Annotated in this window: 47 protein-coding genes and 1 pseudogene (1 of these 48 cut by a window edge); 20 read left to right on the top strand and 28 right to left on the bottom strand. The window is 72.9% G+C overall.

The features are described 5' to 3' along the window. From ACMA1D_RS04830 to ACMA1D_RS04820, 3 genes are all read left to right on the top strand, one after another. A protein-coding gene (locus tag ACMA1D_RS04830; RefSeq protein ID WP_414722597.1) for a TetR/AcrR family transcriptional regulator crosses the window boundary here: on the top strand, window positions 1–137 show its 3' end. It extends 532 nt beyond the left edge of the window; the window shows 137 of its 669 coding nt (coding positions 533–669); its start codon lies off the left edge, out of view; it ends in the stop codon at window positions 135–137. Between the two features lie 421 nt (window positions 138–558). Continuing rightward, window positions 559–1,041: a GNAT family N-acetyltransferase gene (locus ACMA1D_RS04825; protein WP_414722596.1), complete on the top strand. Its 483-nt coding sequence runs from the start codon at window positions 559–561 to the stop codon at window positions 1,039–1,041. 382 nt (window positions 1,042–1,423) lie between these two features. Then, window positions 1,424–2,893, top strand: a complete 1,470-nt coding sequence (locus ACMA1D_RS04820; protein ID WP_414722660.1) for a sensor histidine kinase — start codon at window positions 1,424–1,426, stop codon at window positions 2,891–2,893. A gap of 879 nt (window positions 2,894–3,772) precedes the next feature. On the opposite strand, the gene ACMA1D_RS04815 is transcribed toward ACMA1D_RS04820, so the two are convergent. Together ACMA1D_RS04815 and ACMA1D_RS04810 are read right to left on the bottom strand one after the other, a co-directional pair. Next, complete coding sequence (locus ACMA1D_RS04815; protein ID WP_003953983.1) at window positions 3,773–4,030, bottom strand: WhiB family transcriptional regulator; 258 nt, start codon at window positions 4,028–4,030, stop codon at window positions 3,773–3,775. A gap of 317 nt (window positions 4,031–4,347) precedes the next feature. Then, window positions 4,348–5,316, bottom strand: coding sequence for a diacylglycerol/lipid kinase family protein (locus ACMA1D_RS04810; RefSeq protein ID WP_414722595.1), 969 nt, complete (start codon window positions 5,314–5,316; stop codon window positions 4,348–4,350). Window positions 5,317–5,428: 112 nt separating this feature from the next. Here ACMA1D_RS04810 and ACMA1D_RS04805 point away from each other — a divergent pair, with 112 nt between their 5' ends. Then, a complete protein-coding gene (locus ACMA1D_RS04805) occupies window positions 5,429–6,127 on the top strand; it encodes a hypothetical protein (protein ID WP_414722594.1) in 699 nt (232 codons plus the stop codon). A 469-nt stretch (window positions 6,128–6,596) separates the two neighbouring features. On the opposite strand, the gene ACMA1D_RS04800 is transcribed toward ACMA1D_RS04805, so the two are convergent. From ACMA1D_RS04800 to ACMA1D_RS04785, 4 genes are all read right to left on the bottom strand, one after another. Beyond that, window positions 6,597–7,502: an RNA polymerase sigma factor SigF gene (locus ACMA1D_RS04800; RefSeq protein WP_414722593.1), complete on the bottom strand. Its 906-nt coding sequence runs from the start codon at window positions 7,500–7,502 to the stop codon at window positions 6,597–6,599. 16 nt (window positions 7,503–7,518) lie between these two features. Then, window positions 7,519–7,932 (bottom strand): anti-sigma regulatory factor, encoded by a 414-nt coding sequence (locus ACMA1D_RS04795; protein WP_349997307.1) that lies wholly within the window; start codon window positions 7,930–7,932, stop codon window positions 7,519–7,521. A gap of 314 nt (window positions 7,933–8,246) precedes the next feature. Then, the gene (locus ACMA1D_RS04790; RefSeq protein WP_414722592.1) at window positions 8,247–8,798 is read right to left on the bottom strand and encodes an N-acetyltransferase family protein; all 552 of its coding nucleotides are present in this window, start codon (window positions 8,796–8,798) and stop codon (window positions 8,247–8,249) included. 162 nt (window positions 8,799–8,960) lie between these two features. Then, window positions 8,961–9,221 (bottom strand): UBP-type zinc finger domain-containing protein, encoded by a 261-nt coding sequence (locus ACMA1D_RS04785; protein WP_414722591.1) that lies wholly within the window; start codon window positions 9,219–9,221, stop codon window positions 8,961–8,963. A gap of 111 nt (window positions 9,222–9,332) precedes the next feature. Here ACMA1D_RS04785 and ACMA1D_RS04780 point away from each other — a divergent pair, with 111 nt between their 5' ends. Next, complete coding sequence (locus ACMA1D_RS04780) at window positions 9,333–10,931, top strand: Na+/H+ antiporter (protein WP_414722590.1); 1,599 nt, start codon at window positions 9,333–9,335, stop codon at window positions 10,929–10,931. 28 nt (window positions 10,932–10,959) lie between these two features. Here the strand turns inward: ACMA1D_RS04780 and ACMA1D_RS04775 are convergent, their stop codons facing one another. Then, complete coding sequence (locus tag ACMA1D_RS04775; protein WP_414722659.1) at window positions 10,960–11,880, bottom strand: 1-aminocyclopropane-1-carboxylate deaminase/D-cysteine desulfhydrase; 921 nt, start codon at window positions 11,878–11,880, stop codon at window positions 10,960–10,962. Window positions 11,881–12,136: 256 nt separating this feature from the next. Beyond that, window positions 12,137–12,727 carry an N-acetylmuramoyl-L-alanine amidase gene (locus ACMA1D_RS04770; protein ID WP_414722589.1) on the bottom strand — a complete coding sequence of 197 codons (591 nt, stop codon included), beginning with the start codon at window positions 12,725–12,727 and terminating at the stop codon, window positions 12,137–12,139. A gap of 379 nt (window positions 12,728–13,106) precedes the next feature. Here ACMA1D_RS04770 and ACMA1D_RS04765 point away from each other — a divergent pair, with 379 nt between their 5' ends. Continuing rightward, window positions 13,107–14,018 carry a glutaminase gene (locus tag ACMA1D_RS04765; RefSeq protein WP_349995555.1) on the top strand — a complete coding sequence of 304 codons (912 nt, stop codon included), beginning with the start codon at window positions 13,107–13,109 and terminating at the stop codon, window positions 14,016–14,018. Window positions 14,019–14,174: 156 nt separating this feature from the next. Here the strand turns inward: ACMA1D_RS04765 and ACMA1D_RS04760 are convergent, their stop codons facing one another. The 3 genes from ACMA1D_RS04760 to ACMA1D_RS04750 form a co-directional block, all read right to left on the bottom strand. Further along, window positions 14,175–15,113, bottom strand: coding sequence for a beta-ketoacyl-ACP synthase III (locus ACMA1D_RS04760; RefSeq protein ID WP_414722588.1), 939 nt, complete (start codon window positions 15,111–15,113; stop codon window positions 14,175–14,177). 345 nt (window positions 15,114–15,458) lie between these two features. Beyond that, window positions 15,459–15,728: a hypothetical protein gene (locus ACMA1D_RS04755; RefSeq protein WP_414722587.1), complete on the bottom strand. Its 270-nt coding sequence runs from the start codon at window positions 15,726–15,728 to the stop codon at window positions 15,459–15,461. Between the two features lie 334 nt (window positions 15,729–16,062). Further along, on the bottom strand, window positions 16,063–17,241 hold the full coding sequence (locus tag ACMA1D_RS04750; RefSeq protein WP_414722586.1) for a magnesium and cobalt transport protein CorA: 1,179 nt from the start codon (window positions 17,239–17,241) through the stop codon (window positions 16,063–16,065). A 538-nt stretch (window positions 17,242–17,779) separates the two neighbouring features. Here ACMA1D_RS04750 and ACMA1D_RS04745 point away from each other — a divergent pair. Then, window positions 17,780–18,148 carry a hypothetical protein gene (locus ACMA1D_RS04745; RefSeq protein ID WP_414722585.1) on the top strand — a complete coding sequence of 123 codons (369 nt, stop codon included), beginning with the start codon at window positions 17,780–17,782 and terminating at the stop codon, window positions 18,146–18,148. 469 nt (window positions 18,149–18,617) lie between these two features. Here the strand turns inward: ACMA1D_RS04745 and sodN are convergent, their stop codons facing one another. Further along, the gene (gene sodN / locus ACMA1D_RS04740; protein ID WP_414722584.1) at window positions 18,618–19,013 is read right to left on the bottom strand and encodes a superoxide dismutase, Ni; all 396 of its coding nucleotides are present in this window, start codon (window positions 19,011–19,013) and stop codon (window positions 18,618–18,620) included. Between the two features lie 143 nt (window positions 19,014–19,156). On the opposite strand from sodN, the gene sodX reads away from it, so the two are divergent. After that, on the top strand, window positions 19,157–19,666 hold the full coding sequence (sodX, locus tag ACMA1D_RS04735) for a nickel-type superoxide dismutase maturation protease (RefSeq protein WP_414722583.1): 510 nt from the start codon (window positions 19,157–19,159) through the stop codon (window positions 19,664–19,666). Window positions 19,667–19,710: 44 nt separating this feature from the next. Here sodX and ACMA1D_RS04730 read toward each other — a convergent pair. After that, window positions 19,711–20,199 (bottom strand): annotated as a pseudogene (locus ACMA1D_RS04730) (CGNR zinc finger domain-containing protein); the annotation flags it as partial. 98 nt (window positions 20,200–20,297) lie between these two features. Here ACMA1D_RS04730 and ACMA1D_RS04725 point away from each other — a divergent pair. Next, on the top strand, window positions 20,298–21,083 hold the full coding sequence (locus ACMA1D_RS04725) for a class I SAM-dependent methyltransferase (protein ID WP_414722582.1): 786 nt from the start codon (window positions 20,298–20,300) through the stop codon (window positions 21,081–21,083). A 229-nt stretch (window positions 21,084–21,312) separates the two neighbouring features. Here the strand turns inward: ACMA1D_RS04725 and ACMA1D_RS04720 are convergent, their stop codons facing one another. The 3 genes from ACMA1D_RS04720 to ACMA1D_RS04710 are packed head-to-tail and all read right to left on the bottom strand — an operon-like array spanning window position 21,313 to window position 24,015. Continuing rightward, entirely contained in the window at window positions 21,313–22,065 is a 753-nt protein-coding gene (locus ACMA1D_RS04720) for an amino acid ABC transporter ATP-binding protein (protein WP_349992929.1), read from the bottom strand. 5 nt (window positions 22,066–22,070) lie between these two features. Beyond that, window positions 22,071–23,018, bottom strand: coding sequence for an amino acid ABC transporter permease (locus ACMA1D_RS04715; RefSeq protein ID WP_414722581.1), 948 nt, complete (start codon window positions 23,016–23,018; stop codon window positions 22,071–22,073). A 40-nt stretch (window positions 23,019–23,058) separates the two neighbouring features. After that, the gene (locus tag ACMA1D_RS04710; RefSeq protein ID WP_414722580.1) at window positions 23,059–24,015 is read right to left on the bottom strand and encodes an ABC transporter substrate-binding protein; all 957 of its coding nucleotides are present in this window, start codon (window positions 24,013–24,015) and stop codon (window positions 23,059–23,061) included. A 528-nt stretch (window positions 24,016–24,543) separates the two neighbouring features. On the opposite strand from ACMA1D_RS04710, the gene ACMA1D_RS04705 reads away from it, so the two are divergent. Next, a complete protein-coding gene (locus ACMA1D_RS04705; RefSeq protein WP_414722658.1) occupies window positions 24,544–25,752 on the top strand; it encodes an NAD(P)-dependent malic enzyme in 1,209 nt (402 codons plus the stop codon). Between the two features lie 228 nt (window positions 25,753–25,980). Further along, window positions 25,981–26,943 carry a zinc-binding dehydrogenase gene (locus ACMA1D_RS04700; protein ID WP_414722579.1) on the top strand — a complete coding sequence of 321 codons (963 nt, stop codon included), beginning with the start codon at window positions 25,981–25,983 and terminating at the stop codon, window positions 26,941–26,943. Window positions 26,944–27,268: 325 nt separating this feature from the next. Here ACMA1D_RS04700 and ACMA1D_RS04695 read toward each other — a convergent pair whose 3' ends face one another. Continuing rightward, window positions 27,269–28,420, bottom strand: coding sequence for a hypothetical protein (locus ACMA1D_RS04695; protein ID WP_414722578.1), 1,152 nt, complete (start codon window positions 28,418–28,420; stop codon window positions 27,269–27,271). Between the two features lie 490 nt (window positions 28,421–28,910). After that, complete coding sequence (locus ACMA1D_RS04690) at window positions 28,911–29,609, bottom strand: CGNR zinc finger domain-containing protein (RefSeq protein WP_414722577.1); 699 nt, start codon at window positions 29,607–29,609, stop codon at window positions 28,911–28,913. Window positions 29,610–29,973: 364 nt separating this feature from the next. On the opposite strand from ACMA1D_RS04690, the gene ACMA1D_RS04685 reads away from it, so the two are divergent. Both ACMA1D_RS04685 and ACMA1D_RS04680 read left to right on the top strand, forming a co-directional pair. Continuing rightward, window positions 29,974–31,299, top strand: a complete 1,326-nt coding sequence (locus tag ACMA1D_RS04685) for an MFS transporter (RefSeq protein ID WP_414722657.1) — start codon at window positions 29,974–29,976, stop codon at window positions 31,297–31,299. A gap of 475 nt (window positions 31,300–31,774) precedes the next feature. Further along, window positions 31,775–32,278, top strand: a complete 504-nt coding sequence (locus ACMA1D_RS04680; RefSeq protein WP_414722576.1) for a hypothetical protein — start codon at window positions 31,775–31,777, stop codon at window positions 32,276–32,278. A gap of 48 nt (window positions 32,279–32,326) precedes the next feature. On the opposite strand, the gene ACMA1D_RS04675 is transcribed toward ACMA1D_RS04680, so the two are convergent. From ACMA1D_RS04675 to ACMA1D_RS04665, 3 genes are all read right to left on the bottom strand, one after another. Further along, window positions 32,327–33,058, bottom strand: a complete 732-nt coding sequence (locus ACMA1D_RS04675) for an antibiotic biosynthesis monooxygenase (RefSeq protein ID WP_414722575.1) — start codon at window positions 33,056–33,058, stop codon at window positions 32,327–32,329. A 245-nt stretch (window positions 33,059–33,303) separates the two neighbouring features. Further along, on the bottom strand, window positions 33,304–34,713 hold the full coding sequence (locus ACMA1D_RS04670) for a helix-turn-helix transcriptional regulator (RefSeq protein ID WP_414722574.1): 1,410 nt from the start codon (window positions 34,711–34,713) through the stop codon (window positions 33,304–33,306). Next, window positions 34,713–35,735, bottom strand: a complete 1,023-nt coding sequence (locus ACMA1D_RS04665) for a DUF4097 family beta strand repeat-containing protein (protein ID WP_414722573.1) — start codon at window positions 35,733–35,735, stop codon at window positions 34,713–34,715. Before ACMA1D_RS04665 ends, ACMA1D_RS04670 begins: the two co-directional genes overlap by 1 nt. A gap of 928 nt (window positions 35,736–36,663) precedes the next feature. On the opposite strand from ACMA1D_RS04665, the gene ACMA1D_RS04660 reads away from it, so the two are divergent. The 3 genes from ACMA1D_RS04660 to ACMA1D_RS04650 all read left to right on the top strand — a co-directional run bounded on the left by ACMA1D_RS04660 (window position 36,664) and on the right by ACMA1D_RS04650 (window position 41,756). Further along, complete coding sequence (locus tag ACMA1D_RS04660; protein WP_414722572.1) at window positions 36,664–40,017, top strand: non-ribosomal peptide synthetase; 3,354 nt, start codon at window positions 36,664–36,666, stop codon at window positions 40,015–40,017. Between the two features lie 282 nt (window positions 40,018–40,299). Then, a complete protein-coding gene (locus ACMA1D_RS04655) occupies window positions 40,300–41,235 on the top strand; it encodes an NAD-dependent epimerase/dehydratase family protein (protein WP_414722571.1) in 936 nt (311 codons plus the stop codon). A 122-nt stretch (window positions 41,236–41,357) separates the two neighbouring features. Beyond that, on the top strand, window positions 41,358–41,756 hold the full coding sequence (locus ACMA1D_RS04650; RefSeq protein WP_414722570.1) for a nuclear transport factor 2 family protein: 399 nt from the start codon (window positions 41,358–41,360) through the stop codon (window positions 41,754–41,756). A 56-nt stretch (window positions 41,757–41,812) separates the two neighbouring features. On the opposite strand, the gene ACMA1D_RS04645 is transcribed toward ACMA1D_RS04650, so the two are convergent. Then, entirely contained in the window at window positions 41,813–42,433 is a 621-nt protein-coding gene (locus ACMA1D_RS04645) for a malonic semialdehyde reductase (protein WP_414722569.1), read from the bottom strand. A 476-nt stretch (window positions 42,434–42,909) separates the two neighbouring features. On the opposite strand from ACMA1D_RS04645, the gene ACMA1D_RS04640 reads away from it, so the two are divergent. Then, window positions 42,910–44,160, top strand: a complete 1,251-nt coding sequence (locus ACMA1D_RS04640) for a hypothetical protein (RefSeq protein ID WP_414722568.1) — start codon at window positions 42,910–42,912, stop codon at window positions 44,158–44,160. A 227-nt stretch (window positions 44,161–44,387) separates the two neighbouring features. Here ACMA1D_RS04640 and ACMA1D_RS04635 read toward each other — a convergent pair whose 3' ends face one another. The 4 genes from ACMA1D_RS04635 to ACMA1D_RS04620 form a co-directional block, all read right to left on the bottom strand. Then, window positions 44,388–45,362, bottom strand: a complete 975-nt coding sequence (locus tag ACMA1D_RS04635) for a serine hydrolase (protein WP_414722567.1) — start codon at window positions 45,360–45,362, stop codon at window positions 44,388–44,390. Window positions 45,363–45,763: 401 nt separating this feature from the next. Continuing rightward, complete coding sequence (locus ACMA1D_RS04630; protein ID WP_349997870.1) at window positions 45,764–45,946, bottom strand: DUF6104 family protein; 183 nt, start codon at window positions 45,944–45,946, stop codon at window positions 45,764–45,766. 446 nt (window positions 45,947–46,392) lie between these two features. Beyond that, window positions 46,393–46,782 (bottom strand): nuclear transport factor 2 family protein, encoded by a 390-nt coding sequence (locus tag ACMA1D_RS04625; RefSeq protein ID WP_414722566.1) that lies wholly within the window; start codon window positions 46,780–46,782, stop codon window positions 46,393–46,395. A 112-nt stretch (window positions 46,783–46,894) separates the two neighbouring features. Beyond that, window positions 46,895–48,163, bottom strand: a complete 1,269-nt coding sequence (locus tag ACMA1D_RS04620) for an MFS transporter (protein WP_414722565.1) — start codon at window positions 48,161–48,163, stop codon at window positions 46,895–46,897. Window positions 48,164–48,263: 100 nt separating this feature from the next. On the opposite strand from ACMA1D_RS04620, the gene ACMA1D_RS04615 reads away from it, so the two are divergent. The 3 genes from ACMA1D_RS04615 to ACMA1D_RS04605 all read left to right on the top strand — a co-directional run bounded on the left by ACMA1D_RS04615 (window position 48,264) and on the right by ACMA1D_RS04605 (window position 50,466). Then, window positions 48,264–48,836 (top strand): TetR family transcriptional regulator, encoded by a 573-nt coding sequence (locus tag ACMA1D_RS04615; RefSeq protein ID WP_414722564.1) that lies wholly within the window; start codon window positions 48,264–48,266, stop codon window positions 48,834–48,836. 167 nt (window positions 48,837–49,003) lie between these two features. Further along, complete coding sequence (locus ACMA1D_RS04610) at window positions 49,004–49,555, top strand: isochorismatase family protein (RefSeq protein ID WP_414722563.1); 552 nt, start codon at window positions 49,004–49,006, stop codon at window positions 49,553–49,555. After that, entirely contained in the window at window positions 49,552–50,466 is a 915-nt protein-coding gene (locus tag ACMA1D_RS04605; protein WP_414722562.1) for a GlxA family transcriptional regulator, read from the top strand. The genes ACMA1D_RS04610 and ACMA1D_RS04605 overlap by 4 nt, the downstream gene beginning before the upstream one ends. Before the next feature lie 358 nt (window positions 50,467–50,824). On the opposite strand, the gene ACMA1D_RS04600 is transcribed toward ACMA1D_RS04605, so the two are convergent. Together ACMA1D_RS04600 and ACMA1D_RS04595 are read right to left on the bottom strand one after the other, a co-directional pair. Beyond that, a complete protein-coding gene (locus ACMA1D_RS04600) occupies window positions 50,825–54,667 on the bottom strand; it encodes a multifunctional oxoglutarate decarboxylase/oxoglutarate dehydrogenase thiamine pyrophosphate-binding subunit/dihydrolipoyllysine-residue succinyltransferase subunit (RefSeq protein WP_414722561.1) in 3,843 nt (1,280 codons plus the stop codon). Window positions 54,668–54,906: 239 nt separating this feature from the next. Next, on the bottom strand, window positions 54,907–56,301 hold the full coding sequence (locus ACMA1D_RS04595; protein WP_414722560.1) for a sensor histidine kinase: 1,395 nt from the start codon (window positions 56,299–56,301) through the stop codon (window positions 54,907–54,909). Between the last annotated feature and the right edge of the window lie 432 nt (window positions 56,302–56,733).

Here is a 56,733-nt window from a genome sequence, read left to right as displayed (position 1 = left end):
TGCACGGCATGGCCCAGCAGGCCAGGGACGGTGCCGACCAGGAGACCCTGGAGACCGTGGCGCGTACGGCGATGCTGGCCTGGCCGCAGCAGAATGACGGCGCGGCGCCCGAGCAGGGGCGGATACGGGCCGATTGACGCGCGGCACCCGTCGCGTGGAGCGGGCGAGCTGCCGCTCCGAACCGGCCCCGACGCACCTCGCCCAACCATGCCCGCCGCGCGGCCCCAGCCGTGCCCCGCCCCGCGGCGTCGAAGCGTGCTGCCCGTACTAAGCCCCGAAAACCGACACCCCACCCGCCACCCCGAACGGTCACGCTGGGGGACGGGAAAGGGGCCCAGCCGAGGTGAGTCGACATGCGGCAGGGGATGGTCTTGGAGGCAGCAACCGGACCGAAAAGGTCTACGCCTGCGGGGAGGGCCCAGTAATCTGACGTGCATGGAATGCTTCGCCGCCTGGCGTATCCGCCGCTGAGGTCTCGCTCGCCTCTTTCTTCTCCGTGAGCGAGACCGTCGATGCCTGTTTCTCCGGTTGTCGACTCCTCAGAGAGAGACGCATTTCATGATCATTCGCAGCTTCGAGCCGCGTGACCTTCCTCGGCTGATCGAGCTCACCATCGAGACCTTCGGGCCCTTCTACGAGGACTCCTTCCGGCCCCTGGTCGGCGAAACCGTCTTCACCCGGCAGCACGGCCAGTGGCGCGAGGACTACCGCACCCTTCTCGCCACACTTCATGCTCCGGAGCACCACAAGTACGTCGCGGTCGCGGACCTCGACGGAGAGACCGTCGGTTACGTGGGCTGTGAGGTCGATCCCGCCCGCGAGCACGGGACCATCAGCATCCTCGCCGTCGATGCACACCGCCGGCGCGACCACCTAGCCACCGAGCTGTGCGAGCACGCCTTCAGCCACATGCGGGCCCACGGAGCCGTGTACGCCGAGATCGGAACCGGCGGCGACGAGTTCCATGCCCCGGCCCGAGCGCTGTACGAAAGCCTCGGGTGCACCAAGCTGCCCCTGGCCGTCTACTACCGCGAGCTGTAGGCCGGCACCCAGCCGAGGCGCCGGCCGTGCCGCAACAGTGTCCACGGCCGGCGCCTCAAGGGGGCGGGATGGAGGACGGTACGGGGCCCGAGAGCCGCATCGTGCCTGGTGAGAGGGGTGGGAAGACACCCGCGGGCCGCGGCGCCAGGGCGGGACCCTCAACCCGCCCGGCACCGCAGCCCGGAGTTGCATCGGCCGGTTCGGCCGACCTGAGGCTCCAGCGCGGTCAGGGCAGAGAGCGCCGCGAACCTCGGTCCACTCTCCTGTGCGGGGAGAGTGGAGGTCGTTGTAGAACCATTGTGGACTAGACCATTCATCGCTGTCTACGGCTCGGCGCGGACTGGCTGGGGAGGGCCCCAGGTAGGCTCGCGACGTGCCCTCCATGAACGATCTCGTACGCCAGCACACCGCTCTGGACGCTTCCGACCTTGAGTGGCTCCACCTGCTGGTTTCCGAGTGGCAGTTGCTCTCCGACCTGTCCTTCGCCGACCTGGTGCTGTGGGTTCCGACGCTGGACGGGACGCGCTACGTGTCGGTGGCGCAGATGCGACCCAACACCGGCCCCACCTCGTACCAGGACGACATGGTGGGACATCTCGTCCCCCGGGGCCGCCGCCCGATGCTGGACGCGGCGCTCGACGAGGGGCGGATCGTCCGCGAGGGGGACCCGGAGTGGCGCGAGGAGGTGCCGGTCCGGGTGGAGTCGATCCCGGTCCGCCGCGACGGCCGGGTGCTCGGTGTCATCGCGCGCAACACCAACCTGCTCACCGTGCGCACCCCGAGCCGGCTGGAGCTCACCTACCTCCAGAGCGCGTCCGACCTGGCGCAGATGATCGCCGCCGGGGCCTTCCCGTTCCCCGGCCAGCAGGTCGACATGGATGCGTCACCGCGCGCGGGCGACGGCCTGATCAGGCTCGATGCGGAGGGCGTCGTGCAGTACGCGAGCCCCAACGCGCTCTCCGCCTACCACCGGCTGGGCCTCGCGGCCGACCTCGTCGGTCACCACCTGGGACGTACCACCGCCGAACTCGCCCCGGCCCGCGGCCCGGTGGACGAGGCGCTGGTCAAGCTCGCCAGCGGGTGGGCGCCGCGGGAGTTCGAGGTGGAGGGAGACGAGGGGGTGATCCAGCTCCGGGCCATCCCGCTCAAGCCGAAGGGCACCCACATCGGCTCCCTCGTCCTGCTGCGCGACGTCACCGAACTGCGGCGCAGGGAGCGGGAGCTGATCACCAAGGACGCGACCATCCGCGAGATCCACCACCGGGTGAAGAACAACCTCCAGACCGTCGCCGCGCTGCTGCGCCTCCAGGCCCGCCGGATGGACTCCGAACAGGGCCGCGAGGCGCTCAACGAGGCGGTCCGCCGGGTCGGGTCGATCGCCATCGTCCACGAGACGCTGTCCCAGAACCTGGACGAGCGCGTGGAGTTCGACGAGATCGCCGATCGCGTGCTCGCGATGGTGGCCGAGATCGCGCCGGGTACGGTGGCGGGTCGGCGCACCGGCCGGTTCGGCATCCTCGACGCCGAGGTGGCCACGCCGCTGTCCATGGTGCTCACCGAGGTGTTGCAGAACGCGCTGGAGCACGGCTTCGGCCCGGGGGAGCAAGGCACCGTGGAGGTCAGCGCGGTGCGCGGCGGCACCAGGCTGGACGGCCGCCTGCTGGTCACGGTGCAGGACGACGGACGCGGACTGCCCGCCGACTTCGACCCGCACACGGCGGGAAACCTGGGCCTCCAGATCGTCCGCACCCTGGTGGAGGGGGAGTTGGGCGGCACGTTCACCATGCTCCCCGCGCCCGCCGGCGGCACCCGGGTCGTACTCGACCTACCGGTACGCGCCGAAAAGGGCTGACGGCGCGGGATTTCCCCGATCGGCCGGCCCGGCGTTCGGCGCCGCCCGAGAACCGACCCGGGCCGGCGAGAGGCGGCTCGGGTGCGCCGATAGCTGCTCGCTTGTTGCGTACGGGCCCTTTCGCCTTCGGGTCGCTTCGACTTCGAGCCGCTGCCCCATCGATCTGCTTCGCCGTCGATCTGCTTCGCCATTGGTGGGACGGAGTGGCGTGCGCAGCAGTGATGCGGCATTTCCCGTGTTCAGAAGGCGATTGCACGGATCGCTGCGGTCAACGGTGTTTACCGGTGTTTCGACCATCTCCCTGGTGAGAGGCGTGCGCAGTGCCGTACCCGCACCGGGAATTGACGACGCATCAGTCATCGTCGCCCATTCGTTATGCGCGACGCCCCCGATGGCGGGCCCAACAACCGGACGGGGAAGGGGAAATGCCCCGCGGCTGATCACTTCGCGGCGGCGCGCGGCCGGATCGATATCTGACCGTTGCCTTCTCGGATCACTCGATCGGGGGACGCGGGGCGAGCTCTTCGTACGCCACGACGTCGCGGCCGTGGGCCGGAGAGGCCGTCGGACCCGTACCGAGGGGCCCGTTCGCCGCCCCGACGGGCGGCGCTCCCGGCCCGCCCGTGCACCGTCCGCAAGGTCGCCGGGCGTGCTCGCAGGGTGCCCTGCGAGGGGTCGGTCTCCGCGTACGGGCCGGTGCGGTGCGCGCTGCCGTGCGGGCACAGCACTGAGCCCCGGACCCATCTGGTCCGGGGCTCAAAGCTCACGTTGCTGTGGGGGCACCGCCCTTGGCACCTCCCGGCCGTGTGGCCGGGGGCGGAGCCTGGCAGAGCATCGGGGGTACTGCGCGCTGCGGCTCGGGGGCCGAGGGGCTGCTGGTCAGGCGCTGGCGTTGCGCGCCCGGTTGCGAGCGGCGCGGCGCTTCATTGCGCGGCGCTCGTCCTCGCTGAGGCCACCCCAGACGCCGGAGTCCTGGCCGGACTCAAGCGCCCACTGCAGGCACTGCTCCATGACGGGGCAGCGGCGGCAGACGGCCTTGGCTTCCTCGATCTGCAGCAGCGCAGGACCGGTGTTGCCGATGGGGAAGAACAGCTCGGGGTCTTCCTCGCGGCAAACGGCGTTGTGACGCCAGTCCATGGCTGCTCCATCTCCTCGTATTGCGGGTTCATTGCTTGTGAATGTGAACGCTTTCACGAATCCCCCCGCAATGGAAGGGCCGCCGCCCAGTTCCCTGGTGCGGACCTAAAGTCATAAGGAGGGGGATTCGGGCTCTCATGGGGGCCCGTGTGCGGCCGTCCCGATCGCCATGAAGAGACTCGCAAACCTCGGCGACGGATACAACCCCTTCCGGAAAGTTTTTTTTGAATCCACGGTGTCGCCTCTGTCACAGCCGTACTTCCACAGGGTGGAGGCCAGGCTAAACGTTCGAGTGGAAGGAGTTTTGCCCCTGCCACTCACACAATCACACGCAGTGCATGGCGTACGCCTGTGAACGTCACGCTCGTACGCAGTCCTAGATGGTCGCCGTCCATCTGAAGCGGGAGCGGAGCCTGCGATTGCAAGGTGAAGTCGGCGAGGTCGTGCAGTGACACGGCGTGCTTGCCGTGGGGGCCGCGTTCGGGCGTCGAGGTCAGCAATTGGGTTGCGTACCGGGTGACCGTCGGCGTCGTCAGCTTGGTGAGGCCGAGCACGTCGAGGCCGGTGTCGAAGGACGCCTGGGGCGACGCGTAGATCGGCCGATTGCCGAAGTAGGTCCACGGCGAGGTATTGCAGACTATGGAAAACGCCAGGTCAGCGATGGGGTCCTGGCCGGGCTGCTCGATGGTGATGGTGCCCTGGCGGCGGCGCGGCTCGCCGAGGAACTGGCGGAGTGCCTGCCGTACGTACAACGCGTGTGTCGAGCGCTTGCCGCGCTCCCGCTGTTGCTCGACCCGGCCGATGACGCCGGCGTCGAAACCGAACCCCGCGCAGAAGGTGAACCAGCGGGCCGGCACCGACTCGTCGGCGGAGCCCGGCGTGCCGGCGGCCAGGCCGAGGCCCACCGTGCGCTCGCTGCCCTCGCGCAGCGCTGCCAGCAGGGCGCCGGTCGCCTCGACGACGTCGTTCGGCAGACCGAGCGCCCGGGCGAAGACGTTGGTGGAGCCGCCCGGCACCACCGCGAGGCGCGGCAGCTCGCTCGGCGCGGGGCCCTCGTGGAGCAACCCGTTGACCACCTCGTTGACGGTGCCGTCGCCGCCGAGGGCGACCACGACGTCGTACGTGCCGCTCTCGGCCGCCCGGCGGGCCAGGTCGCGGGCGTGCCCCCGGTACTCCGTGCCGGCGACCTCCAGCTTGAGGTCGCTGGCCAGTGCATGGATCAGCACATCACGGGTGCGGGCACTGGTGGTGGTTGCTGCCGGGTTGACCACGAGAAGCGCGCGCATGCGAAGCAGACTACCTACCTGCTGGTAGAGCTCCCACCCCGGTGGGTGTGCCCGGGGCCGGTGCGCTGCCGGGCCCCGTGGGTGTCGGGGGCGACGCACTACCCTTGCCCGGGTGAGCAGCAAGCAGAACCGTGGCCCCGCGCAGCGCCGCAAGAACGGCCCGGCGGCGGCCAAGAAGACCCAGTCGGGCAAGGCGGTCGACGCCGAGCGGAGTGCGTCGGGGGCGGCCGGTGCGGACGGGCCCGGCGCCGTCGCAGGGCCAGGTCCGGCCAGGTCCGGCCGGCGCTCCGGGGCGGGCGGAACGGCTGGAACCGGCGCAACCCCCGCCGGGTCCGCTGCGTCCGCGGAGGCGTCGGCCGCCTCGGCGTCGGGTTCCGGGGCGGCTTCTGCCCCGGCTTCCGCTGCGGCGGCGCCGTCCGGGCCCCGTCCCGCCAGGCTGACCGGCGCCGCGGTCATCGCCGCCGGCGAGGGTGTGCTGCTCGCCGCGTACGGGGTGTACCTGATGGTGATGGGGTTGGCCGGCAACCCGGACAGCCCGAAGCAGGCGGAGATCCTCGCGGTCGTGTTCTTCGCGCTGGCCGTGCTGCCGCTGACGGCCGCGCGCGGGCTGTGGCTGCGCCGCCGCTGGAGCCGCGGGCCGGCCATGATCACGCAGATCATGGCGCTGCCGGTGGCCTGGACCCTGCTCAACTCGGGGAACGCACTGATCGCCGGCGGCGTCGTCGTCGGCCTCGCCGCCATCACCGCCCTCGCCCTGCTCGTCAACCCCACGGCGACCGAGGCCCTGGGCATCGGCCCGCGCGACGCCTAGCAACCCGCGAGCAACCCGCGAGCGCGCACCCTCAGCGCCGCGGTGGGACGCCGACCAACCCTGCGCCCACCGCGGCGCTGAGTCGTTTCCCGGCTGTGGCTGTGGCTGTGGCTGTGGCTGTGGCTGTGGCTGTGGCTGTGGCTGTGGGGCGTGGGTTGGCTGTGTGGTCGCTGGTGGGGTGTGGGCCCGGGGCGCTGGCTTTGGCGTACGAGCTCGGGCGCCGGGGCTGCGTACGGCCGGCTGGTGGGCGTTGAGGGTGGCGTACGGGGTAGCCGGTGCGCGGGAACGCGGCGCGCGGGGCGGCGGTGGGGGAGGGGCGCCCGGCAGCGAGGCCCGGGGCTGGGCGCGCGGGCGCAAGGACCGGAAGCGGCGCGCGGCGGCGGTGCGGTGTGGAAGCGGGGCGGCTGCGGGGTGGCACGTTGGGCTCCGGCGCGGCTGCGGGGCAGGGCGCCGGAGCCCGGGGCACGGCTCACTCCTCGACGAGCAACTTCTCCCGGAGCTGGGCGAGGGTGCGGGCGAGGAGTCGGGAGACGTGCATCTGGGAGATGCCGACCTCCTGGGCGATCTGCGACTGGGTCATGTTGCCGAAGAACCTCAGCAGCAGGATCTTCTTCTCGCGCGGTGGCAGGTCCTCAAGCAGGGGCTTGAGGGATTCGCGGTACTCGACGCCCTCCAGCGCCTCGTCCTCGGCGCCGAGGGTGTCCGCGACCGCGGGGGACTCGTCGTCGGTGTCGGGCACGTCGAGCGAGAGGGTGCTGTACGCGTTGGCGGACTCCAGCCCCTCCAGGACCTCTTCTTCGGAGATCCCGAGGTGCTCGGCCAGCTCGTGCACCGTGGGCGCCCGGCCGTGCCGCTGGGAGAGCTCGGCCGTCGCCGTGGTCAGCGCCAGTCGCAGCTCCTGGAGCCGGCGCGGCACCCGCACCGCCCAGCCCTTGTCCCGGAAGTGCCGCTTGATCTCGCCGACGACGGTCGGCGTCGCGTACGTGGAGAACTCCACCCCGCGGTCGGGGTCGAAGCGGTCGACCGACTTGATCAGCCCGATCGTGGCGACCTGGGTGAGGTCGTCGAGCGGTTCGCCGCGGTTGCGGAAGCGTCGCGCGAGGTGCTCGACCAGCGGGAGGTGCATCCGCACGAGGTTGTTGCGCAGTTCGGCACGCTCGGCGGAGCCGTCGGGGAGCTGGCGCAGCTCTATGAACATCGCACGTGCGCCGCTTCGGTCCTGTGGATCGTGGGTCCGCTGCTCGTGCTGGTGCTGATCCATGTGGTCCGCCCGCTCTGATCCGTCGCCGGTCGGCTCCGGGTCCGCGGGGTGCGGCCGGTCCGGCTGCTGCGGGACGGCCGGGGCACGCACCCCCCGCGATGATGCAGTACTCACGGAGCCCCCCTTTCCGTTACGGCTGGCCGGGCCCGGCGCCGCGCTTCTTGTGCAGGCTGATGCTGACCGTCCGGTCGTCGCCGACCGTCGAGTCGACCTCGCCTGCAAGCGCCGAGAGCACCGTCCAGGCGAAGGTGTCGCGCTCGGGAGCGCGGCCGTCGGTGGTGGGCGCCGACACCGTCACCCCGAGCGCGTCTCCGACCAGGCGGAAGACGCAACTGAGGACGCTGCCGGGGACCGCTTGTTGCAGGAGGATCGCGCACGCCTCGTCCACGGCGATGCGTAGGTCCTCGATTTCGTCGAGGGTGAAGTCCAAACGGGCTGCTAGGCCGGCTGTGGCCGTACGCAGCACCGACAGGTAGGCACCCGCAGCGGGCAACCGGACTTCCACGAAGTCCTGGGTCCCGGGCTCGCCTGCGATCTGGGACACCCTCACCTCCAAGGTGACACAAGCTGGTTGAGCTGATACGAGTGCCGGCCGTCTGCCCTATGGTGGGAGGCGGACGAAGTGGCGCGGCACATGGTTCGCCTGCGACGCTATCGCGATCTGTGGCCTCGTGTCGCCCGGACGGAGCATGGCTCGCCCAGGGTGAGTACGAGGCCGGAAGTGCGCGGCTGTCACTCATGGTAAGCATATGAGTACGCACAGTGGCTAGGGGTTTGCGGCCCCCAATCGAAAGAGATGGCGTTCCGTCGTTCGGCCCGCCTTCTTCCGATGCGCTTACCTGATGCTGTTTTCCCAGGTCAGCCGGCGGTTGTGGAAGATCGGCCGGCGGCGTGCGGGGCGACTGCGGAAGCCGCGAGTTGGTGCAGTGGGGCGCCGGAGAGCCGGCGCACGGTCCATTCGTCCATCGCCACGGCGCCCAGCGACTCGTAGAAGGCGATCGACGGGGCGTTCCAGTCGAGGACCGTCCATTCGAACCGTTCGTACCCGCGCTCCACGCAGATCCGGGCCAGCTCGGCCAGCAGCGCCTTGCCGTGGCCGCCGCCACGCGCGGCCGGGCGCACGTACAGGTCCTCCAGGTAGACGCCGTGGGTGCCGGTCCAGGTGGAGAAGTTGCGGAACCACAGGGCGAACCCGACGGGCTCGAAGCCGGAGGGGTCCGGGTCGCTCGCCGTGGGCCGGCGCGGCTGCTCGGCTATCAGGCCGAAGACCGCCGGGTGCTCGCCGAAGAGCGCCTCGTGCAACTGCTTCTCGGTGGCCTTGGCGGACTCCGGCTCGCGCTCGTACTCCGCGAGTTCGCGGATCATGGCGAGTACCACCGGGACGTCGGCGGGTGTTGCTGGTCGGATCATGCGGCCAAAGGTAACCGGAGCGACCGACAGCCGGGCCGTCGGGCCAGGTCGTGCGGTGGGGCGGGCGGTGCGCGGGAGTGGCGGGGCGTGCGTGGCCCGCAGTGCGCGGGGTGGCCGTCCAGGAACCCACCGCACGGCCCGGTCCCGGGGCGCGGTCCGGTCTCAGAGCACCGTCTGGTCGACGAAGCACCAGCGCCAGTCCTCGCCCGGTTCGAAGGAGCGCATCACCGGGTGGCCGCTCTCCGCGAAGTGCGCGGAGGCGTGCTGGAGCGGGGAGGAGTCGCAGCAGCCCACGTGGCCGCAGGTCAGGCAGAGGCGCAGGTGGACCGGGTGGGTGCCGGCCTCGACGCACTCCAGACAGGTCTCACTCAGGGCGGCGGGCGCAGGGCGGGGCAGCTCGGCGTTGTGCGGGCATTCACTCATGATGGCCAGATTAGGTTGGTTTGCCCTGTCGCGAGCGGGTGACGGGGCAGCGGCGCGGGCTGGGGCGCGTACGGGGCGTACGGGCCGGGACGATGCGATGGGCGTGGGCCGATGGACGTCATTCCGCTGCTGATGTTGGTCGCGGGCAGCGCGGCGATCGCGGGCGCGGCCCGCCGTACTCCGATCTCGGGGCCGTTGCTGCTGGTCGCGGCCGGGCTGGTGGCCTCGTACCTGCCGGGCGTGCCCGATTACGTGCTGAACCCGCACGTCGTGCTGCCGCTGTTGCTGCCGCCGCTGCTGCACACCGCGGCGCTGGACAGTTCCTACCTCGACCTGCGGGCGAACGCGCGGTCGGTGGCGCTGCTCTCGGTTGGGTACGTGCTGTTCGCGACCGTTGCCGTCGGCTGGATCGCCTACCTGGTGGTGCCCGGCCTGTCGCTGACCTCGGCGCTGGTGCTCGGGGCCGTCATCGCGCCGCCGGACGCGGTGGCCGCGACCGCCATCGCGCGCAAGGCGGGGCTGCCGTCCCGCATCACCACGATCCTCCAGGGCGAGTCGTTGGTGAACGACGCCACCGCCATCACCGCGTACAAGGTGGCCCTGGCCGCGGCCGTCGGCGCGGGCGCCACCTGGGGGTCGGGGGTGCGGGAGTTCCTGGTGGCCGCGGTGGGCGGGGTCGGGATCGGGGTGCTCCTGATGGTGCCGCTGCACTGGCTGCGCACCCGGCTGCGGGAGCCCCTGTTGCAGAACACGCTGTCGCTGCTCATCCCGTTCGTCGCGTACGCGGTGGCCGAACAGGTCGAGGCGTCGGGGGTGCTGGCCGTGGTGGTGGTCGCGCTGCACCTCGGGCACCACCTGTGGCAGGTGGACTTCGCCACCCGGCTCCAGGAACACGCGGTGTGGGCGATGGTCTCCTTCGTCCTGGAGTCGGCCGTCTTCGCGCTGATCGGGCTGCAACTCCCGGTCGTGGTGCGCGACCTTTCGGGGTACGGGGTCGGCGAGGTGGCCTGGTACGCCACGGCGGTGTTCCTGGCGGTGGTCGTGGTGCGGTACGTGTGGGTGTTTCCGGCCACTTTTCTGCCGCGGCTGCTCTCGGCGCGGATCAGGGCGCGCGAGCCCGACGTGGACTGGACCGCGCCGACCATCGTGGGCTGGGCGGGGATGCGCGGCGTCGTGTCGCTGGCCATCGCGTTCTCCATCCCCACCGCGGCGCACGGCGGCGACCACTTCGCCGACCGCGACCTGGTGCTGCTGCTGACCTTCTCGACGGTGATCGGCACGCTGGTCGTCCAGGGTCTGACGCTGCCGGTGCTGATCCGTGCGCTGCGCCTGCCGGGGCGCGACGTACGGGCCGAGACGCTGGCCGAGGCACAGGCGCAGAGCGAGGCGTCGCAGGCGGCGGACCAGCGGCTGACGGAACTGCTCGCGGACGAGCGGAACGCGCTTCCGCAGCCGCTGGCCGACCGGTTGCGGACGGTCGTGGAGCGGCGGCGGAACGCGGTGTGGGAGCGGCTCGGCACGGTGAGCGAGACGACGGGCGAATCGGCGGACGAGACCTACCGCCGGCTCTCGCGCGAGGTGATCGAGGTCGAGCGGGAGGTGTTCGTACGGCTGCGGGACGAGCGGCGCATCGACGACGAGATGCTACGGACGCTGCTGCGCCGACTGGACCTGGAGGAGGCCGCCGCGTACCGGGAGGGCGAGGGGTAGCGACGGACGCGGCGACGGGCGCCGTGGGTCAGGGGGCGGCGGGGCCGGTGATGACCGCGGTGACCGTACTGCCCGGTGCGAAAGTGCCTTCTTCGGCCAGGGTCGTCAGGCCGTACAGCAGCTTGGCCACGTAGACACGGTCGAGGACGAGCCCGTGGCGGTGCGCGAAGTCGTCGGCGAACGCGGTCAGCTCCGGTGTCGTACGGGCGTAGCCGCCGCAGTGGAAGCGCTCGTTCAGCTCCCAGTCGCCGGTGCGCGCGCCGAACGCCGCGGTCTGGAGCGCGGTCACCTCGGCGGTCAGGAAGCCGCCGCGGAGTACCGGGAATCCGAGGGCGCGGGGCCGTGGCCCGGGGCCGCTGGCGAGCCCGGCGGCGAGGCCGGCCAGCGTGCCGCCGGTGCCGCAGGCGACGCCCACGACCTGCGGCCCGCTGGTGGCGGGGAGGCCGGTGCGCAGTTCCCGGCCGAGTTCCCGGCAGCCGAGCACGGCCAGCCGGTTGCTGCCGCCCTCGGGTATGACGTAGCAGTCGCCGAACCGGGCGCGCAGGGCGTCGAGCAGCGCGGGGTCGGCCTTGCGCCGGTAGTCGGAGCGGCTGACGAAGTGCAGCCGCATGCCGTCGGCCGCGCACCGGGCCAGTACCGGATTGAGGGGCTGACCTGCGAGTTCGTCGCCGCGCACGACGCCGATGGTGGCGAGGCCGAGCAGCCGGCCGGCCGCGGCCGTGGCCCGTAGGTGGTTGGAGTACGCGCCGCCGAAGGTGAGCAGCGGACGCGGGCCCGACTCGGCGGCGGCCCGCAGGTTGAGCTCCAGCTTGCGCCACTTGTTGCCGGGCAGCTCGGGGTGGATCAGGTCGTCCCGCTTGAGCAGCAGGCGTACGTCGCGCCGGGCGAAGCGCTCGTCGTGGAGTTCTTGCAACGGGGACGGCAGGACGGGGCGCAGGGCTGTGTGCAGGGGGGTGTGCGGGGCGGCGTCTGGGGTGGGTAGATCGGCGGGGTGGCCGGGGGCGTTGCTGCTCACCGGGCCATTGTCGTCGGATGGTGTCCGTTGTCGCCTGTTGTTGCTCGTTGCCCGTTGATTCTTGCCCGCTGTCGTCCGCTGTCGTCTGTCGCCCGTTGCCGTTCGCTGGCGTTCGTCGCGGGGAGGGTGGGGCACAGCTCCGCGGGCGTCGGGGCCGGTGGGGGTGGGCGGTGCTGTGCCCGGTGCGCGGCTACTTCAGCCGGTCACGGATGCGCTCCCGGATGCTGTTCATGGTGAAGCCCCTGGGGTCCACCTTGCCCGGCTGCCATTCCAGGTGGCCGATGACGGATCTCTCGGTCCAACCGTGGTGGCGACAGATGGCCGCGGCGGCGCGTTCGATGGCCGCGAGTTGCGCCGCCGGCCAGGGGTCTTCGCCGTCGCCGAGGTTCTCGCACTCGAAGCCGTAGAAGTAGCGGTTGCCGTCGGTGTTGGCCTCGTTGTCGGGTGGCAGGCCCTTCTCGGCGATCACCGCGCGTAGCACGTCGTCGTCGCCGAGTCCGGCGTGGTTGGCGCGGCCGTAGCCGACCAGGTGCACCGTGCCGTCCTTGGTGATCACGCCGTGGCAGAGCGGACCCGGCAGGCTGGAGTGGCCGTCGCGGCACAGTTGCACCGTCTCCTCGGCCCCCGAGGTGACGGTGTGGTGGATCATGACGCCGTGCACCGGCCCCCAGGGCCCCTTGTGGTTGCGGTTGTGGTGTTCCCAGTCGCCGACTTCCTCGACCCGGACGCCCTCGGCGCGCAGTGCCTCGATGAAGTCCCGCGCGGACATGGGTGGGGACATGGCCGCCTCCGTTCCGTGCGTGGCGGTCGCCCGATCTGCGCACCGCCTCCTCTATGACCTGCTTGTACCGGAACGTTCGCTGTTGGACTAGCCGTTCGGCTGACGTGCGAACCGATCCGGCCGCCGTGTAGTGGCCGCGGAGCGCCGTTCGGCGACGTTTGTGCAGCCAGTGGCGGACTCGGCGGATTGGCGGAGTAGGGGGCGTGCGTAAGGGAGGCGTGCGCCGGTGGGTAGGGGGCGTTCCGCAGTGCATGATGGCGCCAACGACCCACGGTGAACTGGGCGGTGCCCCGAACGGCGACCCGAACAGTGAGCCGTGCGGCGTGGCGTACGGACCGCGGCGGTGCCGTGGGCACAGAACGGCAGCACGGGGGAGCACGTGGACTATCAGGGAGTGTTGGACGAGGTGGCCGCGGCGGTGCGGTCGCAGGTCGGCAGCGGCCGGGTGGCACAGTACATCCCGGCCCTGGCCACGATCGACGCCGGGGGCTTCGGCATGGCGGTCGCCGACGTCGACGGCGGGGTCTGTGGCGTGGGGGACTGGCAGGAGCCGTTCTCGGTCCAGTCCATATCCAAGACCTTCAGCCTGGCGCTGGTCCTCGCGCACGGCGGCGAGGCGATCTGGGAGCGGGTCGGCAGGGAGCCTTCCGGCAGCGCCTTCAACTCGCTGGTGCAGCTTGAGTACGAGAACGGCATTCCGCGCAACCCGTTCATCAACGCCGGTGCGCTGGTCGTCACCGACCGGTTGCAGACCCTGACCGGCGACGCGAGCACCGTGCTCCTGGACTTCCTGCGCACCGAGAGCGGCAACCCCGATCTGGCCTTCGACCCGCTGGTGGCGCTGTCCGAAACCGAACACGGCGACCGCAACGCCGCCCTCGCACACTTCATGGCGAGCTACGGCAATCTGGACAATCCCGTGTCGACCGTCCTCCAGCACTACTTCTGGCAGTGCTCGGTCCGGATGAGCTGCCGCGACCTCGCGCTGGCCGGCGGCTTCCTGGCCCGGCACGGGCTGCGCGCCGACGGCACCCGGCTGCTGTCGCGCAGCGCCGCCAAGCAGGTCAACGCCGTCATGCTGACCTGCGGTACGTACGACGCGGCGGGCAACTTCGCCTACCGGGTCGGGCTGCCGGGCAAGAGCGGCGTCGGCGGCGGGATCTTCGCGGTCATCCCAGGGCGGTGCACGCTGTGCGTCTGGAGCCCGGGCCTGGACGCCCGCGGGAACTCGGTGGTGGGCGTCGCCGCGCTCGACCACTTCACCACGCTCACCGGGTGGTCCGTCTTCTGAGGGCGGCGACGGGCCGCCGGGCGGCGGGCGCCGGACCAGCGGCGGGGCGGCGACGAGGGTCAGCGACGGGGGACGCCCCGCCGGCCCGGTGTGGCCCGGGTCGAACACCCCGCCCGCCGCCCGCCCGCGGCCCGGCGCCGGTGGGCGAACCGCAGGTCAGGGCGAGCTGATGACCTGACCCGCGTACGAGAGGTTGCCGCCGAAGCCGAACAGCAGGGTGGGCGTGCCGGGCGGGATCTCGCCGCGCTCCACCAGCTTGGACAGCGCCAGCGGGATGCTCGCCGCCGAGGTGTTGCCGGAGTCGATCACGTCCCGGGCGACGACCGCGTTGACGGCGCCGAGCTTGCGCGCCACCGGCTCGATGATCCGCAGGTTCGCCTGGTGCAGCACCACGGCCCCCAGGTCGGCGGGTTCGATGCCGGCCCGCCGGCAGGTCTCCCTGGCCAGCGGCGGCAACTGGGTGGTCGCCCAGCGGTAGACGGCCTGGCCCTCCTGGGCGAAGCGGGTGGGGCTGCCCTCGATCCGTACGGCCTCGCTCATCTGCGGCATCGAGCCCCACAGGACCGGGCCGATGCCGGGCGTCTCGGAGGCCACCACGACCGCCGCGCCGGCCCCGTCCCCGACCAGTACGCAGGTCGAACGGTCGGTCCAGTCGGCGACCGAGGTGAACGCCTCGGCCCCGATGACCAGCGCCTTGGTCGCCGAACCGGCCCGGAGCGCGTGGTCGGCGGTGGCCAGTGCGTGGGTGAAGCCGGCGCAGACCACGTTGATGTCCATCAGGGCGGGCGAGCCGAGGCCGAGCCGGGCGGCGACCCGGGCGGCGGTGTTCGGGCTGCGGCCCTCGGCGGTGCAGGTGGCCACCAGCACCAGGTCGATGTCGGAGGGCGCGAGGCCGCTCTGGGTCAGGGCCTTGGCCGCCGCGTGCGCCGCCATCTCGTCGACGGTCTCGTCGGCGGCCATGACGTGCCGGGTGCGGATGCCGACGCGGCTGCGAATCCACTCGTCGCTGGTGTCGACCAACGCCGCCAGGTCGTCATTGGTGAGCGCCCTGGAGGGCTGGTAGTGGCCGAGGGCCAGTACGCGCGACCCGGACATGCGACCGTGCCCCTTTCGCTGGAGAGTCCGCTGGTTCCTCAGGTTCTTCCGGTACCGCCGGATTGTCTAGCTTTTCCGGCTCTTCCGGCATCGCTGAGTTTCCTCCGGCTGGCGGCGGAATGCGGGGTACGGGCATGCTGCCGCCCCATTGGTGCGGTGGGTTCCAGTCTGCGGGGCGTACGTCGGCGCAAGGGTGTGTGATCCACCAATCTTCTGCGGCGAGAACTGGAGTCTTCGGCACCCTGGGGCGAGGGCGCGCGCCCCGTGGGCGTGGCGCGCCGTTCGGCCGGACGTCGCACGACCGTCGCCGGGGCGTACGCCGGGCGCGAGCCCGAGACGTCCGGGCTAGGGGGCGCTGTACGGGCGGTCCCGCTCGCCGCCCGGTGTGTCGGAGGTCGCCGCGCGGTGCGGCGTACCGCGCGTGGCCGGCGCCCGGTGCGGCCCCGCCGGGGTGCCTGGCGTCGCGTCGGCGCGCTCGGCGGGCGGTCCGGTACGGGGCGGCTGGGCCGGTGGCGCGGCGCTGGTCGTGACGACGATGGTGCCGAAGAGCCCGGCCACTGCCGCGAGGGTGACCGCGACGGGACCGAGCCGGGCGAGGCGCCGGTATAAGGGCATGGGAGGGTCTCTCGTCTCGCGCGGGATCTCTGGCCCGGCCGGCGACGGTGCCGTGGGGCTGAGGCGCGGAGTCCGGAGCCGGGCCGGCACGGGGCCGTACGGGCGGCGCGGCGCTGCCTCGTACGCATGTTCCCGACCGCGCGTGGACACGCGGCGTCCTCCCCGTGGCCGGTGGTTAACGGTCAAGAGACGGACACCCAGAAAGCCCCCTGGGCGACCACCGGCCGCCCTGGGCGACCACCGGCCACAGAACCGCACGAGCCACAGAACCGCACGAGCCACAGGAACCCGCACGAGCCACAGGAACCCGCGCGAACCGCAGCCGCCTCGTGCCTCAGAGCCAGCCGCTGCGGCGGAAGGCGCGGTGCAGCAGGCCGCAGAGGGTGACGAGGCTGATGAGGAGTGCCGGGTAGCCGTAGGTCCAGCCGAGTTCGGGCATGTGGTCGAAGTTCATGCCGTACAGGCCGCACAGCATGGTGGGCACGGCGATGATGGCGACCCAGGCGCTGATCTTGCGCAGCACCTCGTTCTGCGCGACGGTGAGCTGCGCCAGGCTGGCCTGGAGGATCGAATTGAGCAGCTCGTCGAACGAGCTGACCTGCTCCGACACGCGCGCCAGCCGGTCGGCCACGTGCCGGAAGTACGTTCTGACGTCCGCGTCCACGATCCGCGACGGCTGGTTGGACAGCGCGTGCAGCGGCCGGTCGAGCGGGGCCACGGCGCGCTTGAGCTCCAGGAGTTCGCGCTTGAGCTGGTAGATCCGGCCGGCCTCCTCGGCCTGCCCGGAGCGGCGGGGCGAGCCGCCCGCCGGGTGCTGGGTGAAGACCTCCATTTCGACCGCGTCGATGTCGTCCTGGACCGCGGAGGCGACCGCGAGGTAGTCGTCCACGACGTGGTCGGCGATGGCGTACAGCACGGCGGCCGGCCCGTGGGCCAGCAGTTCGGCCCTGGACTCAAGCTCCTCGCGCACCGGGCCGAGCGAGCCGTGCCCGCCGTGCCGGATGGTGATGACGAAGTCGGGGCCGACGAACGCCATGATCTCGCCGGTCTCCACGATCTCGCTGGTCGCGGTGAGCTGGTCGTGCTCCACGTAGCGCACGGTCTTGAAGACGGCGAACAGCGTGTCCGCCTCGTACCGCTCCACCTTCGGCCGCTGATGGGCCTGGAGCGCGTTGGCCACGGCCAGCGGGTGCAGCCCGAACAACTCGGCGATCTCGGCGAACTCCTCGTCCGCCGGCTCGTGCAGCCCGATCCACACGAAACCGCCGGACCGTCGCGCCCCCCGCCCGCCGGGCGCGCCCTGCACCGGAAGCTTCGGCAGCTTCGGCTGGCCCACGCGGACCTGCCGGATCGCCTCGGCGGCCGGGCAGTCGCCGCGCTGACGCTGTCCGCCCTGGTAGACCACGCAGTTGACCACCGAACTGCCGAGTGGCGAGCGGGCCGGGTGGCTGAGGTCGACGCCGCGCGGGCGGCGGCGCCCGATGCGGACCGCGGTCCGTAGGGTGCGGATCATCGACACGGTGGCTCCTGCGGGGTTGAGGGGGCGCTCAGTATGCCGGCCGAATCCGTACGCGGGGCGTACGGACGGTGCCCGCAGCGGCGGGTCGGCGCTGACGCCGCCGCTGCGTGGAACGGGACGCCGCGGCGTCGGCCGCGGTTGCCCCGCGGCGCGGGTGCGCAGGGGCGACCGGTGGATCGCCGGGCAGGCGCACCGGTGTGCACCGCCCCGGCGCGGGGCCCGTGCGCCGGGGCCGACGGGCCGGCGGTGCCCGGGCCTCGCAGGGGCCGACCGCGGGTCACGCGCGGGTGGCGGTCGGCTGCCTGGCGGGCTTGCCGCGGGATGGCCCCGCGCCGGCCGGCTGGCCGCTGCCCCGGCCCCACCGTGGCCGCCGCCGGCCAGCCGGCCGGGACGAATCGGGCATGGCCCAACAGGCTGCCCTCGCCCCCTTGTCGTAGCGACCGAGCATCGGAAAGATCACCCCGGAGAGCGATGACGCACGCCGGCGTCGTCGACATCGACGCAACGTCGGCTTCCCGGAGAGGGCCCCGCCATGAGCGAGCTATCAGCGGCTGACGGCACCAGCACCGACCTGCCCGCCCCGGAGGTGGACGACGTCGTCGAGGGAGCGCTCGCGGTGGCGGACGCGCCGTACGGGGCGACGGTCCGGGTCGCCCCGTACGCCGGGATGGCCAAGGGCGACGTCATCACCGTCACCTTCGGCACCCTCTACACCGACGTCTCGCCCGTCTCGACCTCCTGGGTGGGGCGCGAGATGGCCTTCGTCATCCCCACCGAGGTGCTGTCCGTCACGGACGTCCCGGTGGTCGTCACCTACGCGGTGGAGCGCAGCGGCGGCGGCTCGGCCACCTCGGAGCCGACCACGATCGCCCTGGTCCGGCAGCGCCGCGAAGCGGAGTAGCCGGACCGCACCGACGCCACCCCAGGACGGCCCGCGCTCGTGGGGCCGTCCCGCGTACGAGGCTGCCGCCGCCGGCGCTCCGGGGGCGCGCGCCGGCGCACTGGGGCGGCCGAGGAGCCGGGGAAGTACCGCACCCGGTCCGCGTGTGTGCCGCGTGGTGCGGCGTGCGGACCGGGTGCGTGGTGCGTGGGCGGCGTACGCCACGGGGTGCGCGGCGTGTGCCGCAGGAGGTCAAAAGAGGCCGAAATGCGGCCGAAAAGCAGCCGGTCCTGAGCTCCACCTTCCGCGAGCGGAGGCCGGGCTGTGTGGTCTGTCGCGCTGCTGCGCCGTGGGGTGAAACACCGCACCCGGTCCGCGTGTGTGCCGCGTGATGCGGCGTGCGGACCGGGTGCGTGATGCGTGGGCGGCGTACGCCACGGGTGTGCGGCGTGCGTCACGGGAAGTCAAAAGAGGCCGAAAAGCGGCCGGCTTAAGCCTTCTTCGTCTCCCAGAAGATCTTGTCGATCTGGGCGATGTAGTCCAGGGCCTTCTGACCCGTGGCCGGGTCGGTGGAGCCCTTGGCCGCGCTCAGGGCCTTCAGCGTGTCGTTGACGAGCTGGTGCAGCTCCGGGTACTTCTCGAAGTGCGGGGGCTTGAAGTAGTCGCTCCACAGCACGGAGATGTGGTGCTTGGCCAGCTCCGCGCGCTGCTCCTTGATGACGGTGGCGCGGGCGCGGAAGTGCGGGTCCTCGTTGGCCTGGTACTTCTCCTGGACTGCCTTGACCGACTCGGCCTCGATGCGGGCCTGGGCCGGGTCGTAGACGCCGCAGGGCAGGTCGCAGTGGGCGCTGACCTTGACCTTTGGGGCGAACAGGCGGGAGAGCATAGAGCTGTCCTTCCTCGTGATCGTCTTCTCAGGTGCGAGATTACTCCGTGCGGGAAGGCTTTTCTCGGGTGGCCCGGGGGGCTTAGGACAAAAGTCCGGTGTCAGCCTGGGACTGATGGAGCAACGGACCAGGAGGTGCCGTGATGCGGGAGCACGTGCAGGAGCGCGATCGCGAACGCGGGCAGGAGGGGGACCGCGAACGCCATGGGCTGCTGCGGATCGGGTTGGCCGAGGTGTACAACCCGTCGATGGTGCCCACGCTGCTGCCCGGTGACCAACTGATCGTGCAGTACGGGGCGGGGGTGCGGGCCGGGGACGTGGTGGTGTTGCGCCACCCGTTCGCGCAGGACCTGCTCATCGTCAAGCGTGTCGTGGAGCGGCGGGCCGGCGGCTGGTGGGTGGCCGGGGACAACCCGTACGTGCACAACGACAGCCGCGAGTTCGGCGTGGTGCCGGACGAGCTGGTGGTGGCGCGGGCGCTGGCCAGGTTGCGTCCGCCGCCCGGGGCGGGTCAGCGCTCGGTGGCCGGGCTGGTGTCGTGGGCCGCCGCCGCGGTGCGGCCGGTGCGGTCCGGGCGCGGTCCGCTGGGCTGGCTCGCCGGCCGGTCTGCGCGGTCAGCGCGTTCGTCCTCCAGGCGCTTGCGGGCCCGATAGGCAGCGACGTTCGCGCGCGTGGCACAGCGGTCGGAGCAGTACCGTCGCGAACGATTTGTCGATGTATCGAGATATGCGTTACGGCAGGGCAGCGCCTCGCAGATCCCGAGCCGGTCGGCGCCGAGCTCGGTGAGGTGGAAGGCGAGCCCCATGGACGCGGTGGCCGCGTAGCTCGCGCCCGCGTTGGCGGCGTAGTCCGCGATGTGCATGTGCCACTTGGGACGGCCGTCCTCGTCCCGTACCTCATGCCCCGAGATCTGCGGGCTCACCGGAAATTCCAGCAGCAGCGCGTTCAGCAGGTCCACCGCCAGCACCTCGTCGCCGCCGTCGGCCGCTTCGAAGACGGCGCGCAGCCGCGCCCGCACCCCGCGCAGTCGGGTCACGTCGGCGTCCGTGGCCCGTCGCGCCACCTGCTTGCTGGGACCGAGCAGCCCCCGGACGTCCTCGACCGAGGTGAGCCCGTCGGTGCCGCGCTCGGGCTCCTCGCTGTTGACGAGCTGGACGGCGAGATCCGAGTAATAGGCCAGTTCCACTTGTAGTCCTTACGGAGGCGGTCTATGGTCGTCGGTGCAGTGAGGTAATGGCTGCTCTAGCTATCAGGGTATTACGTACAGGCCTTGGGAGGGTCGCGATGACCGAGACGATCACGCCGGTGGGAGCCGACTGGCGGGCCTGGCAGGCCAGTTGGGACCGGCAGCAGGAGTGGTACATGCCCGACCGCGAGGAGCGGTTCCGCGTCATGCTCGACATGGTCGAGGCGACCGTCGGCGAAGCCCCGCGGGTGCTCGACCTCGCCTGCGGCACCGGCACCATCAGCGACCGGCTGCTGACCCGCTTCCCCGGCGCCACCAGCACCGGCGTCGACCTCGACCCGGCCCTGCTGACCATCGCCCGCGGCCACTTCGCGAACGAGCCGCGCGCCGAGTTCGTCACGGCCGACCTGCGCGACCCCGACTGGGCGGGCAAGCTGCCGCACGCCTCGTACGACGCCGTGCTCACCGCCACCGCGCTGCACTGGCTCAACAGCGACGCGCTGGCCACGCTGTACGGGCAGGTCGCCGGCGTGCTGCGGGACGGCGGGGTGTTCATGAACGCCGACCACATGCCGGACCCGAGCACGCCGCGGATCAACGCCGCCGAGCGGGCGTTCCGCAAGGCGCGCCAGGAGCGTGAGCGCAGCGCCGGCGTGCAGGACTGGGTCGACTGGTGGCAGGCGGTCGCGGCGGACGAGGTGCTGGGCGGGCCCGCGGCCGAGCGGTTCAAGATCTTCAACAACCCCAGTACGGACAACAACGACCACGACGGCAATGACGAGCCGCTGGCCTGGCACGTGACGACGCTGCGCGCGGCCGGCTTCGCCGAGGTGCGGCCGGTGTGGTGCTCGGCCACCGACTCGCTGGTGCTCGGGCTGAAGTAGGCCGGGTGGGCCGAGGGGCGGGCGGACCGGTTGCCCCGAACTCGCCGCTCCGGGCCGGTGGCCGGTCGCGCATCGGGAGGCTGGCCCGCGGGCTGGGCGGCCGGCCGGCGCGGTGGGGCTCCGCGGCGGCCGGGCCCCGTACCGGCGGCGTGCCGTCAGCGGTCACCGGCCCGCCGCGACCGGCCGTGGTCGGCCGCCGGCGCCGCGCTGGCCCCGGCCCGCCCGCGGCTCACAACACCTTGGACAGGAACGACTTGGTGCGCTCGTGCTGCGGGTTGGTCAGCACCTCGCGCGGGTGGCCGGTCTCGACCACCACGCCGTCGTCCATGAAGACCAGCGCGTCGCCGACCTCCCGCGCGAACCCCATCTCGTGGGTGACCACGATCATCGTCATGCCGGATTCGGCGAGGTCGCGCATCACGTCCAGCACGTCGCCGACCAGCTCCGGGTCGAGCGCGGACGTCGGCTCGTCGAAGAGCATCAGCTTGGGCTCCATGGCCAGCGCCCGGGCGATGGCCACCCGCTGCTGCTGGCCGCCGGAGAGCTGGGCCGGGTAGTTGCCCGCCTTGTCGGCCAGCCCCACCCGGTCCAGCAGGGTCAGCGCGCGCTCCCTGGCCACCGCCTTGCTCTCCCGCTTGACCTGCACCGGCGCCTCCATCACGTTCTCCACCGCGGTCATGTGCGGGAAGAGGTTGAAGCGCTGGAAGACCATGCCGATGTCGCGGCGTTGCGCGGCGACCTCGCGGTCGCGCAGCTCGTAGAGCTTGTTGCCCTGCTGCCGGTAGCCGACCAGGTCGCCGTCGACGTACAGCCGGCCGGCGTTGATCTTCTCCAGGTGGTTGATGCAGCGCAGGAACGTGGACTTGCCGGAGCCCGAGGGGCCGATGAGGCAGAACACCTCGCGCGGGGCGACCTCCAGGTCGATGCCCTTGAGGACCTGCACGGCGCCGAAGGACTTGTGCACGCCCTCGGCCTTGACCATGGCGGTCATGCGCCGCCACCCCCCTTCGGGCCACGGTTGCCCAGTGACGTGATGTTGGCCCTGACCTTCTGCCAGGGCGTGGGCGGCAGTTGGCGCAGCGAACCGCGGGCGAACCGGCGCTCCAGGTAGAACTGGCCGATGCTCAGCACGCTGGTGACCACCAGGTACCAGATCGCGGCGAGGAAGAGCATCTCGACCGTGCCGCCGGAGGTCTGGCCGACGTTGGTGGCCGCCTGGAGCAGGTCGTAGTACTGCACCGCGATCACCAGCGAGGTGGTCTTGAGCAGGTTGATGAACTCGTTGCCGGTGGGCGGCACGATCACCCGCATCGCCTGCGGCAGCACCACCCGGCGCAGCGTCTTGGCGTGGCTCATGCCGAGCGCGTGCGACGCCTCCGTCTGGCCCTCGTCGACCGACTGGATGCCGGCCCGGCAGATCTCCGCCATGTACGCGGCCTCGTTGAGCCCGAGGCCGAGCACGGCGGCGAGGAACGGGGTCATGAAGTCCGACCACTCGTCCTGGTAGATCGGGCCGAGGTTGATGTACTCGAAGACCAGGCCGAGGTTGAACCACAGGAGGAGTTGCACGTACACCGGGGTGCCGCGGAAGAACCAGATGTAGCCCCAGGCGAGGGAGGCGGTGACCGGGTTCTTCGACAGCCGCATCACGGCCAGCAGCACGCCGAGCACCACGCCGAGCGCCATCGCGACGATGGTGAGCCAGATGGTGTTCCGGACGCCCTTGAGGATGTCCTTGTCGAAGAAGTAGTCGGGGACTGCGCCCCAGTTCACCCTGCCCTGGGCGAAGGCGTTGACCAGCAGGGCGAGCAGGCCGAGCGCGATCACCGCCGAGATCCAGCGGCCGTAGTGCCGGACCGGGATGGCCTTGATGGCCTCGGGGGCTGGTGTCGGGTCGCCGGATGGCCCCTTCACCTTGTCGATGTCAACAGTCACTGGTGCTGCCTTTCAGCATGAGCCGGCACGGGCAGTGCGGTCAGGAGCCGCCGTTGATCTTGGCCTCGGTGACGGCGCCGGCCTCGACGCCCCACTTCTTCAGGACCTTCTCGTACGCGCCGTTCTTGATGATCGCGTCGAAGGCCGCCTTGAGGGCGTCGCGGAGCTCGGGGTTGTTCTTGCCGATGGCGATCCCGTACGGGGCGGCGTCGACCTGCTCGCCGACTATCTCGAAGTCGGAGCCGCCGCCCGAGGTCTTGACCGCGTACGCGGCCACCGGGAAGTCGCTGGCCGCGGCGTCGGCGCCGCCGGCCCGCAGCCGGGTCTGGGCCTGTACGTCGTTGTCGAACGCCTCGATGGAGATCTTGCCGTTGCCGTTCTTCTCGCACTCCTTGACCTGGTCCTTGGCCAGGTCGTGGGAGACGGTGCCGCGCTGCACGACGATCTTCTTGCCGCACAGGTCGTCCCAGGTCCGGATGGACTGGGTCTTGCCCTTACGCGTGTAGATCGAGACGCCGGCTTGGAAGTAGTCGACGAAATCGACCCCTTCGCTGACCTTCTTGCCCTTTTCCGGGTCGATGCCCTCTTGGCGCTCCTTGGTGTCGGTCATGGCCGACATGGCGATGTCGTACCGCTTGGAGCGCAGGCCGGTCAGCAGGGTGTCGAAGGTGCCGTTGGCGAACTCGAAGCGGACGCCGAGCTCCTTGCCGAGCGCATCGGCGAGGTCGGGGTCGATGCCGACGGTCCGGCCGCTCTTCTTGAATTCCACCGGCGGGTAGGCGATATCCGACCCCACCTTGATCACGCCCGCATTCTGGACGGATTTTGGCAGCTTGTTGAAGAGTCCCTTTCCGGAGACCGAACCGTCCACCTTGTCCCGTTGGTCGCCACATCCGGTGAGCAGCAGGGCGCCGGCGGCGACGAGGGCTGTGACCGCGGCCCACCGCGATGTCCGAGGGGTGGCCATGCCCGGCCGGCGGGGACTGCTGGCGGTCATACTGGTTCCTCCTGCGGATGTGGGAGACACCGATGGTTCCGGCACGCGTCTTCGAGTGTCGGCACCGTGTGTGATTGGGGCATCTTGCCATCCGGACCAGCGGGTATGGGGGGCCAGCGAGGTCAAAATCGGATAACGGGCGAATCCCGTGGCGGGCCGTGCGAAGGATGTCGGCAGTGACATCTCGGCGGCGACTCGGGAAACACTCGGGGGTGCCGGAATGGTTACTTCCGCATGGGTGTGATGTCTCGGTACGCAAATATTTGGTGGCGGTTGACCGGCTTGTGCGGTTATTTCGGGGTTACCGCTCCGTATCGCGACGCAACTCACTCGTTCGGGACTGCGCTTCTCCGGTAAAAAAGACGGTTACACCCCATCACCCGGGGCTCAGGGCACGTGTGCGGCGTGCCCGGCGTTCGACTCACTCCGTCGCGGTCATCCGCGGGGCGGAATACGGACGCGGTGCCCGCCTGCTCCTCAACCAGGGGCGGAAACCCTCACCAGCAATACGACAAAGGGGTCATGAAAGTGTCAGCGGAGATCGTGAATCCTCGCAGTGACAGCGACGACAGGACGGACGAGGAACTCTTCGACCCGGCCTTCGCACTCCACCGGGGCGGCAAGATGGCCGTCCAGGCGACCGTGCCCGTGCGCGACCGGGACGACCTGTCCCTCGCGTACACGCCCGGGGTCGCCAAGGTGTGCAGCGCCATCGCCGAACAGCCCGAACTCGTCCACGACTACACCTGGAAGTCCCAGGTCGTGGCCGTGGTGACGGACGGCAGCGCGGTGCTCGGGCTGGGCGACATCGGACCGGAGGCATCCCTTCCGGTGATGGAGGGCAAGGCCATCCTCTTCAAGCAGTTCGGTGGGGTCGACGCGGTGCCGATCGCGCTCGACTGCCGCGACGTGGACGAGATCATCGACACCGTCGCCCGGCTCGCGCCCTCCTTCGGCGGCGTCAACCTGGAGGACATCTCCGCGCCGCGCTGCTTCGAGATCGAGCGCCGGCTCCAGGAGCGCGTGGACATTCCGATCTTCCACGACGACCAGCACGGCACCGCCGTCGTCACGCTGGCGGCACTGCGCAACGCGGCCAAGCTCACCGAGCGCTCGCTCGGCCAGCTCCGGGCCGTCATCTCCGGCGCCGGCGCGGCCGGCGTGGCCATCGCCAAGATCCTCATCGAGGCGGGCATCGGGGACGTCGCGGTCTGTGACCGCAAGGGCGTCGTCTCCGCCGACCGCAGCGACCTCACCGACGTCAAGCGGGAGGTGGCGGGCTTCACCAACAAGGCGGGCCTGTCCGGCTCCCTTGAGCAGGCGCTGGACGGTGCCGACGTCTTCATCGGGGTCTCCGGCGGCACGGTCGCCGAGTCCGCGGTGGCGACCATGGCCAAGGACGCGATGATCTTCGCGATGGCCAACCCGAACCCGGAGATCCACCCGGACGTGGCGCACAAGTACGCCGCCGTGGTGGCCACCGGGCGCAGCGACTTCCCGAACCAGATCAACAACGTGCTGGCCTTCCCCGGCATCTTCGCCGGCGCCCTCCAGGTGCGGGCCTCCCGGATCACCGAGGGCATGAAGCTGGCGGCGGCCGAGGCGCTGGCCGCGGTGGTCGCCGACGAGCTCAAGGCCGACTGCGTGATCCCCTCGCCGTTCGACGAGCGGGTCGCCCCCGCGGTCAGCGCGGCCGTGGCCGCGGCGGCCCGGGCGGAGGGCGTCGCGCGCCGCTGACGCCCGTGGAGCGGTGACGCCTGTGGAGCGGTGACGTCCTGCGGTACGGGGCGTGCCGCCGCAGGCCGTCCGGTGGGCCCGATCCCCGGTGTGGGGTCGGGCCCGCCGTGCTGTGCGGGGTGGCCGGGTGGGTGTGCCGGCCGGGCCGCGCGGCCGGCCGGGTGGTGGGGGCAGCGTCACAGTGCCGTGTGGTTCCGCCGGGCCCGGTGCGCCCCTAGGGTTCGGGGCATGTTCGCTGCCTACGCCGCACGCATCGACCCTGACCAGCCGCTCGACGGGCTGGAGTTGGGGGAACGTCCCGAGCCGGAGAAGCGTCCCGGCTGGACCACCATCGAGGTCAGGGCGGCCTCACTCAACCACCACGACCTGTGGTCACTGCGCGGGGTCGGGCTCGGCGCGGAGAGCCTGCCGATGATCCTCGGCTGCGACGCGGCCGGGGTCGACGCCGAGGGCAACGAGGTCGTGCTGCACTCGGTCATCGGTCAGAGCGGGCACGGTGTCGGCCCGCGCGAGCCGCGCTCCATCCTCACCGAGCGCTACCAGGGCACGTTCGCCGAGCGGGTCACGGTGCCCGAGTGGAACGTGCTGCCCAAGCCGAAGGAGCTCTCCTTCGAGGAGGCGGCCTGCCTGCCGACGGCCTGGCTCACCGCGTACCGGATGCTGTTCACCAACGCCGGCGTGCGGCCGGGCGACGCGGTGCTGGTGCAGGGGGCCGGCGGGGGCGTGGCGACCGCGGCGATCGTGCTGGCCAGCGCCGCCGGGCTGCGGGTGTACGCGACGAGTCGGGACGCGGCCAAGCGGGAGCGGGCGGTGGAACTCGGCGCCGTGGCGGCGTTCGAGCCGGGGGCGCGGCTGCCGCAGCGGGTGGATGCCGTGATCGAGACGGTCGGCGCGGCCACCTGGTCGCACTCGGTCAAGTCGCTGCGCCCGGGCGGCACCCTGGTCATCTCGGGTGCGACGAGCGGGCCGAGCCCGAAGGCCGCCGAGTTGAACCGCATCTTCTTCCTTGAGCTCAAGGTGGTGGGCTCGACCATGGGCTCCAAGGACGAGCTGGAGGACCTGCTGAGCTTCTGCGCGACGACCGGCGTGCGCCCGGTGATCGACACGGTCCTGCCGCTGGACCGGGCCCGCGAGGGGTTCGCGCGGATGGCGCAGGGCGACCTGTTCGGCAAGGTGGTGCTGACCGTGTGACGGTCCGGGTGCCGCGGGCGGGAGCGGGCGTGCGGGCCGGGCCCGCTGGCCGGTGGGCCGGTGCCGGTGGGCCGCGCCCGTTCCGCTGCCGGGGCAGGGCGCGCGAGGCACGGGCGTTCGTACGGGGCGTACGCGGAGCGGTGCGGCAGTGCGGTCATGCGGCGGGTCATGCGGCGGTGCGGTCGTCGCAGGGTGCAGCCGCGGGTGGGCGGTGCCCGGACGTGTGGCCCGAACGTCCGGTCCTGGTGCGGGCGGTACGTGTGGTGGGGGGTGTCTCGTGGTGGGTTCGGCGACTGCGGGGTGGACGGCCGTGCGGGTGGGGCGGTCAGAGCGTGAGCGCGTACGCCTGCCAGCGGCTGGTGATGCGGGCGCCGAGGAGTTCGGCGGCGCGGCGCAGCGGCGGGTCGGCGATCTCCCGGATGTCCAGGTCGGCCGCCTGTGCCTCGTCCGCGCGTAGGTGGTCGATCAGGCCGGCGATGCCGGCGGCCAGTTCGGAGGGCGCGGCGTCGCGCGGCGCGGTGACCTCAAGCAGGGCCCGGCCGTCCAGCAGCCCGGCGGCGAGTTGGGCGGTGAGCGTGCCGTCGGGCGCCAGCAGGTCGAGCACGTGCCCCTGCGGCGCGCGGTCGGCCAGGTAGGCGTCGATGCCCGCCGCGTCCCAGGCGGGTTCGACCTCCGCGACGTCGGCGGGGCGCCGGGCCACCGCCCCGTCCGGCCGCTGCCCGGCGACGAGTTGGGCGAGGTCGTCGGGGACGGTGTCGGCCGGGTGCTCGTCCTCGGCGTGCACGTCGTTGTAGAGCTGTACGTACGCCTCGACCGTCGGGTGCGGGCACGGCGGAAAGGGCCGCGGGGTGCGGTGCAAGGTCACCTCGGGCAGGGCGCTGGGCGGCGTCCAGGCGCGGAGGTCGGGCACCGTCCAGTGGCGGCCGAGCACGGCGTCGACGCGGGCTCCGAGCTCGTCCGCTGCGCGGCCGATGGGGCTGGTGTCGGGGCCGCTCCAGTTAATGGTGGCGAAGCCGAGTTCCTTGGCGTGGCTCGCGGCGTGCCGCAACAGCAGGGTGAGCAGGGCTATTTCATCGGCGGGCTCGGGCGCGCCGCGCTCCGTCGCGTACCGCCCGGTGGCCAGGCGTCTGCGGACGCCGGCGGCCAGGATGTGGTCGAAGACGACGGCGGCCGACTCGCCCGGCGGCTGCAACAGCCTTGCCCAGCCGAGGAGTTCGCGGCCCGCGCGGGCGACGACCACGCCGCGGAAGGCGAACGCCTCGACCCGGGTGGCCTCCGGCCGCACCGCCGTCGCGGGTGGCGTCGCCGCTGGTAGGCCGAGGGGTGGTGCGGCCGTCTCGGGTGGCTGGTGGGCCGGCGCCGTCGGCCACTCCTCGGTGAGGTCGAGGCCCACCAGGTCGGCCAGTTCCTGCGAGAGCAGGGCGTCGGCCGCGGGGGCCGCGTCGAATTCCACCGTGACGGCGGCGGGTAAGGACATCCGGTTCCCTCTTCCGCATCATCCGTGCCGCACCAGGAGGCACGGCCACTGGATCTCCCAGTACATCCCACGGACGTCGGGTGCACGACCCGCCCAGGGCGGAGATACGACTCCTCCGTAAGGCGGTGGTAGTGCGCCCTGCGGAGTGTGCGCCACGCCCGGGGATCACCGGCCGCGGACCGGTCGGTGGGGGTACGGGGGATTCCGCTGTGGGAGGCGACCGGGGGAGGCCGGTCTTCCGCCGGCGGGCTTCGGCCCGTACGGGACGGGCCCGTTGGTCGGTACCAAGCTGCGCCGGGTGCCGTACCGGCAGCTCAGGCGTGGCGGCGCGGGGGGCGTGGCCGCCCCGGCGCGCCCGGGTGGTGCGGTGGCCGCCGGCCGCTGCGGGGCGCCGGCTGCGGCAGCGGAGCGGAAGGGGAGGTGCCAAGTGCGGGAGTCTCCTTCCGGTGCGCCGTCCCGTACTCCGGGGGAAGTACGGTGCCGGGCCGATTCATCCGGCGGGGGCGGCCGGTGTCCGCTCCGTGGAACGTTTGGCGGCGAACCGGCGGGCCTTGTTGCGGTTGCCGCACACCCGCATCGAGCACCAGCGCCGGCTGCGGTTCTTGGAGACGTCCCAGAACACCCAGGCACAGCCGTGCTCCGCGCAGCGCTTGAGGCGGGCCGCGTCGCCGGTGATGACGACCTCGCTCCAGGCGGCGGCGACTGCGGCCAGGCCCCGCCGGACCGGTGGCAGGTCGGGGTGCGGGTGTAGGTGCGGGCCGGTGGGGGAGGTGGGGCCGCCGGCCGTTCCGCCGTCGGTCGCCGCGCCTGCTGCTGCCCGATCTGCCGCTGCCCCACCGGCCGCCGGCCCACCTGTCGTTGCGCGCCCGGCCGTTCCGCCGTCGTCCGTGGGGAGGGTGACGGTGGCGAGCAGGGGGAGTGCGCGCAGCGCCTGTTCCGCCTCGGCGAGCAACTCCGGCGCCGGCCGGTCCCCGACCGGGACGCCGAGCCGTTCGCGCAGCCCGGCGCGGAGCCGTAGGGCCAGGACGTGGTCGGCGGGGTCCGTCGGGCGCGGCGCGGCCAGGAGCCGGTGTTGGACGAGCCAGTCGGCGAGCTGCTCGGGCGTACTGAGGTCGTCGGTGTCCAGCTCGACGTCGATGGTGTTGGCGAACGCCTCGACGAGTCGGGCCGCCGCGGGTTGCTCGTGCACGGGTGTCGCCCCTTCCTCCAGCGGTCCTCGGCCCCGCGGGTGCGTCGTCCCCGGGGGGCTGTGCCGTACGGGCCCGGGGCCGCTCCCGATGGCCCCGGGCTGGTTCCGGTGGGGCCCGGCGGTCCCCGGTGGGGCCCGGCCTGTTTCAGCGTACCTCCTTCTAACCGGTGAACGCGTTGACCGGTTGACCGCTGCGGTGGGTCATGTCAGGCTGCCGACGTAACCAGTCAACAGGCATAGACGGTTAGTGTGCGGTGTCGAGTCTTGTTGTGCCGTGCCGTGCCGTGTCGTGCCGGACCGGATGTGGGGAGGGGACCGCTCGATGGGTGGGGAAGCGGCGTCTGTGGGGGTGTCCGTGGCGGAAGTGGAGTCCCAGGCGGAGGGGGTGTCCGGGCAGTCGCGATCGGGGCAGCCGCCGTCGAGGAACGCCGTGGTGCTGCTGGTGTTCACCGCGGTCACCAACCTCGCGGACGGGGTCACCAAGATCGCGCTGCCGTTGTTGGCGGCCGGGATCACCTCGTCGCCGGCCCAGATATCGCTGGTCTCGCTCGCCCTGACGCTGCCGTGGCTGTTGGTCGCGCTGCACGTCGGGGTGGTCGTGGACCGGGTGGACCGGCGGCGGCTGCTGTGGCTCGCCGACGGGATGCGGTTGCTCGCGGTCGGTGGCCTGCTGGCCGCGCTCGCGGCGGACGGCATCGCCCTGTGGGGGCTGGTGGTGGCCGGGGTGGTGCTGGGGGTGGCCGAGGTGATCGCGCTGACCGCGGCGGCGGCGCTGGTCCCGGCCGTGGTGCCGCGGGCCGAACGGGAGCGGGCCAACGCGTGGGTCGCCGGCACGGAGACGGTGGCCAACGAGTTCGCCGGGCCGTTCGTCGGTGGGCTGCTCGTCGCCGCCGGCACCGGTCTCGCGCTGGGCGCCAGTTGGGTCTCCTACCTGGCCGCCAGCCTGGTCCTGCTGCTGCTCACCGGACGGTTCCGGGCGCACCGGGGCGATCGGACCGACGGGGCGGGCGGGGCCGGTGGGGTGGACGGGGCAGACCCGGGCGGGCCGGTGGAGCCGGTCGCCGGGCGGGGCGGGCGCGGGACCGTGCACGCCGAGATCGCCGAAGGGCTGCGGCACCTGTGGCAGCACAGGTTGCTGCGCACCATGGCGCTGATCCTCACCGTGCTGTGCGCGAGTTGGGGAGCCTGGCTGGCGCTGATGCCGCTGGTGGCGACCCGACACATGGGCCTGTCGGCGGACCAGTACGGCATCGTGCTGAGCGGGCTCGGCATCGGCGGGCTCGTCGGGGCCGTCACCGTGACCCGGGTGAACCGGCTGCTCGGCCGGCGCTGGGCGATGTTCGCCGATCTGCTCGGCACCTTCGCGATGATGGCCGTCCCCGCGGTGACCACCCGGTGGTGGGCCGTCGCCGTTGCCGCCTTCGCCGGCGGCATGGGTGGCACCCTGTGGGCCGTCAACGCCCGTCTGATCGGCCAGAACCTGGTGCCCGAGGCGATGATGGGCCGCTACAGCGGGGTGTCCAGGCTGCTGAGCTGGGGCGCGCTGCCGGTGGGGGCCGGGCTGATGGGCGTACTGGCCCAGTGGTGCGGGGTGCGCGTCGCCTTCCTCGTCTTCGCGGCGGCCGTCGCCGCGACCGTCCCGGTGTTCTGGCGAGTGGTCACGGTGCGGGCGCTGCGCGCGGCGGAGTGAGCCGGGGGGCGCCCCTGCCGGGGCTAGGCCCGGCCCCGCCCGGGGCCGGGCCGGTTGGGGGACGGCCCGCTGCGGGTCGGCCGGCGGCCCGGGGCCGGCGCCGGGTGACTCGTCCCGCACCCCCGGGTGCCTCGCGCTCCGTACTCCCGCGCGCCCCGTACTCCCGGACGCCCGGGCCCGCCGGATGACCCCGCCCCGGGCGCGCCGCGTGACCCCGCCCCGGCCGCCGCGCGCTCCGTACCACTCCGCGCGCTCCGTGCCCGGACCCCCAGGCGCCGCGCGCCCCGTACCCCCGGGCCGTCACGGCGCCACCACGGGACCCTCCCCGCGCGCCCACCTCAAGAGTGGGCGTGCGGGCCAGGTGGCGGCGGGTGGGCGGAGGGTGCAGCGTGTTCGCGGGCTCTCGCCGGGCATGTCAGCCGCGGGTACGGTACTTAGGGGGGTGCGCGGGGTGCTGAGCGAGTCACAGGGATGGGTGAGGCAGACGTCACCGGATGCGGCGCAGTCGGCTCGGGCCAGAGCGGCGAGGCGCAGCGGCGTACGGGGACTACTCTCCGCGGCCGGTCTGCTGCTCGCCGTCGTCTGTGTCGTCGGGCTGTTCATCGGACGCCAGGCCCAGCAACTGGCCACCGGCGAGAGCGCCACCGTGCAGACCGTGGCCCGCTGCGCCGACGGCGGCGGCCTGGGCAACGAGCCCGCGCACTGCGAGGGCGAGTGGCGGTTCGCGGACGGGCGCACCAGCATGGGCGACATCCAGGGGCCCACCGTGGCCAAGGGCGACACCGTGTTCGCCGGCAGCGGGTGGGCCTACGCCTCGCAGACCCGGCTCAGCCTCCAGGTGTGGATTCCGGTGGGACTGAGCCTCGCGTTCCTGGCCGTGGCCGGTGCCTTCTGGTGGATATACCGGCGGGACCAGCGCGCCCTGCTCGTCCTGAAGCCGGCCCCGTCCCCCGCCCACGGCGGCGCGGCCCGCTCCTGATCGGGCGCGTGTCGGCCGGCGGGCCGCGCGGCGGGGCGCCCGCGCGGCTCAGGGCGCGGGGACGTTGACCACGCTGCGGTACGGGCGGTAGAGCGTGGGGCCGAGTGGTGTGACGTCGGGGAGGGCGCGGACGGTGTCGGCGAGTTCCTTGGCCGCGGCACTGCCGTTGAACGCCTCCCAGGCGTCGAATTCCTTCCACTCCACGTAGTTCAGCACCCGGGAGCCGTCCGTGCTGAGGTGGAAGTGGGCGGCGACCAGGCCGGGCGCGGGGGTGGCGGCCGACCGCAGTCCCGCGTGGATCGTGTCGGCGAGCACGCGCTGGGCCTCGGGCCCCGCCGTCTCGAACTCGCCCGTCACGATCGCCCCGACCGCGGCGCCTACTGCGGACCCCGCCGCGGGGGCGCGGTAGCTGTCGTACAGCCGGTAGCGGGTGAGCCCCGGGCGCTCGATGCCGGGCAGCGCGTCGTCGATCGCGCGGACCAGGGCCGGGCGCTGGGTGCGGACGAAGGCGTGGTGGTCCTCGTCGTTCGTCCACTGCGCGTAGTTGAGGACCCGGCTGCCGTCGGTGCTCAGCAAGGTGGTGAGCGCCAGCATGGCCGCCGGCCGGTCGAGCCGCTCCCACGAGTCGACCACGGAGTCCGCGGCGGCCCGCTGCTGCGCCGGGTCGCTCACCACCCACGGGCTGACCAGGATCGTGCCCACGTCGGGCCGGCTGACGTACGGGGCCCCGGGGTGCGCGGGCGCCGCGTGTGAGGGGTCGGGCAGGGCGGAGGGCGTCATAACGGAACTCCTTGGCACGGGGTGCGGGCGACCGGTGCCGCCCACACCCCGACTCTGATACGTGAACCAAGGTTTAAGTCAACGCCGGGGTGTGGTGGGGGTGTTGGTGGTCGTTCGGCGTTGCTGGTTGCTGGTTGCTGGTTGCTGGTTGCTGGTTGCTGGTTGCTGGTTGCTGGGCGCCGGCCCGTCGGGCGTGCCTCGTGCCGCGGTTGCGGGCATCCGTCGGGGCGCGTCCCGTGTTGCGGTTACGGGTGTCTGCGGGGCTGGAGCACCCCGTCCACCTGGGTCGCTGCCGTCGCCAAGTGGGCTCGTACGGCTTCCAGTTGGGCGGGCGTGACGCCGTGGTCGCGGGCGGAGTCGCGGATGCCGTCGCGGAAGCGGTCGAGCAGGCGCTCCAGGTCGCGGGCCGGGTCGGCGGTGGCGGCGTCGTCCGCGGTCGCCCAGTCGGGCCGGCGGCCGGGGGCGTCCGTGCCGGTGCCGGTGCCGGTGTCGGGCGGCGCGTCGGCCGTGCCGGTCGCTGTACCGGCCGCGCCGGGTGCGCCGGTCGGGCTGCCCGTGCCGTTCGGGCCGCTGTTCCCCGTACGGCCTCCGGCGGTGGGCCCGCCGTCCGTCGCGTCGCCGGGCTCGGCCCCGCCGGCCTTGGTGAAGTCGGCCCCCGTGCCACCGGCCGCGGTGTGTCCGCTCCTCGCGTCGCCGCTGCCGGCGGCAGCCGCCGCCCCGTCCGTACGCGCAGCCGCACCCGCGGCAGGGCCGGTGCCGGCGGCAGAACCGGAGCCGGTGTCGGAGCCCGCGCCCGTACCCGTACCCGCGTCGGTCGGCGCATCGGGCCCGTCGGGTGCCCAGGGGTTCGGCTGGCCCATGCGGGTCATGGCGCGGGTGACCTCGGACAGGCCCTCGCGGAGTGCGGCCTGCCAGTCGCCGGTCCGCAGGTGGTGCTGGGTCTGTTCCTGGACGCGGTGGGCGATCCGTTGGACCTCCTCGCGGGCGAAGTCGCGGGCGTCCTTGGCCTCGCGGCGGGCGCGCTGGGCGTCCTGCTTCGCGCGGCGGCTCTCCTCCTTCGCCCGGCGCGCCTGCTCCTTCCACTCCTCCTTGGCGCGCCGCAGGTCCTCCTTGGCCTGCCGCCACGCGTCGGGGTCGGTCCACGGGCCGCTCTCCCACGGCGCCCCGCTCCCCTTGCCGTCCGCCCGGGCGCCCCCCGCGGGTCGGCGCGGCTCCTCGTGCTGGGCACCCGCCCCTTCGGCGCCGCCGGCCGGGGTCGGCCCCGTCGCCCGCGCCTGGGCCGCGGCCTCCCGCATGTGGCGGCGCAGATCGCTGGCGGAGCCCCGTACGTCCTCCCGGATCTCGGCGGCCAACTCGGCGACCGACTCGCGGATCTCCAGTTCGAGGTCTGCCAACTCCCCACCACGATCGGCGAGCTCGGCCCGGCCCGCGTCGGTGAGCGAGTAGACCTTGCGTCCGCCCTCGGTGGTGTGCGTGACCAGGCCCTCGGCCTCCAGCTTGGCCAGCCGTGGGTAGACGGTGCCGGCCGAGGGCGCGTACAGGCCGTGGAAGCGCTCTTCGAGCAGCCGAATGACCTCGTAGCCGTGGCGCGGTGCCTCGTCGAGCAGCTTGAGCAGGTACAGGCGCAGGCGTCCGTGCGCGAAGACGGGAGGCATCAGCGGACCTTCTTGTCGAACGGGCTGGTCGGGGCGGGCGTGCCAGGGCCGGGGACGGTGGGGGTGCCGGGGCCCGCCGGGTGCGGTGCGGACGGGGCGCCCGGAGCGCCCGGGGCGGATGTGGTGGCTGGTCCCGCGGGGCCCGCGGGTGGCTCGTCGGTGGGCGGGCGGCGCAGTACGGCGATGGCGCCCGAGACGCTGGCGGCCTTCAGCCGCCCGCCCGCCGTGCCGAGGCTGCCGCTGATCTTGCCGCCGACGCCGCCGAAGCCGCCGGGCGAGGCCCACGTGCCCCACTGGCCGCCCAGGATTCCGGAGTCGACGCGCAGGTCGTCGAAGGCGTTGGAGACCAGGCCGCTGGCGGTGTGCGCCTCCACCCGCACGTTCGCCGGGTCCGGCAGTCGGATGGCGATCTCGCCCGAGACGGTGCTGAGTTGGAGGTCGGCGGGCTGGGCCGAGGGGGCGATGTCCACCACCATGTCCCCGCTGACCGAGTCCGCCTGGACCGTCGAACCCATGCCGTCGATCACGGTCAGCTCACCCGATACGGAGTTGAAGCACAGGCTGCCGCCGAGCGACTGCACCTCCACGCAGCCCGACACGGTGTCGGCCCGCACCTCGCCGCTCAGCCCCACCAGTGTGGTGTCGCCGGAGATGCCCCGCACCTCGGTCGGCCCGGTCAGGCCCGAGACCACGGCCGCCGCGCTGACCGTGCCCACCTCGGCCCGGACGGCGGTCGGCACGGTCAGCGTGATGTGCGCCGTGCGCTGCCAGCCCTTGCGGTCCAGCAGCTTGAGGAACCCCTGCCACGGCAGGTCCTCGTACGCGATGCTCAGCGTGCCCGCGCGCAGGCTGACGAGCAGCGGCGGGCCCTCGATCTCGGAGACCTGGAGGCTGGCGGGGCCGGCGTCGGTGCCGACCACGTTGACCGTGCCGCTGACGATGCGCACCTGGAGGGCGGTGACCGGGTCGTCGAAGGTGAGCTTCTGCGGTGTGCTGAGCGTCCATGCGGACCGGGCTGACATGGCGGAACCTCCCAGACGGAGCCTGAACGCAACATATCGCGTTTCTCAACACGATATATCGCGGGTTCTGGAAGTCAAGCGGGGTCGCGGCCGAGGTGAGGGCCGTTCGGGGGTGTCGCGGTGGCGCCGTGCGGCTCCGGCGGCGGGGTGGATCGGGCCGTCGGCTGGGGGCGCGCTGTGGCCGGGGGCGGGGGCCGCGGCGAGGCCCGCTCAGGGCGCGCTGTAGGCGCGCTCGGGGCGGGCGGATCGGTGGTTCCCGGTGATGGTCCGGCAAAGTTCCCGGCTGCTAGCTTTCTTCTCCCCGCGCGGTCGTCCCCGGCCGCCGCGGCGTTCCTGCGGCGGCGCCCCGCCCGGGACGGCCGTGGGTGACTCCCGGAGGGCCCCGCGCGATCACGTGCGATCGCACGGGCCGCGCGACCGCACGACGCGTACGGAAGAACAGCACCAACGAGCACGGCGTCAACGAGCACGGTGTGGAACGAGTGCAGTGAACGGTGCGGCGGACGGACGCCGCCCCGACGAGCACAGCGGCAAACGAGCACGACGCCATGAGCGCAGCTCCACCGAGTACGGCCCCGACGAGTACGGCTCCACAGCACCCCCGGCCCGCGGCCGGCCCGAACGGTGTGCACCCCGCCCGGCCGGCGCGCCACCGGACCGGGGGCAGGGCTGGGGGCGGGCGCCGCGACCGCGCGGGCCCGGCGCCGGCGGAGGACAACGAGGCGAGGCGAGGCAAGACAGGGCAGGACGAGGCGGGACGCAGCGGGCGACGAGAGGCGGAGCAAGGCACGGGCAAGGCGGGGCAAAGCCGGACGAGGTGAGGAAGGGGGACGGGCGGCGGCAAGTCGGCGCGGCCTTCCGGGGACGGCCGGCCGAAGGCCGCAGAGTACGTGCTGCACGACGGTACGGAACGGTAGGAGAGGGGCCAGTGGAGACGATCAAGGTGCATGCGGGGGCGGACGCGACGCGGGACGGCGCGGCGCCGCAGGGCCAGCCGGAGACGTCGGACCAGCCGGAGACGTCGGACCAGCCGGTGACATCGGACCAGCCGGTGACATCGGACCAGCCGGTGACGTCGGACCGAGCGGCGGCGCAGGGCGGTGCGATGCCGCGGGGCGGCGGGGCGCAGGACGGAGCGGCGGGGGCGTGGTCCGTGGTCGGGCTGCTGCTGGCCGCCGCCCGGCACCGGCCGCACGCCGGGCTGCGCTACCTGCCCGATGAGCGGCCCGCGGACGGGGTGCCCGACCGGTGGCCCGCGGACGGGGTGCCGGCGGAGGGCACGTTCCAGTCGTACGGGCAGTTGCTCGACGAGGCCCGCCACATCGCCGCCGGGTTGGCCGGGTGCGGGCTGGCGCCCGGCGACGCGGTGGCCCTGCTGCTCGAACACGCGCAGGAGTTCGTCCCGGCCTTCTGGGGATGCCTGCTCGGCGGGTACGTGCCCTGCCCGCTGGTGCCGATCGCCGGCGACCCGGACCGCTGGCACGCCCAGTTGGCGCACCTCGCCACCCTGCTCGAAGGCCCGCTGCTGCTCACCAACGAGGCGCTGGCCGCGACCCTGCCGCCGGTGGACGGGATGCGCACGGCCGACCTGGCACGGGTGCGTACGGCAGGGCTGCGTACGGCACAGGCGCCTACGGCAGGGACGTCGGGGCCGGTGGCCGGCACGACGGGACCCGGGGCCGATGCGGCGGACCCCGCCGGGGACGGTGCGGCGGCTCTCGCGCGCGGGGGCGACGACCTGGCCCTCCTCGTCCTCACCTCGGGTTCGACCGGCCGCGCCAAGGCGGTCAGGATCACCCACCGCAACCTGCTGGCGGCCATGGCGGGCAAGGCCGACCGGCAGGCCCTGACCAGCGTCGACCGCACCTTCAACTGGATCTCCTTCGACCACGTGGCCGCGCTGCTCGAAGCGCACCTGCTGCCGCTCGCGGTGGGCGCCGAGCAACTGCACGTGGGCAGCGCGCGCATCCTGGCCGACCCGGCGGAGTTCCTGCGGATCATCTCGCGGCACCGGATCACGATGACCTTCACGCCGAACTTCCTGCTCGGCCTGTTGAACGCGCCCGATCAGCGGGCGGCCGTCGCGGCCGGTGCGGCAGGTGGGGCAGGCTCCGGCGCGGACCGGATCAACCTGCGCGCGCTGCGGCACATCGTCAGCGGCGGCGAGGCCAACGTACGCGGTACGGGCGAAACGTTCCTGGCCCACTACGCCCCGTACGGGCTGCGCGGGGACGCCCTGTGGCCCGCGTTCGGCATGACCGAGACCTGCGCCGGCAGCATCTACTCACGGGCGTTCCCGCAGGTGGACGCGGGGCAGGAGTTCGCCTCGCTGGGACAGCCGGTGCGCGGCCTGCGCCTGCGCATCGCCGATGACCTGGGGCGGGTGCGGCCGGCGGGCGAGGTGGGCGAACTCCAGCTCAAGGGACCGATGATCACCGACGGCTACCACCGCGACCCGGCCGCCACCGCCCGCGCGTTCACCCCCGACGGGTGGTTCCGCACCGGCGACCTGGGCCGCGTCGACGGCCTGCCCACGGGAGCGGCCAGCGAACTGGCAGGCGGTGCGGACGCGACGCACGCAGCGGACGCGGCGTACGTGACCGACGCGGCGTACGTGACGGACGCGACGTACGAGGCGCGGGGCGCCGCCGATACGGGTGCCGCCCCGTCCACCGGTGCGCGCGTCGACGCGGACCCTGCCGCGGTCCGGGACGGGGACGCGAACGGCACCGGGCCGGGCCGGCTGATGCTGGTCGGGCGGGCCAAGGACAGCGTCATCATCCATGGCGTCAACTACTTCAGCCAGGACGTGGAGGCGGCCGTCGAGCGCCTGGACGGCGTGGCCCGCGGCCTGGTCGCCGCCTTCCCCACGCGCGGCCCGGGCCAGGACACCGAACAGTTGGTGATCGCACTGCACCCCGAGCCCGCGGCGGCCGGCGGCGCCGCGCTGTACCGGCTGCTGACCGCCGTCCGCGCCACCGTCGTGGCGCACTGGGGGGTCAGGCCGCTGCACGTGTTGCCGCTGCCGCGGCACGCGTTCCCCAAGACCAGCCTCGGCAAGACACTGCGGCAGCGGATGCGCGCGTGCCTGGAGTCCGGCGCGTACGACGCGGCCATCGCGGAGGTCGCCGAGCTCACCAGCCGCCAACTCGGCGGCCACACCGCCCCCGACGGCGCCACCGAACGGGCGCTCACCGAGATCTACGCCGAACTCTTCGAACGCGACCCGGCCACGGTCAGCGCCACCGCCAGCTTCTTCGACCTCGGCGGCACCTCGCTCGACGTGCTCCGGCTGCGCCGGCTGGTCGCGGCCCGCATCGGCGTCGCCGACCTTCCGGTGATTACCGTGCTCACCGCCCCCACCGTGCGCCAACTCGCCGCCCGGCTGGACGCGGCGCCGGCGCCCGGCGACTACGACCCGGTGGTGCCGCTCCAGGAGGGCGGCGCGGGCACCCCGCTGTTCTGCGTGCACCCGGGCGTCGGCGAGGTGCTGGTCTTCGTCAACCTCGCCCGCTACTTCGCCGACGACCGGCCCTTCTACGCGCTGCGCGCCCGCGGCTTCAACCCCGGCGAGCGGCCCTTCGCGAGCTTCGACGAGATGGTCGACTGCTACGTGCGGGCCGTCCGGGCCAGGCAGCCGCACGGCCCGTACGCCATCGCCGGCTACTCCTACGGCGGCGCGGTCGCCTTCGAGATCGCCAAGCGGCTCGAAGCGCTCGGCGAGCGCGTCGGCTTCGTCGGCAGCCTCAACCTGCCACCGCACATCAAGTACCGCATGGACGAACTCGACTTCGTGGAGACCGCGACCAACCTGGCGTTCTTCCTCGAACTGATCGACAAGCGGCAGTCGCTGGAGCTGCCCGAGCAGTTGCGCGCCCTGCCGGCCGAGCGCCGCCTCGCCCATCTGCTGGCGCTGGCCCCCGCGCACCGGCTGCGCGAACTCGACCTGGACCTGGCCAAGTTCACACAATGGGCCACCATCGCCAGCGGCCTCACCGCGCTCGGCCGCAGCTACCGGCCCAGCGGCACCGTCGAGTCGATGACCGTCTTCTACGCCACCCCGCTGCGCGGCACCAAGGAACGCTGGCTCGCCGACGAATTGCACCGCTGGGACGAACACGCCCGAACGAAGAATCGTTACGTCGAAGTGCCTGGTGAGCACTACACGATGCTCGGCCCGCGGCACGTCGCCACCTTCCAGGCGGTCCTGCGCCGCGAACTCGACCGGGCCCTCGGCACGGACGCGCCACCAGAAGACGCGGACGCGGAGGCGGATGCCTGACGCCGAGATCCGACGCGGACACCTGACGCCGCCGGGCCCCGGCCCGCGGCCCGGCTGTCCCGTGCCCGTACGGCCCGTGCCGTACGACGCGTGGTGCGCACAGCGCGACCCACGACACACACGCACCACGCATGACCCATGACCCATGACGCACCACGCACCACGCATGACGCACGACCCATGACGCACGGAGCGCGCCGCACGGGGCGGTGCGCCGCCCGCGGTGCACGGTGTACCGCGGGGCTCTCGTAGGACCGACATCCGACGGAAGGCGGCGAGTTCGTGGAAGGCAAGAAGATCCTGATCACCGGCGGTACGGGGCAGGTGGCCCGGCCGGTCGCCGAGGCGCTGGCGGTACGGAACGAGGTGTGGTGCCTGGGCAGGTTCGGCACCCCGGGCAGCGAGCGCGCGCTCGCCGAGCGCGGGATCACCACCCGCTACTGGGACCTGAGCGACGGCTCGCCGACCGCCCTCGCGGACGTGCCCCGCGACTTCACCCACGTCCTGCACGCCGCCGTGCGCCGGGGCGAGGACGGCGACTTCGACGCGGCCGTCGAGGCCAACGCCGTGGCCACCGGCGCCCTGATGCACCACTGCCGCACCGCCGACGCGTTCCTGTACGTCTCCACGGGCGCCGTCTACGCCCGGCAGACCCTGGACCACCCGTACCGGGAGGGCGATCCGCTGGACGGGGTGGCGGACTGGCTGCCCCCGTACCCCGTCGCCAAGATCGCCGCCGAGGGGGCGGCGCGGGCCTTCGCCCGGGTGCTCGGCCTGCCCACCACCGTCGCACGGCTGAACATCGCCTACGGCCCCGGCGGCTACGGCGGCGTCCCCATGCTCTACTTCCGGCGGATGCTCGCGGGCGAGCCCATCCCGGTGCCCGCCAGCGGGCAGAACTGGTGCTCGCCGCTGCACACCGACGACCTGGTGCGGCAGGTGCCGCTGCTGTGGGAGGTGGCCGCGGTGCGCGCCACCGTCGTCAACTGGGGCGGCGACGAGGCGGTGGGCATCACCGACTGCGTACGCGAGTTGGAGCGGCTGACCGGCGTCGCGCCGCGGCTGGTGCCCAGCGAGGTCACCCGCGAGACGTACGCGTTCGACGCGACGCTGCGCCGTGAGCTCATCGGCGACTGCACCGTCGACTGGCGCGATGGCCTGCGCCGCACGCTCGCCGCCCACCACCCCGACCGGCTGCTCCCCGCGCCGGGCGCATGAGCCACCGGCGCACCAGCACTCCGGAATCCGCGCGCCCGGTGCCCGGCCCCGTCCGGCACCCCTGCCACGCCCGGCACCACCTGCACCCGCCGACCGCCCCACCGACCGAGGAGTCGACGACCGTGACCTCCCCCAACATCGAGGCCATCCGCGCCGCCTACGCGGGCTTCGCCAGCCGTGACCAGGAACGCGTGCTCGCCGTCCTGCACCCCGACGTGGCGTGGGTGCACCCCGCCGGCATGGCCGCGTACGGGCTCGGCGGCACCCGGCACGGGCACGCGGGGGTGCGGGAGTTCCTGGCCCGGGTGCCCGACGTGCTCGGCGGCATGCGGCTGATGCCGGCCGAGTTCATCGAGTCCGGCGACCGGGTGGTGGTCTTCGGCACCCGCGAGGTCACCTCGCGCCGCGGCACCACGGCCACGCTCGACTTCGTGCACTCGTGGACGATGCGGGACGGCAGGGCGACCCGGATGGAGGACATCTTCGACACGGTGGCCTTCCACCATCTGATCGAGAGCTGAGCCGGACGCCGCCGCGGACCCGGGCTCGGGCCCGCGGCGGCCTGGCACGGCCTGGCTCAGACGGTGCGGAAGACCTCCGGGTAGTCGAGCCGGGGCAGCCGGCCCTTCCAGGCGTCGGGTCCCGGGCGGCCGATGTTCACCACCAGGAGCACCTGGTGCCGACCGTCGGGGAAGAACGCGCGGGTGACCGCGTCGGCGTCGAACCCGGACATCGGCCCGGCGGCGAGGCCGGCGGCCCGGACGCCCACGATGAAGTAGCCGATCTGGAGGGTGGCGTTGAAGCGCGCGGAAGCCGCCCGCGCGGTGGGCTCGGCGAACACCTCCTGCGGGGCGTCCATGAACGGCACCAGCCGCGGCAACTCCTCGTGGAAGTCGAGGTCGGCGGCGAGCAGCGCCACCAGCGGGGCGGCGGCGGTCTTCGCCCGGTTGGAGCCCGACATGTGCGGCACCAGCCGCTCCCTGGCCTCCGGCGAGCGGACCAGCAGCACCCGCAGTGGCTGCTGGTTCAGCGAGGTCGGCCCGTACTTCACCAACTCGTAGATGGCGGCGACCTGTTCGTCGGAGACCGGCTCGTCGGTGAAGGTGTTCGCGGTGCGCGCGGCGCGGAACAGTTGGTCCTGAGCCTCCTGGGAGAGCGTGAGGTGGGTACGGGCGTCGCGGTGCGCCGGTGCGGTCATCGGGGCGTCTCCTGACGGTGGCGGTGACGTGGCGAGTGGTGCGGCGGGGGCGGGGCGGCCACGGCGGTGCGGTGGCGGTGTGGCGGTGGCGGGGGTGGCGCTGGCTGGACTGTTGCCGCGGTGCGGCGGGCGGGACGCCGCGGGCGTACTGGACCATTTGGTCCATATCCGAGGCCAGGCTAGGGCGGCGCCAGAGGCGGGACAAGACCGACTCGGCGGGAGGGGAGCGGGTAGGGGGCGGGCGGTGTGCGTGTGAGTGAGTGACGGAGGGAGGTAGGGAGCGGGACGGGCGGGGCGGTGGTGGGCCGGTGGGGTGGGGGAGCGGGGGAGTGGGTGAACTGTTCGTTCGGGCATTTGGGGCTTAGGTTGAGAATCCAGGGCATGAGACGGGGAGCTTGCCCAAGGAGCGGCTCGCCCGCCCCGGCGTACGCGGGCGAGTAGCCCGATACCGGACGAACCGTCTTTGTGTGGTGAACATGCCTGAGTCCCCCACCCCCCACCCCGGCCCGTCGGACCGACGGCCCGTCAGCGGCGCACTGCTGCTCTGCCGGGCCGACCCCGACGCCGTACGCCCCTCGGCCGGCCTGCTGCCGACGCCCCTGCTGCTCGCCCCGGCCGGCGCCGGCTGGAGCGTCCTGGTGCCGGCCGGCCCCGGCGGGACGACGGTCGACGACGGGGGCGGGGACGGGGCCGGCGGCCGGGCGGCTGCGGGGCCTGGTGCCGTAACCGCCGCTGGGACCGCTGCCGGGGCCGGCGGGCCGTACGGCCGGGACGGTGTCGGCGCCGCCGGGGCCGTCGGGCGGGGCGCGGGGGCGGGTTCGCTCTCCGCCGCGGCGGACTCCGGCGCCGTCGCCGATCTGGCCCGTACGGTCGCGGCGGGCGAATCGTGGCCGGTCATCGGCGTGTGGTGGGGACCGGACGGAGCCGGGTTCACGGTCGCCGCGGGCTTCCGGCGGCCGGTGGGCTTCGCATGGCTGGCGGACGGCACCCCGGAGGGCCCGCCCGAGGCGGTCGGCGCCCTCATCGCCCGGCTCGGCCTCGATCCGGTGCTCGACGGTGCGGCCCTGGACGAGTTGACGGGCGCGGCCCGATCCGCCCTGGCGCCTGGCGCACCCGACCCGGAAGGCCCCGCCGCCCCGGAAGCCCCGCCCGCTCAGGGAACGTCCGCCGCGGCGGATGACCCCTCTGCGCCGGCTGAGCCCTCTGCTCCGGATGGCCCCGCCGCGCGGGAGAGCCCTGCCGCCGCGGAAGCGCCGTACGCCCCGGATGCCCCGTACGCCCCGGACGCGTCGCGGCCCGGCGGCGCTCCGGCTGGCGGCGCGGGCCCCGAGCCCGCCGCCGCGGTGCAGCAGCGGCTGGTCGGGCTGCTCGCGGTCCTCTCCCGGGCGGGCCTGCGGCTGCCGGACCAGGTGGCACCCGGCGCGCCCGAACACCGGCTGCGCGCGGCCATCGCGGCGGCCCCCGACGCCCAGACGCTGGTGTGGCGCGGCTGGCGCGATGCCGTACGGGCCGAACTCGACCGGTTGGAGAACGGTCCGCACGGACCGTGGGTGCGCGGCCCGCGGGCCCGGGCGGTCGGCGCGGCCCAAATCGCCCTCGGCCTCTCCCTCGCGGCCTGGGCGCTGCGCCGCGACCGCCCGGGCTGGGCACTGGCCGGCGCCCTGCTGGCCACCGACGGCGCCCTGGCCATCGGCTACGACGGGTGGCGGGGGCGCCGGGAGCGGTGAGGGGGCCGGCCCTCCCGCGCGTACGCGCGCGAAGCGGCCCGCCACGAGGGGCTCACCGGTCGGCAGCGGGCCCCGCCCTGCCGCGCGCCCGCTTCCCGCGCGCGCCCGCGCGAGGCCGCCGTGCACGGACGGCTCGTACGGGCTGCGACCTACGGGCCGCCGCGTGCGAGCGCGTACGCGCACCCACGGGCCGCCGGCGGGCGAGGCGCGCCGGCGGCCCGGCAGGGTCAGCGCGGCACGTGCGGCAGCGTCTCCTGCGGGGTCAGGGTCGGCGCGTAGCGTGCGGCCTTCGTGCTCGGGCGCAGGTCCTTGTGGACGGCGCGGGCCACGGCCTGGATGGCGTTCACGCCGTCCTGCATGGTGCGGTTGTCGTGGCTGAGCACCGTGATCGTGTAGTCCTTGCGGTCCTTGCTGAAGGCGCCGATGCTGTGCACCCGCCAACCGTGCGTGGCCCGCGGCAGCCAGCCGTTCTTGACGTGGATCTTGGTGCCGCTCGGCGCGCCGGCCGGGGTGCCCCAGCGCTGCGAGCTGACGACCTTGTTCATGAGGTCCTTGACGTAGGAGCGCGACGCGTCGGTCAGGACCGAGTTCTTGGTCATGATCAGGTTCAGCAGGCGCTGCTGGTCACGGGCGGTGATCTGGGTCAGGCCCCAGTAGCCGTCGCTGCCCGGCACCGTCTTGGTCATCCCGGCGGCGCGCAGGAAGTTCTTCACCCGGGTGACGCCGAGCTGCTTCCACAGCGCGGTCGTTGAGTCGTTGTCCGACTTGGTGATCATGGCGGTGGCGAGCTTGGTCTCGCGCTGCGTCAGCTTGCGCTTGCTCTTCTGCGCGTCCCACAGCAGGGTGCTGAGCACGGTCACCTTCACCACGCTCGCCGAGTCGTACTTCTGGTCGGCGCGCAGCGTGCAGGTGGTCTTGGTGCTCGGGTCGCTGAGCGCGATGGCGACGGTGGTGCGCCGGCCCTTGAGCGCGGCCCCGATGTCCTTGGTCAGCTTGGCGGCGAGCCCCTTCTGCGCCGAGGAGCACACGGTCTGCGGCGCCGCGCTGGCCGCCGTCGCCCCGGTGATCGGCGGTACGAGCACGCCCGCGGTCAGGGCCACCGCCAGCGCACCGAGCGCCGACTTGGTGGGCCGCCCGGCCCGCCGCGCACGCTGCGGCGCGTCGAGTCCGTCGGACGTGCGGGATATTCGGTACTGCGACATGGGTGTGTTCCCCCCATTGATGGCGGCGCATCGCGCGCCGTCTGCGCTGTGTCGTCGGCGCGCCGTGCAGCGCCCCGGACCTAGACAGCCGAGGGGAAGTGAATGGTTGTGAAGAAGCGTTCGAATACGGAGTGAAAGAGATCACAGGGGTGTGTGCACGTGCCGTGTGATCAGCGCGAACGGTGCGGCGGCGGGGACCGCGCGGGACGTGGGGCCGCCGGTCGGCGGGCGTCCGGAGCTCCCCCGGCGACTCCGCGGTGGCGCGGGCGGGCGCGGTCGCGCAGGGCGGGTGCTGGGGGCGGGCGCCGGGGGCGAAACAGGCGGCCGACCGGCCCGGGGCGCCGGGGCGGGACAGGTGGTCGGGCGGGCCAGGTGGCCACCCGGCCCGGAGCGAGGCCCGCCTACTCGTCCTCGTCCTCGTCGTCCAGCCGGGCCAGCCAGGTCGCCAGCCGCTCCACCGGGATCTCGAAGTCCGGGTTGAGGTCGACGAACTCGCGCAGCCGCTCGGCGAGCCACTCGAAGGTGACCTCTTCCTCGCCGCGCCGCTTCTCCAGTTCCTCGATGCCGCGGTCGGTGAAGTACAAGGCGTGCTCCGCAAGAGACGAGAGAGACGATGACAGTGGGCCCGGCCGTCACCCACAGGAGTGCACCGCCCGCCCGCCTTCAGGATAGGCCCGCGCCGGCCCCGCCCCCGCCCCACGGGCCCGCCGCACGACACCGCGCTCCGGCCCGGGTCACGGGACCCACGCCCCGTACGCCACCGGCCGGCCCCTGCGCCGAGCGCACCCGGGGCCCCGCCGCCCCCCGTACGCCACGTCGCCCGCGCGACCCCGGTACGGACCGGTGCCGCGCGACCGGCAGGAGCCCGCCGGGTCGGCGGAGGCGGCGGAGGCGGAGGAGGCGGAGGAGGCGGAGGTGGTGGCGGAGGTGGTGGCGGAGGCGGAGGCGAGCGCGCTCGGCCGGACCGGACCGGAGCGTGGAGGGCGGTCCCGTGAGGCCCCGCGCTACCGGCCCGGTCCGGCCACGTCGCTCAACCGGAGAGCTGGGCCTGGAAGACGGCGCTGTTGAAGTACGCCCTGGCCTCCCGGATCAGGCCGTCGTCGGCCAGTTCGTAGATGTTGATGCCGGACCAGTTGACCGGCCTGCCGTCCAGCGCGACGGCGGCCCCGCGCCAGGCGACGGCGACGTGGTTGCCGACGGTGTGCGCCTCGGTGGGGGTCAGCCCGAGGAAGGGGCGGAAGCCCGGCAGGACGGAGGCGATGAAGGCGTGGATCGCCGCGCGCCCGGTGATCGGAGCGGTCCCGACGGGGTCGTGGAAGACCCCGTCCTGCGCGAACGCCTGTGCCCAGGCGTCGGCATCGCCGTCCTGCGACGCCTGGAAGAACTGGAGGACGGCCGGGGGCATGGCGGGAAAGGTCATGGCTGAGGCCCTTCGGGTCGGTGGGTGGTGGTTGGTGGTTTGTGGGTGGTACGGACGGAACGCCGGCTGCCGGTGGCCGGCGGCGGTGCCCGCGCGGCCGTACGGCGCCCGGTCACCGCCGCGGGCCCGCGGGCGAGCCCGCCACCGCCGGGGCGGCGGCAGGGTCCTTGGCGCGCGGGCGGCTGCGGCGGCCCGCGAGTTGGGCCCCGAGGGCGAGCGCCGCGGCGAGCGCGATGAGCGCGCACACCCCCGGCCAGCCGAGGAGCGCGTAGCCGCGGATGCCGAGCCAGGAGCCGGCGCTGCCGCCGAGGAACGAGCACGTCATGTACGCGGTGTTGAGGCGGCTGCGGGCCTCGGGGCGCAGCCCGAAGATGCGGGCCTGGTTGGCGACCTGGCTGCACTGCACCGCCACGTCCAGCAGCAGGAGCCCCACGCCGAGCGCGATGAGCCCCGGCACGCCGCCCACGGACCCGACGGCGAGGACCGCGGCGGCGGCCAGCGTGGCGAGGGTGCAGCGGGCGTTCACGCGCTCCGGACCACGCCGGTCCACCCAGCGACCCGCGGCCGGAGCGCAGCACATGCTGGCCGCGCCGATCAGCGCCAGGACACCGACCGCCTGGGCGTCCATCCGGTAGTGCGGGCCGGTGACGAGCAGGGCGAGGGCGGTCCAGGCGGCGCTGAAGGCGCCGAAGAGGGTCGCCTGGTACAGCGCGGAGCGCCGCAGGTCAGGCTCGGTGCGCAGCATCCGCACGGTGTCGGCGAGCAACGCCGGGTACCGGTCGCGGACGGGTGCGGCGGCGGCCGGCAGGGTCCGGCCGAGAACGAGCGCGAGCAGGGCGGTGAGCGCGGCGGCGACCAGGTACGGCGCCCGCCAGCCGAAGTGCTCGCCGAGCACCCCGCCGAAGGTGCGGGCCAGCAGGATGCCGCCGATCAGACCGCCTTGCAGGGTGCCGATCACCGCGCCGCGCCGGTCCGGGGCGACCGAGCCCGCGGCCATGGGCAGCAGCAGTTGGGGAACGACCGTCACCACGCCGACCACGGCACCCGCGGCGGCCAGCAGGCCGGCGGCCGGGGCGAGCCCGGCGGCCAGCAGCGCGCCGGCGGTCACCACCAGCAGGGTCGTGACCAGGGGGCGGCGCGGGAGCCGGTCGCCGAGCGGGACCAGCAGGAAGATCCCGACGGCGTAGCCAAGTTGGGTGAGGGTGGCCACGGCCGCTGCGGTGGACGGTGCGACGTCCAGCCCGTCGGCGATGAGCAGGGTCAGGGCCTGCGGGAAGTACACGTTCGCCACGCTGACGCCGCACGCCAGCGCCATCACCAGCGGCATGCGCCGTCCCAGCCCGGCGGGCTCGGGAAGGGCGGGCGGATCGATCCGGGGCATCACGGACTCCAATCGAACGAACTAGTTGGTTCGAAAGCTGGAGAGAGCGTCGCAGACCGATCTCCGGGCGTCAAACGAACCAGTTCGTTACCATCGCCGCATGGCATACGACTCCACGGCGACCAAGGAACGCATCCTCGCGGCAGCGGCCTCGGAGTTCGCCGCCCACGGCGTCGCCGGCGCCCGCGTGGACCGCATCGCCGCCCAGGCCAAGGCCAACAAGCGGGCGATCTACGACTACTTCGGTGACAAGGACAAGCTCTTCGCCGCCGTCCTGGAACGCCTCATGGCCGACCTCGCCCAGGCCGTCCCGCCCGGCGACGAGGACCTGCCCGCCTACGCCGAGCGCCTCTTCGACTACCACCGCGCCCACCCCGAGGCGCTGCGCCTGCTCCTGTGGGAAGCCCTCGAACTCGGCGACCAGCCCGTACCGGGGGAAGCCGCCCGCACCCGGCACTACCAGGACAAGCTGCACGCCGCGCGGACCGCGGACGACGACGCCGATCCGCGCACCCGGCTCTTCCTCACCCTCGGCCTGGTCGGCTGGACCCTGGCCATGCCCCAACTCCGGCGCATGATCCTCGGCCCCGACCACAGCCTCGACCAACTCCGCCCCGCCATCGCCCGGGCCGTCCGGGCGCTGCCCGTCGAGGGCGGGTCCGGGCCGGCGTGACGCGGCGCCCCGCCGCCCACGGGGAAGCCCGTGGCCACGGGCTGCCCCCTTTCGGCCGTCGGCCCGTGGTGCCTCCGTCGACGCCTGGGCACGCTGACCAGATCGTTCCGGAGCTAGCCTCGATCGAGCCTGTCATCGATGCATCGGCCCTGGTCATGATGGGTGACATGAAGCGAGCACTCATCGTCATCGATGTCCAGGAGTCCTTCCGCGTCGCCCCGCTGTGGGACGACATGGGCAATCAGCAGATCGCAGAGCCGGTCAACGCCCTGGTCCGTGCCGCCCGCGCCGCCGGCGACCTCGTGGTGTGGGTCCTGCACACCGCACCCGGCAGCGGCACCCCCTTCGACCCGGAACTGGGGCACGTACGGTTCCTGGACGAATTGGAGCAGCCGGCGGCCGGTGAGCCCGTCCTGTACAAGACCGTGCACAACGCCTTCACCACCACCAACCTCCAGCACCTGCTGACCCAGGCGGGCGTGGGGGAGCTGTGGCTGTGCGGCATCCGTACCGAGCAGTGCGTGGAGACCACCACCCGGCTCGCCAGCGACCTCGGCTACCAGGCGGTGTTCGTCACCGACGCGACCACCACCAACCCGGTCGGCGGCCTGAGCGCCGAGCAGATCATCGAGCGCACCGAGGCCGCGCTGCGCGACCGGTTCGCCCGCATCGCCACGGTGGCGGAACTGACGGCCGAACGGGAACCATCGACCGCGTGACCCACGTCGTCTTCCTCCTGCTGCCCGGCGTCCACCTCCTTGAGGTGGCGGGCCCCGCCCAGGTCTTCACCAGCGCGAGCGCCCACGGGCAGCCCTACCGGCTCAGTTACGTCGCCGAGCAGGAACAGGTCCCCAGCGCCCAGGGGCTGCCGCTGACCGCACGGGTCAGTTGGCCGCCCCTGGGCCCCGGCGACCTGGTGCTGGTCCCCGGCTGGCAGGCCGCCACGCTGCGGGACGGCCCCGGCTTCGGCGCCGACACCCTGGAGCGGCTGCGCGCCCACCACGCCGCCGGCGGCACGGTCGCCAGCGTCTGCGCGGGCGCCGAAGCGCTGGGCCGGGCCGGTCTGCTGCACGGCCGCCGCTGCACCACCCACCACGCCCACCAGGACGAACTGGCCCTGCGCTTCCCGGACGCCACCGTGGTCCGCGACGTCCTGTTCACCGCGGACGACCGGGTGGTCACCTCCGCCGGCATCGCCAGCGGCATCGACCTCACGCTGCACCTGCTCGCCGCGCGCCACGGCCCCGCGCTGGCCGCCCAGGTCGCCCGCGACATGGTCGTCTACGCCCGCCGCAACGGCCACGAGCCGCAGACCAGCGCCATGCTGCGGTACCGCTCGCACCTGGACGACACCGTGCACCGCGTCCAGGACCTCATCGACGCCCGCTTCGCCGAGCCGCTGACCCTGGCCCACCTGGCCGCCCAGGCGGGCGTCAGCCCCCGCACCCTCACCCGGCTGTTCGGCCGCGCCACCGGCGGCCTGACGCCGCTGCGCTACCAGCAGACGCTGCGCGTCGAGCACGCCACCCACTTGATCGACCACGGCGCGACGGTCGAGTCCGCCGCCCGCGACGTCGGCTTCGAGGACGCCAGGATGCTGCGCCGACTGCGCGCCCGAACCGTGGGCTGAGCGGACGACCCCGCGCGTTCCGGCCCCACCGCGTACGGACTCTGCCCGTGCGGATTCCTCGCGTACGGACGCTGCGCGTGCGGGTTCCCCGCGTACGGGTTCTGCCCGCGCTGCCTCCCCGCGTACGAACTCCCCGCCTCCGGGTTCCGCACGCCCCCCCGCGTCGGGCTCTGCGCGTACGGCCCCCACCGACCCGCCGGAGGCCCGTACGCGGCAAGGGCCGATCACACGCCGAGAGCCCGGCTCCCCCCGTGTGTGGGGAGAGCCGGGCTCTTGGTTCGTGTGGTCGGCAGCGGCCGGCGCTCGGCCGCTGCTGCGGTGTGCGGGCGACGCGGGGCGCCGGCCGCACACCGCGACCTCAGATGTCGAACACCTCGTTGACCAGCGCCTGCTGCTCCGCCTGGTGCCGCTTGTTGGAGCCGACGGCCGGGGACGAGGAGTGCGGGCGGGAGACCCGGCGCAGTCGCTCGGCCGGCGGCAGGTCGGCGCCGACGCCCAGGTCCAGGTGGTCGATCAGGTTCAGCGCGATGAACGGCCACGCACCCTGGTTGCCCGGCTCCTCCTGCGCCCACACGTACTGCTGGACGCCCGGGTACTTGGCCATCTCCGCCTGGAGCTCCTTGCCCGGCAGCGGGTACAGCCGCTCGATGCGGACCAGCGCGGTGTCGTTGGCACCCCGCTTGTCCCGCTCGGCGACCAGGTCGTAGTAGACCTTGCCGGAGCAGAAGACGACCTTGCGTACGCCCGCCGCGTTCGCCTCGGCGACCGGGTCGCCGATCACCGGGCGGAAGCCGCCGGTGGTGAACTCCTCCGTCTTGGAGGCCGCGGCCTTCAGCCGGAGCAGCATCTTCGGGGTGAAGATGATCAGCGGCTTGTGGTGCGGGTTGTGCACCTGCCAGCGCAGCAGGTGGAAGTAGTTCGACGGCAGCGTCGGCATCGCGACGGTCATGTTGTTCTGCGCGCACAGTTGCAGGAACCGCTCGGGGCGGGCCGAGGAGTGGTCCGGGCCCTGGCCCTCGTAGCCGTGCGGCAGCAGCAGCGTGACGCCGGAGGTCTGGCCCCACTTCTGCTCGGAGGAGGAGATGAACTCGTCCACGACGGTCTGCGCGCCGTTGACGAAGTCACCGAACTGCGCCTCCCACATGACCAGCGACTCCGGCCGGGCCAGCGAGTAGCCGTACTCGAAGCCCATCGCCGCGTACTCGCTCAGCAGCGAGTCGTAGACGTTGTACCGGGCCTGGTCGTCGGTCAGGTAGAGCAGCGGGGTGTAGTCCTCGCCGGTCTCCCGGTCGACCAGCACCGCGTGCCGCTGGCCGAAGGTGCCGCGCCGGGAGTCCTGGCCGGCGAGCCGGACCGGGGTGCCCTCCATCAGCAGCGAACCGATGGCCAGGGTCTCGCCCATGCCCCAGTCGATCGTGTCGTCGTCGATCATCGCCATCCGGCGCTGCAACTGGGGCAGCAGCCGCGGGTGCACGGTGACCCGCTCGGGGATGTTGACCTGCGACTCGGCGATCCGCTTGACGACCTCCTGGGAGATCGCGGTCTCCACGTGCACCGGGAACTCGGCCTGCGGCTGGGGGACCTCCGCCGGGGCCGGCGCCGACGTGGCGTCCCGCACCTCGGTGAAGACCTTCTCCAACTGCCCCTGGAAGTCCTGGAGCGCCTGCTCGGCCTCCTCCAGCGTGATGTCGCCCCGACCGATCAGCGACTCGGTGTACAGCTTGCGCACCGAGCGCTTCTTGTCGATCAGGTCGTACATCAGCGGCTGGGTGAAACCGGGGTTGTCGGTCTCGTTGTGGCCGCGGCGGCGGTAGCAGATGAGGTCGATGACCACGTCCTTGTTGAACGCCTGGCGGAACTCGAAGGCCAGCCGCGCGACGCGGACCACGGCCTCCGGGTCGTCACCGTTCACGTGGAAGATCGGCGCCTCGATCATGCGCGCCACGTCGGTGGCGTACATCGAGGAGCGGGACGCGGCCGGGGCGGCGGTGAAGCCGACCTGGTTGTTGATGACGATGTGCACCGTGCCACCGGTGCGGTAGCCGCGGAGCTGCGACATGTTCAGCGTCTCGGCGACGACGCCCTGGCCCGCGAAGGCCGCGTCGCCGTGCAGCGCCACCGGCAGCACGGTGAAGTCCGTGCCGCCCTTGCCGATGATGTCCTGCTTGGCCCGCGCCACACCCTCGACGATCGGGTCGACCGCCTCCAGGTGCGAGGGGTTGGCGGCCAGCGAGACCTGGATCTGCTCGCCGTCCAGACCGGTGAAGGTGCCCTCGGCGCCCAGGTGGTACTTCACGTCGCCGGAGCCGTGCATCGACTTCGGGTCGAGGTTGCCCTCGAACTCCCGGAAGATCTGCGCGTACGACTTGCCCACGATGTTGGCCAGCACGTTCAGCCGGCCGCGGTGGGCCATGCCGATGACGACCTCGTCCAGCCGCGACTCGGCGGCCGAGTCGATCACCGCGTCGAGCAGCGGAATGACCGATTCGCCGCCTTCGAGCGAGAACCGCTTCTGGCCGACGTACTTGGTCTGGAGGAACGTCTCAAACGCCTCGGCCGCGTTCAGCCGGCGCAGGATGCGCAACTGCTCCTCGCGCTCCGGCTTGGAGTGCGGGCGCTCCACCCGGTCCTGGATCCACTTGCGCTGCTTCGGGTCCTGGATGTGCATGAACTCGATGCCGGTGGTGCGGCAGTACGAGTCGCGCAGCACGCCCAGGATGTCGCGCAGCTTCATCTTCGCCTTGCCGGCGAAACCGCCGACCGCGAACGAGCGCTCCAGGTCCCACAGGGTGAGCCCGTGCTCGGTGATGTCCAGGTCGGGGTGCTTGCGCTGGCGGTACTCCAGCGGGTCCGTGTCGGCCATCACGTGGCCGCGCACCCGGTAGGAGTGGATCAGCTCGAAGACCCGGGCGGCCTTGGTGACATCGTCGTCGTGCGAGGCGTCGATGTCCCGCATCCAGCGGATCGGCTCGTACGGGATGCGCAGCGACTTGAAGATGTCGTCGAAGAACTCGTTCTCGCCCAGCAGGAGCTGGTGCATCACGCGCAGGAACTCGCCGGAGGCGGCGCCCTGGATCACCCGGTGGTCATAGGTGCTGGTCAGCGTCATGACCTTGGCGATGCCCAGCCGGTTCAGGGTGTCCTGCGAGGTGCCCTGGAACTCCGCCGGGTAGTCCATCGCGCCGACGCCGATGATCAGGCCCTGCCCGGGCATCAGCCGCGGCACCGAGTGGACGGTGCCGATGCCGCCGGGGTTGGTCAGCGACGCGGTGACCCCGGTGAAGTCGTCCATCGTCAGCTTGTTGTCCCGGGCCCGGCGGACGATGTCCTCGTACGCCTGCCAGAACTCGAAGAAGTTGAGCGTCTCGGCCTTCTTGATCGCCGCGACGACGAGCTGGCGGTCACCGTTGGGCTTCACCAGGTCGATGGCGAGGCCGAGGTTGACGTGCTCCGGCTTGACCAGCGTCGGCTTGCCGTCCTTCTCCGTGAAGGAGTGGTTCATCGACGGCATGGCCTTCAGCGCCTGCACCATGGCGTAGCCGATCAGGTGCGTGAAGGACACCTTGCCGCCGCGGGCGCGCTTGAGGTGGTTGTTGATGACGATGCGGTTGTCGAACAGCAGCTTCACCGGCACCGCGCGCACGGACGTGGCCGTGGGCAGCTCCCGGGAGGCGTTCATGTTCTTCGCCACCGCGGCCGACGGGCCGCGCAGCGTCACCAGCTCGGGGCCGGCGCTCGGCTCGGCGGGCTGCGCCGTGGGCTTGGGCGCGGGCCGGTCGGCGGGCGTGGCCTTGACCGGCGCCGGCTTGGCGGGCGCGGGCTGTGCGGCCTTGGCGGGCGCCGGCTGCGCGGGCGCTGCCGCGGCGGGGGCCGGCTTGGCGGCGGGCTGTACGGGGGCCTGGGCACCCGCGGGCGCCTGCGGCGCGGCCGGAGCGGAAGCGTTCGAAGCGGCCTCAGCTCCCGGGCCCGGCGGAGCGGCTACACCCCCCGCCGAGGCTGGGGCCGACGCCCCGTCCTTGCCCGGCTTGTAGTCGGCGAAGAAGTCCCACCAGGCTCGGTCGACCGAGTTCGGGTCCTGGAGGTACTGCTGGTAGATCTCGTCGACGAGCCACTCATTGGGTCCGAACTCGGCGGGCGGGGTCTTCCCCGGCCCGTCCTGGTCGGTCGAGATGCTCGAAGTGTTGGGGGACTGTGGCGACACGGCGGCAACCGCCCTCTTCCGCTTCCTAAGGTGGTGGACAGCGGAAATAAAGGCTACGCCTGTTGGGACGTTTGGTGCAGGCCGCACGGGCTATGCGTCGCGTACATCACATTGATCGACGGGTTTCAGGGCATGAACTGGCGGGAAACACACCAGGTTCCCCCTGCCCCACCCGTATCAGGCAAGGCCGCACCGCGCCCGCACTCCGCTGAATGCGCGCTTCCGTCACCGACCATACGTCAACGGGTCTCCCGGGCGTTGCCTGGAAGGGTGACCTGAATGCGGCACCCGCGGGGTGATTCGGCCACCCCGATCCGGCCGCCGTGCAGGTCCACGGCCCAGCGTGCGATGGCCAGGCCGAGGCCGGTGCCGCCGTCGCTGCCGGGACCCTTGTGATCAGGCCCACCCCGGTTGAACCGCTCGAAGACCCGGTGCCACTCGGCCTGCGGGATGCCGGGCCCCTCGTCCTGCACTTCGAGCAGCAGGCTCTGCGGCGCGTCGCCGCACCGGGCCCGCACCGTCACCCGGCCGTGCCGCGGGCTGTGCTTGACCGCGTTGTCGATCAGGTTGGCCACCACCTGGTGCAGCCGCTCCGCGTCGGCGGTGGCGGTGAGGTCGGACGGGGACACGTCCAGGTGGAGGTGGACGTCGCCGCGTGCGTGGGCGCCGGCCGAGCCGGTGCTCGCGCCGCTGGCCATGCTCGCCTCCTTGAGGATTCCGGCCAGGTACGGCCACACCTCGAAGCGCTGGGCGTGCAGCGGCACCACCCCGTTGTCCAGCCGTGACAGGTCGAGCAACTGCTCCACCAGCCGGCCCAGCCGCTGGGTCTGCTTCAGCGCCGTCCGCATCGTCTCCGGGTCGGCGTCCGACACCCCGTCCACGACGTTCTCCAACACCGCGCGCAGCGCCGTAATGGGCGTACGCAATTCGTGGGAGACGTTGGCGACCAATTCCTTACGGTGCGTGTCCACCGCCTCCAGGTCGGCCGCCATCCGGTTGAAGGACGCGGCCAGCGCGCCGAACTCGTCCCGCCGCCCGGCCGCACCCACCCGGCGGGTGTAGTCGCCGTTGGCCATGGCCTGGGTGACTTCCGTCATCTCGTACAGCGGGGCCGTCAGACCGTGCGCGACGAACTGCGTCACCAGCAGCGAGGCGATGATCGAGAAGATCGTGATGATGCGCAGTTCGGTCTCCGAACGCACCGCCACGAACACCAACAGTGTGGTGATGATCACTGAGACGATCACCAGGGCACCGAGCGCGGCCTTCACCGAGCGGTACGGGTCGAGCGGGCGCAGCGCTTCCCACAGCCAGCTCAGTGCCGCCTCGCCGCGCTGCCGCAGCCGGGCCCGCACGCCGCCCCGCCCCGGCAGTCCGCTGGGCCCCGGGGCCTTGCCGTGTCCGGTACGGGGCCTGGCCGGGCCGTGGCCCCTGCTGTGGCCGGGGTGTCTGGGGTGGCCCGGGGCGCGGCCGGGGCTCCTGGGGTGGCTGGTGTTGCGGCCGGGGCCCTTGCTCTGGCCGCTGCCGCGACCGGTGTGCGCGGTGCGGCCCGCCGCGCCCCGGCCGGTGTGCGTGCTCCCGGTCGTTCCCGGGTCCGTGCCCTCGCCCATGACCTGGCCCTTACGTTCGCTCATCGCCCGTTCCGCTTCCGTGTCCACCCGGTGCCCACTCCTCCGTCCACTCTTTCGCGCGCTCTTCTGCCCGTTTTCTTTCTTTTCCTGCTCTTCTCTCGCTTGCTGCTCCGCTCCAGCGCTTGCTGCTTCGCTCCAGCCGCCGGCGCTGCTTCTCGCCCTGTTCTCTCCGCGTCCTCTCCGCGTTCTCTCCGCGCGGCCCGTGGCCTGTGGCTCCCGGTCTCGTGCGCCGAGCCCGCTCCGACCGGTTCTGGTTGGGCCCGGCTGGTCCCGGCTGGCTTCGGCCGGTTCCGGTCGGTTTCGGCTGGCCCCGTCGGGCCCCGTGGGGTCCGATCGGTCGTGTCGTGCAACGTTCCTGCACGGTGGGCTGGGGCTGGGGCTGGGGCTGGGTTCGGGATGGGGGGTGGGCTGGGTTCGGGGCCGGTGTCGTGCTGC

Origin of the sequence: Streptomyces sp. 796.1, assembly GCF_047525675.1 — a bacterium.
GTDB lineage: Bacteria > Actinomycetota > Actinomycetes > Streptomycetales > Streptomycetaceae > Streptomyces.
The sequence above is the reverse complement of the archived record's forward strand: the minus strand, read 5'-3'. Positions and strand labels throughout refer to the sequence as shown.

Excerpts from the sequence above, each read along its gene's own strand:
- ACMA1D_RS04710 (WP_414722580.1), bottom strand. The coding sequence starts at position 24,015 with ATGACCGCCAGCAGTCCCCGCCGGCCGGGCATGGCCACCCCTCGGACA.
- ACMA1D_RS04645 (WP_414722569.1), bottom strand. The coding sequence starts at position 42,433 with ATGACCGCACCGGCGCACCGCGACGCCCGTACCCACCTCACGCTCTCC.
- ACMA1D_RS04620 (WP_414722565.1), bottom strand. The coding sequence starts at position 48,163 with ATGCCCCGGATCGATCCGCCCGCCCTTCCCGAGCCCGCCGGGCTGGGA.
- ACMA1D_RS04635 (WP_414722567.1), bottom strand. The coding sequence starts at position 45,362 with ATGTCGCAGTACCGAATATCCCGCACGTCCGACGGACTCGACGCGCCG.
- sodN (WP_414722584.1), bottom strand. The coding sequence starts at position 19,013 with ATGCTCTCCCGCCTGTTCGCCCCAAAGGTCAAGGTCAGCGCCCACTGC.
- ACMA1D_RS04720 (WP_349992929.1), bottom strand. The coding sequence starts at position 22,065 with ATGGTCAAGGCCGAGGGCGTGCACAAGTCCTTCGGCGCCGTGCAGGTC.
- ACMA1D_RS04610 (WP_414722563.1), top strand. The coding sequence starts at position 49,004 with ATGAAGCGAGCACTCATCGTCATCGATGTCCAGGAGTCCTTCCGCGTC.
- ACMA1D_RS04615 (WP_414722564.1), top strand. The coding sequence starts at position 48,264 with ATGGCATACGACTCCACGGCGACCAAGGAACGCATCCTCGCGGCAGCG.
- ACMA1D_RS04790 (WP_414722592.1), bottom strand. The coding sequence starts at position 8,798 with ATGATCCGACCAGCAACACCCGCCGACGTCCCGGTGGTACTCGCCATG.
- ACMA1D_RS04780 (WP_414722590.1), top strand. The coding sequence starts at position 9,333 with ATGGACGTCATTCCGCTGCTGATGTTGGTCGCGGGCAGCGCGGCGATC.
- ACMA1D_RS04675 (WP_414722575.1), bottom strand. The coding sequence starts at position 33,058 with ATGACGCCCTCCGCCCTGCCCGACCCCTCACACGCGGCGCCCGCGCAC.
- ACMA1D_RS04815 (WP_003953983.1), bottom strand. The coding sequence starts at position 4,030 with ATGGACTGGCGTCACAACGCCGTTTGCCGCGAGGAAGACCCCGAGCTG.
- ACMA1D_RS04785 (WP_414722591.1), bottom strand. The coding sequence starts at position 9,221 with ATGAGTGAATGCCCGCACAACGCCGAGCTGCCCCGCCCTGCGCCCGCC.
- ACMA1D_RS04595 (WP_414722560.1), bottom strand. The coding sequence starts at position 56,301 with ATGAGCGAACGTAAGGGCCAGGTCATGGGCGAGGGCACGGACCCGGGA.
- ACMA1D_RS04770 (WP_414722589.1), bottom strand. The coding sequence starts at position 12,727 with ATGTCCCCACCCATGTCCGCGCGGGACTTCATCGAGGCACTGCGCGCC.
- ACMA1D_RS04825 (WP_414722596.1), top strand. The coding sequence starts at position 559 with ATGATCATTCGCAGCTTCGAGCCGCGTGACCTTCCTCGGCTGATCGAG.
- ACMA1D_RS04695 (WP_414722578.1), bottom strand. The coding sequence starts at position 28,420 with ATGTCCTTACCCGCCGCCGTCACGGTGGAATTCGACGCGGCCCCCGCG.
- ACMA1D_RS04755 (WP_414722587.1), bottom strand. The coding sequence starts at position 15,728 with ATGCCCTTATACCGGCGCCTCGCCCGGCTCGGTCCCGTCGCGGTCACC.
- sodX (WP_414722583.1), top strand. The coding sequence starts at position 19,157 with ATGCGGGAGCACGTGCAGGAGCGCGATCGCGAACGCGGGCAGGAGGGG.
- ACMA1D_RS04820 (WP_414722660.1), top strand. The coding sequence starts at position 1,424 with ATGAACGATCTCGTACGCCAGCACACCGCTCTGGACGCTTCCGACCTT.
- ACMA1D_RS04745 (WP_414722585.1), top strand. The coding sequence starts at position 17,780 with ATGAGCGAGCTATCAGCGGCTGACGGCACCAGCACCGACCTGCCCGCC.
- ACMA1D_RS04640 (WP_414722568.1), top strand. The coding sequence starts at position 42,910 with ATGCCTGAGTCCCCCACCCCCCACCCCGGCCCGTCGGACCGACGGCCC.
- ACMA1D_RS04700 (WP_414722579.1), top strand. The coding sequence starts at position 25,981 with ATGTTCGCTGCCTACGCCGCACGCATCGACCCTGACCAGCCGCTCGAC.
- ACMA1D_RS04750 (WP_414722586.1), bottom strand. The coding sequence starts at position 17,241 with ATGATCCGCACCCTACGGACCGCGGTCCGCATCGGGCGCCGCCGCCCG.
- ACMA1D_RS04665 (WP_414722573.1), bottom strand. The coding sequence starts at position 35,735 with ATGTCAGCCCGGTCCGCATGGACGCTCAGCACACCGCAGAAGCTCACC.
- ACMA1D_RS04725 (WP_414722582.1), top strand. The coding sequence starts at position 20,298 with ATGACCGAGACGATCACGCCGGTGGGAGCCGACTGGCGGGCCTGGCAG.
- ACMA1D_RS04670 (WP_414722574.1), bottom strand. The coding sequence starts at position 34,713 with ATGCCTCCCGTCTTCGCGCACGGACGCCTGCGCCTGTACCTGCTCAAG.
- ACMA1D_RS04625 (WP_414722566.1), bottom strand. The coding sequence starts at position 46,782 with ATGACCTTTCCCGCCATGCCCCCGGCCGTCCTCCAGTTCTTCCAGGCG.
- ACMA1D_RS04810 (WP_414722595.1), bottom strand. The coding sequence starts at position 5,316 with ATGCGCGCGCTTCTCGTGGTCAACCCGGCAGCAACCACCACCAGTGCC.
- ACMA1D_RS04760 (WP_414722588.1), bottom strand. The coding sequence starts at position 15,113 with ATGTCCGGGTCGCGCGTACTGGCCCTCGGCCACTACCAGCCCTCCAGG.